Annotated in this window: 35 protein-coding genes; 20 read left to right on the top strand and 15 right to left on the bottom strand. The window is 68.1% G+C overall.

Going from position 1 to position 41,200, the window contains the following annotated elements:
- The 8 genes from ACTIF2_RS07890 to ACTIF2_RS07855 all read left to right on the top strand — a co-directional run.
- A partial coding sequence (locus ACTIF2_RS07890) for an oligopeptide/dipeptide ABC transporter ATP-binding protein (RefSeq protein ID WP_439496491.1) occupies positions 1-457 on the top strand: 457 nt, incomplete at its 5' end.
- 18 nt (positions 458-475) lie between these two features.
- Positions 476-1,678, top strand: coding sequence for an NAD(P)/FAD-dependent oxidoreductase (locus ACTIF2_RS07885; protein ID WP_439496490.1), 1,203 nt, complete (start codon positions 476-478; stop codon positions 1,676-1,678).
- Between the two features lie 79 nt (positions 1,679-1,757).
- Complete coding sequence (locus ACTIF2_RS07880; protein WP_439496489.1) at positions 1,758-2,726, top strand: M14 family metallopeptidase; 969 nt, start codon at positions 1,758-1,760, stop codon at positions 2,724-2,726.
- 201 nt (positions 2,727-2,927) lie between these two features.
- On the top strand, positions 2,928-3,575 hold the full coding sequence (locus ACTIF2_RS07875) for a TetR/AcrR family transcriptional regulator (protein ID WP_439496488.1): 648 nt from the start codon (positions 2,928-2,930) through the stop codon (positions 3,573-3,575).
- Positions 3,576-3,604: 29 nt separating this feature from the next.
- Positions 3,605-4,909, top strand: a complete 1,305-nt coding sequence (locus ACTIF2_RS07870; RefSeq protein ID WP_439496487.1) for an MFS transporter — start codon at positions 3,605-3,607, stop codon at positions 4,907-4,909.
- A 25-nt stretch (positions 4,910-4,934) separates the two neighbouring features.
- Positions 4,935-5,975: a histone deacetylase family protein gene (locus ACTIF2_RS07865; RefSeq protein ID WP_439496486.1), complete on the top strand. Its 1,041-nt coding sequence runs from the start codon at positions 4,935-4,937 to the stop codon at positions 5,973-5,975.
- Between the two features lie 10 nt (positions 5,976-5,985).
- Complete coding sequence (locus tag ACTIF2_RS07860) at positions 5,986-6,921, top strand: succinylglutamate desuccinylase/aspartoacylase family protein (protein ID WP_439496485.1); 936 nt, start codon at positions 5,986-5,988, stop codon at positions 6,919-6,921.
- Between the two features lie 344 nt (positions 6,922-7,265).
- Positions 7,266-8,513, top strand: a complete 1,248-nt coding sequence (locus ACTIF2_RS07855) for an MFS transporter (RefSeq protein ID WP_439496484.1) — start codon at positions 7,266-7,268, stop codon at positions 8,511-8,513.
- An 84-nt stretch (positions 8,514-8,597) separates the two neighbouring features.
- On the opposite strand, the gene ACTIF2_RS07850 is transcribed toward ACTIF2_RS07855, so the two are convergent.
- Positions 8,598-10,937, bottom strand: a complete 2,340-nt coding sequence (locus ACTIF2_RS07850; RefSeq protein WP_439496483.1) for a methyl-accepting chemotaxis protein — start codon at positions 10,935-10,937, stop codon at positions 8,598-8,600.
- Positions 10,938-11,197: 260 nt separating this feature from the next.
- On the opposite strand from ACTIF2_RS07850, the gene ACTIF2_RS07845 reads away from it, so the two are divergent.
- The 3 genes from ACTIF2_RS07845 (at position 11,198) to ACTIF2_RS07835 (ending at position 19,552) form a co-directional block, all read left to right on the top strand.
- Entirely contained in the window at positions 11,198-12,148 is a 951-nt protein-coding gene (locus ACTIF2_RS07845; RefSeq protein WP_439496482.1) for a LytTR family transcriptional regulator DNA-binding domain-containing protein, read from the top strand.
- Positions 12,149-12,434: 286 nt separating this feature from the next.
- The gene (locus tag ACTIF2_RS07840) at positions 12,435-18,707 is read left to right on the top strand and encodes a hypothetical protein (protein ID WP_439496481.1); all 6,273 of its coding nucleotides are present in this window, start codon (positions 12,435-12,437) and stop codon (positions 18,705-18,707) included.
- Positions 18,708-18,808: 101 nt separating this feature from the next.
- A complete protein-coding gene (locus ACTIF2_RS07835) occupies positions 18,809-19,552 on the top strand; it encodes an aspartate/glutamate racemase family protein (RefSeq protein ID WP_439496480.1) in 744 nt (247 codons plus the stop codon).
- On the opposite strand, the gene ACTIF2_RS07830 is transcribed toward ACTIF2_RS07835, so the two are convergent.
- Positions 19,553-20,032: a DUF2938 domain-containing protein gene (locus ACTIF2_RS07830; RefSeq protein ID WP_439496506.1), complete on the bottom strand. Its 480-nt coding sequence runs from the start codon at positions 20,030-20,032 to the stop codon at positions 19,553-19,555.
- A gap of 212 nt (positions 20,033-20,244) precedes the next feature.
- Between ACTIF2_RS07830 and ACTIF2_RS07825 the strand changes: the two genes are divergently transcribed.
- A complete protein-coding gene (locus ACTIF2_RS07825) occupies positions 20,245-21,366 on the top strand; it encodes an ROK family protein (protein ID WP_439496479.1) in 1,122 nt (373 codons plus the stop codon).
- A 24-nt stretch (positions 21,367-21,390) separates the two neighbouring features.
- Here ACTIF2_RS07825 and soxA read toward each other — a convergent pair whose 3' ends face one another.
- The 6 genes from soxA to ACTIF2_RS07795 form a co-directional block, all read right to left on the bottom strand.
- On the bottom strand, positions 21,391-22,143 hold the full coding sequence (soxA, locus tag ACTIF2_RS07820) for a sulfur oxidation c-type cytochrome SoxA (protein ID WP_439496478.1): 753 nt from the start codon (positions 22,141-22,143) through the stop codon (positions 21,391-21,393).
- Positions 22,144-22,153: 10 nt separating this feature from the next.
- Positions 22,154-22,477 carry a thiosulfate oxidation carrier complex protein SoxZ gene (gene soxZ / locus ACTIF2_RS07815; protein WP_439496477.1) on the bottom strand — a complete coding sequence of 108 codons (324 nt, stop codon included), beginning with the start codon at positions 22,475-22,477 and terminating at the stop codon, positions 22,154-22,156.
- Between the two features lie 12 nt (positions 22,478-22,489).
- Positions 22,490-22,921 (bottom strand): thiosulfate oxidation carrier protein SoxY, encoded by a 432-nt coding sequence (locus ACTIF2_RS07810; RefSeq protein ID WP_439496476.1) that lies wholly within the window; start codon positions 22,919-22,921, stop codon positions 22,490-22,492.
- A gap of 139 nt (positions 22,922-23,060) precedes the next feature.
- Positions 23,061-23,516: a sulfur oxidation c-type cytochrome SoxX gene (soxX, locus tag ACTIF2_RS07805; protein WP_439496475.1), complete on the bottom strand. Its 456-nt coding sequence runs from the start codon at positions 23,514-23,516 to the stop codon at positions 23,061-23,063.
- Positions 23,513-25,708: a xanthine dehydrogenase family protein molybdopterin-binding subunit gene (locus ACTIF2_RS07800; protein WP_439496474.1), complete on the bottom strand. Its 2,196-nt coding sequence runs from the start codon at positions 25,706-25,708 to the stop codon at positions 23,513-23,515. The genes soxX and ACTIF2_RS07800 overlap by 4 nt, the downstream gene beginning before the upstream one ends.
- Positions 25,709-25,815: 107 nt before the next feature.
- Positions 25,816-26,283: a (2Fe-2S)-binding protein gene (locus ACTIF2_RS07795; RefSeq protein WP_439496473.1), complete on the bottom strand. Its 468-nt coding sequence runs from the start codon at positions 26,281-26,283 to the stop codon at positions 25,816-25,818.
- A gap of 461 nt (positions 26,284-26,744) precedes the next feature.
- Here ACTIF2_RS07795 and ACTIF2_RS07790 point away from each other — a divergent pair, with 461 nt between their 5' ends.
- Both ACTIF2_RS07790 and ACTIF2_RS07785 read left to right on the top strand, forming a co-directional pair.
- The gene (locus ACTIF2_RS07790; protein WP_439496472.1) at positions 26,745-29,342 is read left to right on the top strand and encodes a DUF3772 domain-containing protein; all 2,598 of its coding nucleotides are present in this window, start codon (positions 26,745-26,747) and stop codon (positions 29,340-29,342) included.
- 4 nt (positions 29,343-29,346) lie between these two features.
- On the top strand, positions 29,347-29,874 hold the full coding sequence (locus ACTIF2_RS07785) for a CAP domain-containing protein (RefSeq protein ID WP_439496471.1): 528 nt from the start codon (positions 29,347-29,349) through the stop codon (positions 29,872-29,874).
- Positions 29,875-29,886: 12 nt separating this feature from the next.
- On the opposite strand, the gene ACTIF2_RS07780 is transcribed toward ACTIF2_RS07785, so the two are convergent.
- The gene (locus tag ACTIF2_RS07780) at positions 29,887-30,711 is read right to left on the bottom strand and encodes an OmpA/MotB family protein (RefSeq protein ID WP_439496470.1); all 825 of its coding nucleotides are present in this window, start codon (positions 30,709-30,711) and stop codon (positions 29,887-29,889) included.
- A 14-nt stretch (positions 30,712-30,725) separates the two neighbouring features.
- Positions 30,726-31,496: a motility protein A gene (locus ACTIF2_RS07775; RefSeq protein ID WP_439496469.1), complete on the bottom strand. Its 771-nt coding sequence runs from the start codon at positions 31,494-31,496 to the stop codon at positions 30,726-30,728.
- A gap of 159 nt (positions 31,497-31,655) precedes the next feature.
- On the opposite strand from ACTIF2_RS07775, the gene ACTIF2_RS07770 reads away from it, so the two are divergent.
- A complete protein-coding gene (locus ACTIF2_RS07770) occupies positions 31,656-33,473 on the top strand; it encodes a glucan ABC transporter ATP-binding protein/ permease (protein ID WP_439496468.1) in 1,818 nt (605 codons plus the stop codon).
- Between the two features lie 123 nt (positions 33,474-33,596).
- On the opposite strand, the gene ACTIF2_RS07765 is transcribed toward ACTIF2_RS07770, so the two are convergent.
- On the bottom strand, positions 33,597-33,995 hold the full coding sequence (locus ACTIF2_RS07765; protein WP_439496467.1) for a hypothetical protein: 399 nt from the start codon (positions 33,993-33,995) through the stop codon (positions 33,597-33,599).
- A gap of 148 nt (positions 33,996-34,143) precedes the next feature.
- Here ACTIF2_RS07765 and ACTIF2_RS07760 point away from each other — a divergent pair, with 148 nt between their 5' ends.
- Positions 34,144-34,473, top strand: a complete 330-nt coding sequence (locus ACTIF2_RS07760) for a DUF1330 domain-containing protein (protein WP_439496466.1) — start codon at positions 34,144-34,146, stop codon at positions 34,471-34,473.
- A gap of 126 nt (positions 34,474-34,599) precedes the next feature.
- Positions 34,600-35,775: a calcium:cation antiporter gene (locus ACTIF2_RS07755; protein WP_439496465.1), complete on the top strand. Its 1,176-nt coding sequence runs from the start codon at positions 34,600-34,602 to the stop codon at positions 35,773-35,775.
- On the opposite strand, the gene ACTIF2_RS07750 is transcribed toward ACTIF2_RS07755, so the two are convergent.
- Genes ACTIF2_RS07750 through ACTIF2_RS07740 form a run of 3 tightly spaced genes read right to left on the bottom strand, consistent with a single transcriptional unit; the run spans position 35,765 to position 38,821 of the window.
- Complete coding sequence (locus ACTIF2_RS07750; RefSeq protein ID WP_439496464.1) at positions 35,765-37,057, bottom strand: HlyC/CorC family transporter; 1,293 nt, start codon at positions 37,055-37,057, stop codon at positions 35,765-35,767. The two genes, ACTIF2_RS07755 and ACTIF2_RS07750, sit on opposite strands and share 11 nt — an antisense overlap.
- Before the next feature lie 11 nt (positions 37,058-37,068).
- Positions 37,069-38,211: a 3-dehydroquinate synthase gene (aroB, locus tag ACTIF2_RS07745; RefSeq protein WP_439496463.1), complete on the bottom strand. Its 1,143-nt coding sequence runs from the start codon at positions 38,209-38,211 to the stop codon at positions 37,069-37,071.
- Positions 38,212-38,230: 19 nt separating this feature from the next.
- Positions 38,231-38,821 (bottom strand): shikimate kinase, encoded by a 591-nt coding sequence (locus ACTIF2_RS07740; RefSeq protein WP_439496462.1) that lies wholly within the window; start codon positions 38,819-38,821, stop codon positions 38,231-38,233.
- Positions 38,822-38,977: 156 nt separating this feature from the next.
- On the opposite strand from ACTIF2_RS07740, the gene ACTIF2_RS07735 reads away from it, so the two are divergent.
- Both ACTIF2_RS07735 and ACTIF2_RS07730 read left to right on the top strand, forming a co-directional pair.
- Positions 38,978-39,124, top strand: coding sequence for a histidine kinase (locus ACTIF2_RS07735; RefSeq protein ID WP_439496461.1), 147 nt, complete (start codon positions 38,978-38,980; stop codon positions 39,122-39,124).
- Entirely contained in the window at positions 39,121-40,047 is a 927-nt protein-coding gene (locus tag ACTIF2_RS07730; protein WP_439496460.1) for a site-specific tyrosine recombinase XerD, read from the top strand. Before ACTIF2_RS07735 ends, ACTIF2_RS07730 begins: the two co-directional genes overlap by 4 nt.
- A 153-nt stretch (positions 40,048-40,200) precedes the next feature.
- Here the strand turns inward: ACTIF2_RS07730 and ACTIF2_RS07725 are convergent, their stop codons facing one another.
- Positions 40,201-40,863 (bottom strand): hypothetical protein, encoded by a 663-nt coding sequence (locus ACTIF2_RS07725; protein WP_439496459.1) that lies wholly within the window; start codon positions 40,861-40,863, stop codon positions 40,201-40,203.
- A gap of 60 nt (positions 40,864-40,923) precedes the next feature.
- Here ACTIF2_RS07725 and ACTIF2_RS07720 point away from each other — a divergent pair, with 60 nt between their 5' ends.
- Entirely contained in the window at positions 40,924-41,115 is a 192-nt protein-coding gene (locus tag ACTIF2_RS07720; protein ID WP_439496458.1) for a hypothetical protein, read from the top strand.
- Positions 41,116-41,200 lie beyond the last annotated feature (85 nt).

Genomic DNA, 41,200 nt, shown 5'->3' with positions numbered 1-41,200 from the left:
CGATCTGCAGGCGAAGCTCGGGCTGACCTTCATCGTCATCACCCATGATCTCGCCCTCGTCGCGCATATGGCCGACGTGGTCGGGGTCATGTATCTCGGCCGCTTCGTCGAGCAGGGCGAGGTCGAGGCGGTCTGCGCCGCGCCGCGCCATCCCTATACGCAGAGCCTGATGGCGATCGCCGCCCCGCTCTCGCCATTGGCGAGGGGCCAGCCGGCCGCGCTCCTCGAAGGCTCGATTCCGAGCCCGCTCGCCATTCCGACTGGCTGCAGCTTCCATACGCGCTGCCCGCTCGCCCGGCGCCTCGGCGCCAGTGATGCCGCCGGTGTCGCGACGGAAGATGGCCGCCTGCCGCGTCGCTGCGTCGAGGACACGCCCATTCTCCATCCTGCGCCGGGAGGCCGCAGCGTCGCGAGCTGTCATTTCGCGGATCAACGCCTCCCCCCTCCAAGCACCTGAAGACGAAGGATTCGATCGATGTCCGATCACAACAGCGCCTCCGAGATCGTCATTGTCGGCGGCGGCATCTACGGGACGAGCCTGGCCTATCAGCTCGCCAAGGCAGGCCGTTCGGTGACGCTGCTCGAAGCCGGCGAGATCGCCGGCGGCGCCTCCGGCGGTCCCGGCGAGCGCGGCGTCCGCGCCAATGGCCGCGATCTGCGCGAGCTGCCGGTCTGCGCCCTCTCGCTAAAGCTCTGGGCCGAGTACCAGGCCAAGATCGAGGGCGGCGTCGGCTATCGCCGCATCGGCGGGCTCAAGATCTTCGACGTCTCCTACGGCCATCGCGACCATGAGGTGCGCGGCCGCATGGAGGCGATCGCCGCCGCCCAGTCGAGCCTGGGCGCGCCCTCCGAAATCCTCTCCCGCGACGAGACGCTGGCCCGCGAGCCCGAGCTCGCGCCGGGCATCCTCGGCGCGATCCATTGCCCGAATGACGGCGTCGGCGACCATGGCCTCGCCACGCGGCAATTCGCCAAGGAGGCGCAGAAGGCCGGCGCGGTGATCCGCACCGGCGCCAGGGTCGCCGAGATCGTCCATGCGCGCGGAACGGTCACGGCGGTGAAGCTCGCCGACGGCGAGACCGTGCCGGTCGGCTCAAAGCTCATCGTCGTCGCCAATGCCGGCGCCGAGGCGCTGCTGAAGCCCGTGCTGAAGCCGCATGAGCTCAGCCCGGTCTGGAACCTGATGCCGCAGATGCATTTCGTCTCGAACCCGCTCGACAAGAAGGTCAACCATCTGCTTTCGCACGCGCATCGCCGCCTCGCCGTCAAGCAGTTGCCGGACGGCACGCTGATGCTGTCGGGCGGCGCCCATGTCGGGCATACGCCCGAGGGGCTGTGGAAGGGCTCGCTCAGCGCGATGACGCAGAACGTCACCGACGCGATCCAGACGCTGCCCTTCATCGACAATTCGCGCTTCCTGAGCGTCGACGCCTCGCGGGTGGAGGCGGTCTCGGTCGACCAGATTCCCCTGATCGGACAGGCGGAGGCCCTGCCGAACCTGATCTACGGCTATGGCTGGTCGGGCCATGGCTTCGCGATCTCGCTCGGCTTCACCAGGCTGTTCAGCGACTGGGTCCAGTCGGGCGAGAAGCCCGACGCGCTGGAGCCGTTCTCGCCGCTGCGCTTCCACAAGCCGGCCGCGCTGCTCGCGGCAGTGCCCGGCCGCGCCGCCGCCTGACCCGGACTATCCTTGCGCTCCGCCATTCCGAGGCGGGTGCGGGCCATGCCCGCGCCCGCCGCATGACAGGATTTGACTCATGCTGCCCGATTTCGACCCCACCCGTCCCGGCAAGTTCATCCATGACCTCGGCCCGATCGCCGGTACGCTCGACGGCGTCTCCGGCGAGATCCTCTGCTGCATCAACAACGGCACCGGCCCGTCGGTATTGCTGCTCGGCGGCATCCATGGCGACGAATACGAGGCGCAGATCGTGCTGCGCCGGCTGGCCGAGCGCCTGACGCCGGCCGACGTGACCGGGCGCATCATCATCGTGCCTTCGATCGACTTCCCCGCCTCCCAGAAGGGCAAGCGGCTCTCGCCCTTCGATGGGCAGAACATGAACCGCTGCTTCCCCGGCAAACCCGACGGCACGCCGACCGAGCGGCTCTGCGCCTTCGTGACGAAACAGCTCTTCCCGGCGGTCGACCTGCTGATCGACGTCCATGCCGGCGGCGGCGACGTCTCGGTCGTGCCCATGGTCTTCGGCTTCACCACGGCCAAGAGCGTCGTCGACGACGCGCAGCTGACGCGCCTGATGGAGGCGTGGGGCTATCGCTTCGTCCAGCATGTCGACGGGATCGACGAGACGGCCTGCGGCGCGGCGAAGCTGGCCGATCTCGCCTCGATCGAGGTCGAGGGTGGTGGCGGCCGGATGAAATCCTCCGAGCTCGCCATCATGGAAGAGGGGCTGCTGCGGGCGCTGGCCGCCTTCGGCGCGATCAAGCCGGTGCTCGAGCCCGCTCCCTTCGCCGGGGTGCATTTCACAGCCGGCGCCGAAGGCCAGTATCTCGCGCCGGACGCCGGACTGGTCGAGCATCTCGTGGTGCTGGGCGACGAGGTCCGGTCAGGGCAGCGCGTCGCGCGTCTGCATCCGACGACCGGGGCGAACAGCGCTCCGAAGGAGATCCTGAGCCCGGCGCCAGGTTTTGTGCTGCGCCAGACCGAGCATGCCTTCGTGGCGAAGGGCCAGCTGATCGGCAATGTCGGCACGCCGATCCGGCGATAGCCGTCATCGCGAGCGAAGCGACGCGATCCAGGGGCCCGCGTACCCCCTGGATTGCTTCGTCGCTGGCGCTCCTCGCAATGACGATCCATTCCGAGCGGAAAGGGTTCCCGGCACACAGGCCGCGACCGGCCGCAAAACGGCATTTGACATCCGCTTTATTTACATACCAATTGATAGGTATCTTTTGTGGGGGGTGAGCCGATGCCGGTGCCGAGGCGGCGCAAGCAGGCCGAACGCAGCGCGGAGACGAGAGACGCGCTGATCCAGGCGGCAACGGCGCTTCTGCAGTCGGCCGGGTATGCGAACACGACGACGGCGCTCATCGCCCAGCATGCCGGCGTGACGACCGGCGCCCTGCATCATCACTTTCCGACCAAGGAGGAGCTGATGTTCGGCGTGCTCGATCGCTCGAGCGAACGCGTGCTGCAGCGGCTCGACGCCCAGGATCACGGCGGGCAGGGCCTCGGCAGCAACGACAACGGCATCGATGTCGCCAGCCTGGTCCATCATCTGTGGGAGCTCTATGGCGACCCGGAATACTGGGCGGTCTGGGAGATCATCATCGGCACGCGCGCCGATGAGGCGCTTCATCCCAGGATCGTCGCGCATCGCCTCGATACGATGAAGCGGGTGGTGCACCCCTGGGTCGCGCGGCATCTGACGGGCGCCGCGCCGCTGCCCGAGATGCTGGCCCTGTTCGAGTTCATCCTCGTCGCCATACGCGGGCTCAGCCTCGAGCGCTTCCTCGACAAGCCGTCCGCCTATTTCGAGGACAGCCTGAAGCTTCTGGCCGAGATGGCCGCGTGGAAGCTCGCGGCGATCGAGGCCGGCGCGCAACCAGACGCGTGACGGGTCAGCAAAGCAGGGGAGTGAGGCTGATGACAACGGATACACGGGTCGGCGAAGCGAGCGGCGGGGGGCAGGGCAATGCCAGGACCCTGATCGGAGGCGCATTCGGTCATTTCATCGAGTGGTACGACTGGTCGATCTACGGGTTCCTGGCCGGCGTCTTCGCCGCCCAGATGTTCCCCTCCGACGACCCGACGGTCTCGCTGATCGCCAGCTTCTCCGCCTTCGCGGTCGGCTTTCTGGGCCGGCCGATCGGCGCCTTCATCCTGTCCCCGCTCGCCGACAAATATGGCCGCCGGACCATGCTGGCGGCGACCATCATCATGGCTGGCATCGGCAGCCTGCTGATCGCCATTTGCCCGACCTATGCCCAGATCGGCATCGCCGCGCCGATCCTGATCGTGTCCGCACGGCTGCTGCAGGGCTTTTCGGCGGGGGGCGAGTACCAGATCGCCATCACCTTCCTGAACGAGCACGCATCGAGCCGCAACCGGGCCTTCGCCGCCTCGCCGCAGCAATTGTCGATCGGGATCGCGGTCCTGGTCGCGACCGGCGTCGCCAGCCTGACGACCAGGTATTTTCCGCCGGACACGCTGACGAGCTGGGGCTGGCGGGTGCCGTTCCTGCTCGGCGCCGCGCTGTCGATCTTCGGGCTCTACCTGCGTTCGGGTCTTGCCGAGACGCCCTCCTTCGAGAAGGTCAAGAGCAGCCAGAAGATGAGCGCAGCAGCCATCCTGGCCTCGATCACCGAATTCCCGAAAGAGGTCTTCATCGTCTTCGTCGTCCAGATGAACGGGCTGCAATATTACCTCTGGATGATCTTCCTGCCGACCTATGCCAACCTCGTCGGCGGGCTGGACCGGGCCTCGGGCTTTGCCGGCAGCGTGCTCGCGAGCATCGCCTATTGCATCGGCGTGCCGGTCTTCGCCTTCATCTCCGACCGCATCGGCCGCAAGCCGTTCCTGATCGGCGCGGCGGTCTGCTTCCTGCTCTTCACCTATCCGCTGCTGTCGATGCTCGCCGTGCCCCAGCTTTCCTTCGGCACCTTCGCCTTCGTGGCGGTCGTCGGCGCCATCTTCATTGCGCTGAACAACTCCGTGCTCGGAACCGTTTTCGCGGAGCTGTTCCCGACCCGCGTGCGCACATCCGGCATCGGCATCCCCTATGCCGTCTGCGCCGCGATCTTCGGCGGCACCGCGCCCTTGGCTGCGACCTGGCTGCAGCAGCTCGGCGGGCCGCTCTACATCTCGCTCTACGTGATGCTGGTCTGCGCCATCACGCTCGCCACGCATCTCTTCCTCACGCCGGAGACGCGTGGGCGTTCCCTCGACTGACAATCCTTCTGGAGAAAGCGGCACGATGCTTGTTGTCCATCACCCGGATCAGGCTCTCCATGATCCCGATCAGGTCTTCCGCACCGGGAAATTCGTCGCTCAGCCCGACCGGGCCGAGCGCTACCGGATCTTCCTCGATGTGGTGACGCGCGCGCGGCATGAGATCGTCGTCGCGCCGCTCGACCAGGCCGAGGCGATCACGGCAGTCCATGACCCGGACTACGTCGCTTTCCTGGAGAAGGTTCATGACCGCTGGATCGCAAATCCGGACTACGGGCCGGTGGTCATTCCCAACGTGCATCCGACGCATCGCATGCACCGCAAGCCGACCGAGCTTCTCGGCGAGCTCGGCTGGTACTCAAACTCGACCTCCTGCCCGATCACCGCCGACACTTGGAAAGCCGTCTTCGCCAGCGCGCAGGTGGCGGTCCATGGCGCGGATCGGCTGACGGCGGGCGGCGGGCCGATCTACGCCATGTGCCGCCCGCCGGGACATCACGCCTATCCAGACCTGATGACCGGGGTCTGCTATCTCAACAATGCCGCGATCGCCGCGCGCCGCCTGGCGCAGCGTTTCGGCAAGGTCGCGATCATCGATCTCGACGTGCATCACTGCAACGGCACGCAGTTCATCTTCTGGGAAGATCCGGATGTGCTCGTCACCTCGATCCATGTCGATCCGCGCCTGTCCGCTCCCTATTATGCCGGCTATGCCGACGAGACCGGGGCGGGGGCGGGCACGGGGCTGAACTTCAACCAGCCGCTGCCCTGGGCGACCGAGAACGAGGCCTGGCTCGGCGCGGTCGACCGGGCCGTGGCGCGGATCCGCGACTTCGGCCCGGGGGCCGTGCTGGTCTCGCTCGGCTTCGACGCCGGCGCGGAGGACCCAGTGGCGACGTTCAAGATCGACGATCAGGGTTTCGCCGAGGCCGCAGGCAAGCTCGCTGCGCTGCGCCTGCCCACCCTGCTCGTCCAGGAAGGCGGATATCTGAGCCCGTCGCTCGGCGGCTATCTGCAGAGTTTCCTCGCGGCCTTCGAGGCCGGCGCAGCCCAGCAACCGTCATAGGGAGGACCACATGAACCAGCTGCCCGAGCTGCGCAGCGGCAAGGCCCGCACCGAGAAAGGCTTCATCAAGCCGATCGAGGGCGTCGAGATTCCCTTCGGCATCGTCGAAGGCGCGCGCCCCGGCCCTTGCCTGCTGGTCACGGCGGGCGTGCATGGCTCGGAATATTGCTCGATCGAAGCGGCTTTGCGCCTGATGCGCCGGCGAACCGACGACCTTGCCGGCACGATCCTCGTCCTGCCGATCCTCAACATGACGGCGTTCCGTCAGCGGGCCATCTACGTCATGCCGGAAGACGGCCGGAACCTGAACCGGATGTTCCCCGGCCGCGCCGATGGCAGCTTCAGCGAGCGGGTCGCGCATTGGCTCGTCGACACGGTCTATCCGATGGCCGATGCCTATCTCGACCTGCATGGCGGCGATCTCAGCGAAGCTCTTTTGCCCTTCTCGCTGTTTCCGAGCGGCAGCGAGGCGTCGCGCGACCTCGCCAAGGCCTTCGGCCTCCCGATCGCGGTCTCCGCCGGCGGCGAAGGCTATACGATCAACGCGGCCGGGCGGCTCGGCATTCCGAGCATCATCGCCGAGGTCAGCGGCAACGGGCTGTGGGACGAGCAAAGCGTCGAGGAGATGAGCGCGGGGATCGAGCGCGCCCTGCATCATCTCGGCATGAGCGGCGGCCCCCGCCCGCCGGCCCCGCGCGAAGAGACCCGCATCGTCACGATGGCGGTGCCGTCGGCCGGCATCGACGGCTTGTGGTATCCGGCCCGCGATCTCGGCGAGACGGTGCGCAAGGACGAGCCTCTCGGTGAGATCAGGGACGTCTTCGGCGAGGTGCTCGAGCGCGTCCCGTCGCCCCGGGAGGGTTACGTCCTCTATCGCCTCAGCAGCCTGGCGGTCAGCAAGGGCGAGGCCTTGATCGGCATCGGAACGCCGATCGAGCCGACATAGATCTGGCGAGACCATAAGGTCAGTCGAGGCCGCGGGCTGTTCGGGCTGGAACCTCGCGAGCTGGTACCGCATCTAGCGGCCAGCGCCTTTCAGGCCGAAGCGGACCATCGCTTGATGCCCAGCAGGTCCGGGCGCCTCAGCTTTCAAGGCCATCATCGCCAACACATCCGGCGGTGATGGCTGCCGCCTTTCTCCACAAGCTCCGATTCGTCTGAAGTCACAGCGCGGCAACGATGCCGAATGCGGCTGCCGCCGCACGGGCGACGATATTTCGCCTGGCTTTTCTGTTCAGAACGCGGACAGATGGGGGCAGGGAGGCAACGATTCCTGAACGTGACGAAGCCGTGAAGGCATATGCGCAGGGCGGCTCGGTCGCCGCGCTCGGTGCGATCGTCGCCGGAGCACTGATCCTGCAACTGGCCGGCACGATCGTGAACATGGTCGTGCCGCTGCGGATGGCGCTCGCGGGCCAGCCGCCGCTGCTGATCGGCGCGGTCGCCTCGGCCTATTCGATCGGCTTCCTCGTCGGCTGTTTCGCGATCCCCTCGCTGGTGCGCCGGGTCGGCCATATTCGCGGCTTCGCGGTTTTTGCCGCGCTTCAGGCCGCGTCCACCCTGAGCTTTCCGCTGATCCCCGAAACCTGGTGGGGCGTGTCGCGGCTGGTCATGGGCCTGTCGGCGGCCGGGCACGGCATCTGCATCGAGAGCTGGATCAGCGGCCAGGCGAAGGGGAGCAACCGGGGCCGGATCTTCGGCGTCTACCAGATCCTCAACCGTTTCGCGCTGATCGGCTCGCAGATCGGCGTCGGCTATATCGCGATCCAGACGCATGACGTCTTCCTCTATGCCAGCGTGGCCTTCTCGCTCGCGCTGATCCCGGTCGCGCTCACCCGGGCGCGCGGGCCGGAATCGAGCGATGTCGTCTCGGTCAGGCTGCGGACCTTGTGGCAGCATGCGCCGGCGGCCGTCGTCGGCTGCCTCTATGTCGGGCTGGCGAGCGGGCCGCTGACCAATGTCACGCCCGCCTATGGCATCCTGATCGGCCTCGACCAGCGCTCGACGATCCTGCTCACCGCTGCGATCCAGATCGGCGCGCTGCTGCTGCAATGGCCGCTGAGCCTGCTCGCGGACCGAACCGCCAGCCGCCTGATCATGCTGGCCGCAACGCTGATCGTCGCGGTGGCGGCGGCCTTGCTCGGCGTCGTGCTGCATCTCGGCCTGGGCCATGAGCGGCTCTGGCTCTACGGCCTGTTCGCGCTGATCGGCGGCTTCAGCGTCCCGCTCTACACGGTCGCCGTCACCCATGCCTATTTCCGCCTGGGCCAGGATCAGGCGGTCGGGCTTTCGGCGCAGCTGCTGTTCCTGTGGGGCCTGGGCTCGGCGATTGGGCCGCTCGCAGCCACGCTGTTCATGGAGATCCTCGGCCCGCAGGGCCTGCTCGCCTATCTCGTGGTGCTCTCGGTCGCGGTCGCCGCCTATGTCGCGCTGCGCATCTCGCGCAAGCCGTCGCCCGTCATCCTGGAAAGCGAGCGGGGCGTCACACCGCCGACCATGCCCGATGTCGAGATGGGCAAGCGCCAGGGATCAGCCTGACGGCATTGGAAGCTGCCATCCCGGCGCTCCGGCCGGGATGACGCGCGCTTTATCTGAACGGCAGCGCGTTATTTGATGAGCCCCTCAGGCGGCGCTGCGCAACGCGGCCGGGGCGCGCGCGGCTGCCGCCTTGTCGTCCCTGATCCGGAACGCTGCGACGAGACCGTTGAGGCGCTCGATCTGGCTGCTCAGGGCATTGGCCGAGGCCGCGCTCTCTTCAGCCAGCGCAGCATTCTGCTGGGTCATCTCGTCCATATGCGCGACGGTCTGGCTCATCTCGTCGATGCCGTTGGCCTGCTCGGCGCTGGCGGTGGAGATTTCGGCGACCGTCGTGGCGACGCGCTGCGAGGCATCGACGATCTTGCCGAGCGCATCGCCGGCCGAGCGGACCAGCGTCACGCCGCGCATCACCTCCTCGTTGGACGAGTTGATCAGGCCGGTGATGTCCTTCGCGGCCGCGCTCGAGCGTTGGGCGAGGGCTCGCACCTCCGAGGCCACGACCGCGAATCCGCGGCCGCTGTCGCCGGCGCGGGCCGCCTCGACGGCGGCGTTGAGGGCGAGCAGGTTGGTCTGGAAGGCGATGTCGTCGATCACCGCGTTGATGTCGGAGATCTTTGCCGAGGCGCGCTCGATGCTCTCCATCGCGACGATCGCCTGGCTGACGATCGCGCCGCCATCCTCGGCGACCGACCTGGCCTGCTCGGCCAGTCCGACGGCATTGCGCGAGGCGTGAGCCGAGGCCTTGACGGAAGCCGCGAGCTCCTCGGTCGTCGCAGCGGTCTCCTCCAGCGACGAGGCCTGCTCCTCGGTGCGCTTGGAGAGGTCGTCGGCACCCAGGTTGATCTCGCGGGCGGCGAGCCCGACATCGGAGGCGGTGACCTGGATGGTCGAGACCGTCGCCGACAGGCGCGCGACGGTACCGTTGAGCGCTTCGCTCAGAGCCCCGAACCGCCCCTGATAGGCGGTTTCGACCTGGTGGGTCAGGTCGCCCTGCGCGAGCGCCTCGAGCACGCCGACGAATTCGCTGGTGGCGCCGTCAACCAGGCTGTTGATCTCGTTGACGCCTTCGACCAGATCCCGCAGCGGCCCGGTCACGCTGCCGGTCGCGGCCTGTCCGGAGAAGTCGCCGGCGCGGGCCGCCGCGACGATGACCGCGACGTCGCGGACCAGGCTCTGCACATGGGCCGCCTGCTCGGCATCCGCCTGCAGGCTCGTCTCGCGATCCCGTCTGCTGGCTTCGAGGGCGAGCGCGTTCTCGCGATAGATTTCGAGCGCCCCGCTCAGCGCCCCGACCTCGTCGGCGCAGGGCGGTTGCGGAATGCTCCGGGAGAAGTCACCGGCCTGCATGCCGTCGAGCGCGGTCTTCAGCGAGACGAGCGGCCCGGCGATGCGGCGCTGGATGCCGCGCCAGCTAAAGATGCACAGGACGACCAGCGCGGCGAGCAGGCCAGCCATCGCTGCGAGCTTCATCCAGGCCCGGTTGAGCTGGTCGCGCGTGCTCGTCTGCATGTCGTCGAGCGACTGGGTCACGGCCGCGACGATGGCGGTGAACGGCGCGGTGCATTGCTTCGTCCATTCCTCCGCCCCGATCACCGGGCCGGTGCCCGCACCGAGACGGCCGATCAGGTCGTTGGCCTTGAGGTTGGCGGCATCGATCTCGGCCGTCATCACCCCGACCTTGCGCGCGAGCTCCGGCGCGACACCGGCGCGGGCGCTCAGTTGTTGCAACTGGCTCAGGCCCGCTCCCGCGGCGCCCCGGGTCTCGCCGAGGGCGCGCTGCTGCGCCGGCTCCATCGTCTTGCCGGACCCGAGGATCGGCCGCAGCACCGAGCATTGCGTCCCGTAGGACGAGCGGACGCGCCAGCCTGCGGATTTGAAGGCCTGGAGATCGGCGAGAAGCGGATCGGCCAGGCGGACGGCGTTCGAGGTCGCGTCGGACGCCTTGACCAGGGCACCCTCGATATCGCTGACGGAATTGTACCAGGGCATGGTGGCTGCGAGGCTGCGCTGCGCCTTCGGCTTGCCTGCCTCGGCATAGATCTCGGCCAGCCTGGCGTCGGTCTGCTTCTCCACCTGCACGACGGCTTCGGCGAGCGTGGCCCGGTTCGGCAGGTCGGTGGCCCTGATCCTGACCACCGCTTCCGCGAGCTCGGTGCGGTTGGCGTGCTCGATCTGCTTGATCGTCGGGGTCGGGTCGTCCTCGGCCTGGATGGCGGTCTGGACCCGGCCGCGATTGGTACGGATCGTGTTGCCGGCGAGCAGCAGGGCGCGGTCGGCGCTGACCAGCTCGCTCAGGCGGGTATTGGTCTGCACGTCCGAGATCGCCTGTTGCGCCATGTAGCTCAGCGCGCCGATGCCGGGAATGCAGAGGCAAGCCATCGTGGCGAGCAGGTAATTCTTGATCGATCTCGAAAAGATATTCACCGATGCGTTCCCGGTTCCAGCGGCGGAATGCCGAAACACGTCGCAATGCAATCGTGGGAACGATGAATCGGCGCTGGTCGGCGACAGCGAACCTCTCATCTTAACCTTAAGATTCATTCAATGGGACGGGCCAATGCCGCAGTCTCGCCGCAATTGGCCAGGCTCGGGCCGGCCCGAGCCTCGCATTGCCCGGGAATGCCCGGCCCGCTAGGGTCGGGCGACAATAGCCGGCCGCGAGGCTGCCCCATCACCGAACGATCATGACGAAGCATCCGCCGATCGGTTCGCCCATGGCCGCCCTGCCCGCCTATGAGACCTTTTCCATCGACGACCTCGCTGGCGCTCCGTCCCTCGACTGGCCCTATCTGGCGGCGCGGGCTTTGCTCGGCCAGCCGGTCGACGCGGCGATTTCCGCTATCCTGGGTGCGGTCGGATCGCAGGCGAAGGCCGATCGTGCGTGGATGTTCGAGTATGACGCGGAGCTGCTGCGCTTCCATAATTCGCATGAATGGAGCCAGCGCGGGGTAGCCTCCTTCGTCGAGGACCTTCAGGGCGCCCCGGTCACGATGATCGGCTGGCTCCACCAGTTCCTGCTGGCGGGCAAGGCGGTGATGATCAACCGGGTCGAGGCCCTGCCGAAGATGGCGCGGGCGCTGCAGGTCGAGATGCTCCGGCAGAGCGACAAGAGCGTGCTCAGCGTCCCGGTGATGCATGACGGCCGGCTGCGGGCCTGTATCGGCTTCGATGCGGTCAGGACGGTCCGCCGCTGGTCGGACGCCGAGATCAACGCGCTCTTCCAATGCGCGGAGCTGATCGCGGCGGCGCGCTACCGCGGCGAGACGCGGGGGCCGGCGAGCGGCCCCTCGGCGCGGCAGCTTGCGCCGCTCGTCTATTTGCGCCACCAGAGCGGGGTCCGCGGTGTCGAGGCCGGTTTCGTCGTCAGCCTGCGCTCGGCGAAGAACTATACCGAGGTCTGGCTCGCCGACGGCTCGATGGTGCTCGACCTGCGCCCTCTCGGATTATGGTCGGCGCTGCTGCCGCAGGCTTCCTTCGTCAAGGTCCACCGCACCGCGATCGTCAATCTCGCGCATATCCAGGCGATCGACCGTCAGCATGCGGATAAATGGGAGCTGAGGCTGAGGCATGTTCCGAGGGCATTGCCGGTCTCGCGCTCCTGCCGCCAGGAACTGCGGACGCGCGTCGGCATTTGACGAAGCATTCGGTGCTGCCTGTTTTGCAGGCCGCCGATGGGGAATTGCCCGTATAGCCGCTCATGAAACCTTTTATGGATAACAACTCATTGCCGGCGCAGCCGGGCTTCAGAATTTGTACAGTATCCAGCCGGGTTTAATTCTGCGTTCATGCCGTTCGTCCGACTTGCATGTCGATTGGTCCATCTTCGCTTGCAGGCCGTCAGGTAGTCGCTCAGCATCCTGCTCGATTCGACCAGCTCACGCATGGTGAGCCGCGGGATCGTCGGGCAGGGGGGGTCGGCGCATGACCGATCATGGCCAACGCGCGTCGCGCGCGGTGCGGGCCGGCACATCCTCACGCGATTTCCAGGCTTCGGCCTCGCGCCTCGTGCTCGTTGCCCTGCTCGGCGCCGGCGGGGCGATGCTCGCCAAGCCGGCTTTCGCGCAGTCCGGGCCGATCTTCTGGGACAGGCGCGGTGCGCATGGCGGTTGCTGCCACAGCAATAACGGCCATGACGGAGCCCCGGCCACCGACAATTTCGTCCTGACCCAGTCCGGCCTGAACATCACGACGCATGCCTCGCCGGGCTGGGTCACCGGCATTGCCGTCGATGTCAGTGGCGGCGATGGCGGTGATGGCGCCGATATCGGCAGCCAGAACCATTGGGGCGGCAATGGCGGTTTCGGCCGCATCATCATCTACAATGTCCTGAACAGCAGGATCGACGCCCAGGGCTGGGGCATCTCGGCGCTCTCGAAGGGCGGCGATGGCGGTCGCTGGGGCAATGGCACGAGCTGGGGCAATGGCGGTGACGGGCACGATTCGAACCTGACCGTCAGCGCTACGACGATCACGGCCTATGGCCTCGGCATCACGGCCGATTCCAGAGGCGGGGCCGGCCGGGACAGCGCGATCCCGACCGAGCCGGGCATCACCAACGAGCGCGACGCCGGGGTCGGCGGCAATGCCGGCGCGGCCCGGGTGACGTTCAGCGGCAATTCCAGCATCACCGTCCGATCGGGCGCCGTCGGCGGCTTTCCAGATGATTTCGCCGCCGGCATTCGCGCCCAGTCGATCGGCGGCGATGGCGGCATCGGGATCAACGACAGCGAGTGGGGCGGCCACACCAATGCCGGCCGGGGCGGCACGGCCAGCGACGCGACCGTGACCGCGGAGAACGGGACCATCACCACGACCGGCGACAACGCCTTCGGCATCCTGGCGCGTTCGGTCGGCGGCGATGCCCGGTCCAATGGCAATGCCGTCAACGTCGCCGCCGCCAATGGCGGCGATGCCGGCCATGTCACCGTCAGCAACGGCGCGCGGATCACGACCAGCGGAGCGCTGTCGGCAGGCATTTCGGCGCGTAGCGCCGGCGGCAACGGCTCCGATGGCGGAGAGGGGTCATGGGGCGGCGGTCATAATGGCGGGGCAGGCGGCACGCCTCACGGCGTCACCGTCACGAATTCCGGCTCGATCCTGACGAGCGGCCTGGGCGCGCATGGCATCACCGCAGCCGTCATTGGCGGGCGCGGCGGGAATGGCGGGCCGAGCGGCGCCTCCGGTCGCGGCGGCAATGGCGGCGCCGGCGCGGGAACTGGCCAGCTCGCCATCGACATCACCAATAGCGGCGCGATCACCACGCATGGCAAGGATGCGCAAGGCATCCTCGCCCATGCCGTGGGCGGCGGTGGCGGTGCAGCGGCGGCCAGCAATGGCGAGATGTTCATCGGCGGCGGCTCTGGCGGCGCCGGCGGCCATGGCGGCAATTTCCACCTGGGCAATACCGGGACGATCGCGACGAGCGGTGACCAGAGCACCGGCGTGCTGCTGCAGAGCATCGGCGGCGGTGGCGGCCATGGCGGCGACGCGAATGCGACCGGCGTGATCTTTTCGGTGGCGACCGGCGGTCGCGGCGGCGCTGCGGGCAGCGGCGGCGACATCGTCGCGACCTCGTCGGGGGGCGTGAGCACGCAAGGCGCCGGAGCCTCGGCCATCGTGCTGCAGAGCATTGGCGGCGGTGGTGGCAATGGCGGCTCGGCCACGGCTTCCGGCGTCGGCATCGGGCTCGGCATCGCCGTCAGCCATGGCGGCAATGGCGGTGGTGGCGGTGATGGCGGCATCGTCGATCTCACGCTCGATCGGGGCAGCAAGGTCACGACCGTGGGCGCGCTCAGCAGCGGCGTCGTGGCCCAGGGCATCGGTGGCGGCGGCGGTAATGGCGGCTTCGCCAGCTCGGCGTTGATCACCATCGCGCCGAATCTCGGTCCCGAGATCCCGAGCGGGACGCTCAGCCCCACGGTCACGATTGGTGGCAAGGGCGGTGGGGGCGGGCAAGGCGGCATTCTCGATCTCGGCAATGGCGGGCTGGTCTCGACGCAGGGCGACAAGAGCTACGGCATCCTGGCGCAAAGCATCGGCGGTGGCGGCGGCAATGGTGGCAGCGCGGCGGCGCCACTGCGCGCGGCGACCGTCGATTCGCTGAACTCGAAATTCAACATCACCATCGGCACGACGGTAGGCGGCAGCGGCGGCGCGGCCGGGGGCGGCCGCCATGTCGGCGTCACCAACCAGGCCTCGGGCACGATCGCGACGAGCGGCGATCATGCGATTGGCATCTTCGCGCAGAGCGTCGGCGGCGGTGGCGGCAGCGGCGGCAGCGTCCAGCAGGAGACGGCGCAATCCTTCGGGAGCACGCTCGGCGCGCCCGGCGCCACTGCCGGGCTCCTGAAGCAGCTCGGCGACTGGCTGGAGAAAGCGCCGAGCAAGATGGAGTTCGGCTCGGTCTCCGTCGGCGTCGACGTGCGCGTCGGCGGCAATGGCGCTGGCGGCGGCAATGGCGGCGATGTCGCCGTCACGAATAGCGGCAGCATCGCCACGCAGGGCGCCGGCGCCGCCGGCATCGTCGCGCAGAGCATCGGCGGCGGTGGCGGCCATGGCGGGTCGGCCAGCTCGACCAGCGTGTCCAGCCTGATGTCGAGCCTCGACAGCATGATCGCCACGATGGAGGGCAAGGCCAGCAGCTATTTCTCGATCTCGCCGAGCCTGGGCACCAATGTCGCGGTCGGTGGCAGCGGCGGGGCGGGCGGCGACGGCGGGCCGGTGACGGTCGCCAATTCGGGCATGATCACCACGCAAGGCTTCGCCGCGCCCGGCATCTTCGCCCAGAGCGTCGGCGGCGGCGGGGGAGCCGGGACCGTCACCGCGCAAGATCTCGAGCTCTTCATCAAGACGCATGCGCATGAGACCGCGCCCGAGATCATCAGCCAGATCACCCGCATCATCGACCTGCTCGGCTCCAATCTCGCGTCGGCGCAGCACAATGTGAATGTCAGCGTCGGCAAGAAGGGCGGAGCCGGCGGCACCGCAGGCCTCGTCACGGTCGACGCCAGCGCGCCGGGAAGCCGGATCGCAACCTGGGGCGACAGCTCGTCCGGCATCATCGCCCAGAGCATCGCCGGCGGCGGCGGCCATGCCAGTGCCTCGTCCTACACGCTGGGGCCGAGCGGCTTCGTCTCGCGCGACAACGGGGCGACACCGGCGCTGTCCATGCAGCTCGGCTCGACCCTGAGCTACGATGATTTCACCGCCCGTCCGGCCGCCACGCCGGGCGGGATCGTGGTGAAGAATGGCGGCGCGATCGAGACCCATGGCACCGATTCGATCGGCATCCTGGCGCAAAGCGTCACCGGCGGCGGTGGCGTCGCGGCGGTCAACCTGGCGAGCAGTGCCGCCACGATCGCCGTTGCCGGCCATCAGCCCGCCGCGTCCAGCATCAGCCTCGGCAGCACGCTGACGGCCAGCTCGATCACCGGCTTCCAGCCGGTGACGATGATGGGCGCCGCCGTCACGGTCTCGCATGACGGCCGCATCCAGACCTCGGGAGCGCTCTCCCACGGCATCATGGCGCAAAGCGTCGCCGGCGGCGGCGGCGTGGCCGCACTCGTGGTCAGCCCGCAAGTGGCGGGACTGCTGGCCGGGCCGCGCATCTCGCTCGGCGCCACGCAGGCGCCGGGGGGACAGCGCGTCAAGGCCGATGGCGGCGCTGTCGCGGTGAATCTGGGCTGGTCGGGCCAGCCGGCCAGCGTGACGACGAGCGGGGCGTTGGCCTATGGCGTGCTGGCGCAGAGCGTCGGCGGCGGTGGCGGCTATGTCGCCCTGACCAGCGGAAACGGCGCGCTGTCGCTGCCGGGCATGACGCTCGCGCTCGGCGCGACGGGGCTTGCGGGCGGGCGCGGCGGCACGGTCGGCGTCATGATGGGCGCCAACGCGGCGATCACGACCTCGGGCCAGAACGCGCATGGCGTCGTCGCGCAGAGCGTCGGCGGCGGCGGTGGCATCGCGGGGCTGACCACGGCGCCCGGCCTGTCGAGCCTCGTCGCGACGCAGGCTGTCAACCTCTTCGACGGGGCGAATGACGGCGGCGCGGTCAATGTCACCGCCCATGGCCGGATCAGCACCAGCGGCAAGGGCGCCGCCGGCGTGCTGGCGCAAAGCGTCGGTGGCGGTGGAGGCATCGCGGGCGATACCTCGGCGGCGGTCTACGGCATCGACATGGTCAAGCGCGCCGGGGTCGGCGGTAGCGTCGGGACCGGCGGCGCCGTCACGGTCGATGTCGGCGGCACGATCCGCACGACCGGCGCCAATGCGCCCGGCATCCTGGCGATGAGCCTCGGCGGGGGTGCGGTGTTCAAGGATGGCGGCGTGCTGGTCAAGGACCCGCCGTCCTGGCAGGGCAATTCCGGCGGCGCCGTCAACGTCACCATCCGCAGCGGCGGCTCGGTCAGCGCGCTGGGAGCGGGTTCACCCGCGATCGTCGCGATCAGCATGGGCAATGCCGGCCCGACGGGGAGCTATATTTTTGGCGGCTCGCCGATCACCGTGACGATCGAGAAGGGCGCCAGCGCCACCGCGAATCTCGAATCAGGGATCGGCGTGCTGGCGATCAGCACCGCCGCGACGACGCTCGCCAATGCCGGCACCATCTCGGCGAAGACGGCGATCCAGAGCCAGAACACGGCCTCCGTCGCCAATAGCGGCATCGTCCACGGCAATCTGCTGCTGGGCGGAGCCAGCACCTTCAGCAACAATGCCGGTGGTGAATTGTGGAGCGGCGCGAATCTCACGCTGCAGACGCTCGACAATACCGGCACGATCAGTCCCGGCGGGCCGGGCGTGTTCCAGGGAACGCGACTGACCGGGGCCTTGCACCAGTCCGGCACCGGGGCGCTCGCCGTCGATCTCGACTTCGCCGGGCACAACAGCGACTTCCTGTCGGTCTCCGGCGGGGCGAGCTTCGGCGGCACGATCGTCCCGATCCTGCACAACCCGGTCAAGGACATCTGGCTCGGGATCGGCCATTTCGACCAGATCCCGGCGGCGAATGTCGCGCCGGTGATCCGCAGCTCCGCCCTGCTCTTCAGCTTCGACCTGAAGGACCATTATGGCGGCTCGCGGGATCCGCTCATCTTGGTCAATGCCAATTTCAGGCCGCAGGGCGGCTCGCTGAACAGCGACCAGTCAGGGATCGCCGACCATCTGCAGACCGTCTGGAACATGGGCGACACCCGCTCCGGCGCGCTGTTCAACCCCTTCGTCAACATCGCGGATGCCGGTTCCTACCGGCACGCCCTCAACAGCGTCGCCTCCGACGTCGCGCTGAGCCGGGCGAGCAGCCGCGGCCATGAGAACTACGCCTTCCTCAACCGGCTGATGAGCTGCCCCTATTTCATCGATGGCGGCACGCGCCTGGCCGAGGGCGAATGCGTCTGGGGCCGTATCGTCGGCACGCGCGCCGACCGCTCGACGACGCGCGAGGATGTCGGCTATCGCAGCGAGCAGATGACCTATCAGCTCGGCGCGCAAAAGGAGATCGCGCCGGACTGGTTCCTCGGCGGCTCGGTGGGCTATAGCCGCACCGACACCACGTCCACCGGTCGCTATGTCGAGACGACGAGCGACAGCGTCCAGGCCGGCGTCACGCTGAAGCGCCAGGCTGGCCCCTGGCAGTTCGCTGCGGCGCTGCTCGGCGGCTATGAAAGCTCGACGCATCGGCGCCACACCCCCGGCCTCACCGGCCGGGCGACCAGCGCGCCGGACGCCTATTTCATCGGCGCCCGCGCCCGCATCTCCTACGAGCAGCCGCTCGGCATGTGGTACGTCAAGCCCTATGCGGACCTGGACGTGACCTATGATCGCGCGTCCGGCTATCGCGAGACGGGCGGCGGCCTGTTCAATCTAGCCGTGGCGGCGACCGAGCGCGTCTCCTTCATGGCGACGCCGAGCGTCGAGATCGGCGGCCGCATCGACGTCGCCGACATGACGCTACGCCCCTATCTCGCGCTGGGCGTTAGCTTCCTGTCGAATGCCGATGCGAGGGCGCGCATCAGCCTGACCGAGTTCCAGGTCGCGCCCTTCTCGGTCTCGACCAACCTGCCCCGGACCTATGGCAACGTCACGGCCGGCCTCGAGCTCCTGACGAAGTCGGGCTGGGAATTGCGGGCCGAATACGGGTTGCGCGGCGCCGCCGACCATCTCACGCAGAGCGCGACCCTGCGGGCGGCGATGCGCTTCTGAGGCGGCGCGCGCCGGGATGGAGCCCTGTTCGCGGGATGGGCGCTTGCCCAGGGGAGCGCCTGCGCTCTAAGCGTGGCTGACGAATCCGGCCGAGGCTTCACGTGCGCATCCTGCTGATCAACCCGAACACGACCCGGGCGATGACCGATCTGGTGATGCGGGTGGTCGCTCCGCTGGTCCCGCCGGAGATCACGCTCGTTCCGGCGACCGGTCGCTTCGGCGCGCCCTATATCGCCAGCCGCAGCGCCAGCGCGATCGCCGCCCATGCGGCGCTCGATGCCTATGCCGAGCATGGCGCGGGCTGCGACGCCGTCTATCTCGCCTGTTTCGGCGATCCGGGTCTGCTGGCGCTGAAGGAGGTGGCGCGGGTTCCGGTGGTCGGCATGGCGGAGGCGGCCTGCATCGCGGCCGCCGGCACGGCGCCGCGTTTCGCCATCGTCACGGGCGGCGAGCGCTGGGGCGCGATGCTGCAGGAATTCGTCGGGTCGATCGGGCTCGGCGGCCGCCTCGCGGCGGTCGAGACCGTCACGCCGACGGGCGCCGAGATCGCCAATGACCCCGACGGCTCGATCGCCTTGCTGGCGGAGGCCTGCCGCAGGACGGTTGAACGCGACGGGGCCGGCGCCGTCATCCTGGGCGGCGCGGGCCTTGCCGGCCTCGCCGCCCGGGTGCAGCCTTATCTCGATGTGCCGGTGATCTGCTCGGTCGAGGCCGGGATCAGAACGGTGCTGGCGGTCCTGCCGGCGGGCTCGTCCAAGCCGGCCAGCGGCGATCTGGCCTTGCCCGCGCCGATCGGCAGCATCGGCCTGTCGGCTTCGCTTGCCGGCTTGCTGGCGAAGCCCTGATCAGCGGATCAGCAGCGCCGCGGCATAGAGACCGATGCTGAAGACGATATGCCCGGCGATGCCCATCGCCCGGATCTGGTTGGCGTTCGGCTTCCTGGATGACGCCATCCCGGCGCCCATGCCGGGCTGGAGGATGAACCAGCCGCAGCCGACCGTGACCAGCCCGACGATCAGGGCCGGGAGGAAAGTCGGGTTGCGGGCCCAGTCGAGCCCCCAGATCGCGAGGAGTATGGCAGCGAAGAGGATGCCGATCAGGTAATGCGCCAGCCAGCCGAGCGCGAGCTCGTTCGGCACCGGCTCGGAGCGCGCGATGTCCTCATGGGCGAACCGGCCTTTCGCGAGATGTCCGAACCAGCGGCCGGTCATGGCCCAGTTCGGCGCCGGCAGGCCGAAGGCGCGCTTCAGGAACTGGGCCCAAAGATCGAGCAGGGCGGTCGCGCCCGCGCCGATCAGCACGGCGCTAAAGAGAAATTCGAGCATCATGTCCCCCGGGCAGCCCTCATGGCGCGCCAAAAGCGCGCACCGGCATTGGAGCGGCAAGGCGGCGGGCACGTCAACCGGATCGGGGGCCGGGGAACGCCCGCCGGTGCAGATGCGCCATGCGCGCCGACGATATCGGCCGGCGCCGGGAACCCCACGCCGCGCGGAGGGTTCCTTATCGAGTTCGCACCAACCGGGGGGAAGCGAGAGAAATGGCAGTCGACACTGCGGCGAAAACCAGCGCGGGCGGTCCCCATGGCGCGGCCGAGCTGCCCTCGGTGGTGGTCACCAGCTACAATCTCGAAATTCGCGACGAGGACGGCTTCGTCGGCGACAAGGCCAAGCGCGGCGCCTTCATGGACCATCTCGATGCCTTGCGCGGGCATCTGCGCCGCAATGGCGACGACCCGCTCGATGTCGAGACGGAAACGCTCGGCAAGAAGGAGTTGGACGCCCTGCTGAGCGAGGGCTCGCCGCGGGAGGCCGCGCTCATCCTCAGCGCCATCGAGCGCTATGCCCAGTCGCTCGCCTTCGTCATTCGCCGCTTCGTCAGGCTCAAGGCCTGGAACGCGGTCGAGCGCATCGTGATGGGCGGCGGCTTCAGCCAGAGCCGCGTCGGCGAACTCGCGATCGCACGCGCCGGCATCATCCTGCACACCGACGGGCACGACATCGACCTGGTCTCGATCCGGCATCATCCCGACGAGGCGGGCCTGGTCGGCAGCGCCCATCTCGCGCCGAAATGGATCTTCGCAGCCTATGACAGCCTGGTCGCGGTCGATATCGGCGGCTCCAACATCCGTGCCGGCATCGTCGAGCTCCGGCAGGACAAGGCCCCCGACCTGGCCAAGGCCAGGGTGAAGGAATCGGAGCTCTGGCGCCATGCCGACGAGGAGCCGAGCCGTGACGAGGCGATCAAGCGGCTCGGCAAGATGCTCAATGCGCAGATCAAGCAGGCCGAGAAGGAGGGCTTGCGCGTCGCGCCCTTCATCGGCGTCGGCTGCCCGGGCCTGATCGAGCCGGATGGCTCGATCGATCGCGGCGCCCAGAACCTGCCCGGCAACTGGGAAAGCAGCCGCTTCAACCTGGTCGACAGCATCCGCGAGATGGTGCCCGAGATCGGCGGCCACGAGACCAGCGTCATCATGCATAACGATGCCGTCATCCAGGGCCTGAGCGAGATGCCCTATATGCAGGATGTCGAGCACTGGGCCGTGCTGACCATCGGCACCGGGCTCGGCAATGCGAGCTACCAGAACCGGGCGAAGCCGAAGCGCAAGCCCGCCGACCAGAAGGGCAAGGAAAAGGAAAAAGAGAAGGAGAAGGCCGGCTGAGCCGGTCGGCCTGCCGCGCGGGCGTCAGCGCCGCATCGCCGGGGTCTCGACCGGCAGGCCCTTGGCCCGGCCGGCGAGATAGAGCTCCAGCGCCAGATATTCGGGCGAACCGTAATCAAACTGCGTCGCGCGCACGCCGAGCGAGCAGGCGCGCAGCCGCCGATGCAGCGAGCCGACGCCGTTCCATTCGAGCCGATAGGCAGGATAGCCCATGCCGGCGCCGTGGCTGATCGTGTCGCCGCGCAGCCTCTGGCCGACGAGCCCGTCATGGCATTGCATGCAGGAGAGGTTGAGCTGGCCCTGCCGGCGCTCGAAGAAGGCCTTGCCTTCCTCGAAGAACGGCCGCGCCGCACCCTCCGTCGCGACATTCATGGGCAAGCCGCGCGAGAGCGAGGCGACATAGGCCGTCAGCGCCAGCAGCTCGGCGCTCTCATAGCCGAAAGCGGGCTGCTTCTGGCGCTCGACCCGGCATTGCTCGATGCGGGTCTCGAGATTGAGCAGCTTGCCCGAGGCCGCGTCGAGCTGGGGGTAGCGCGTCGCGGCGCCGCGCAGGCTCTGCTCCGGCCCGGCATGGCAGGACAGGCAGGTCGCCCCGTTCTCCGGCTTGCGGCTGAACAGCTCCTGGCCCTGGTCGACCCAGAACCATGCGGGGTTGCGCGTCTCGTCGTCCTGTTGCCTGCGCATGTCCGGGGACAGGAAGCTGCTGCCGGACTTGATCTCGCCCGCATGCGCGGCGCTCAGCGCCATCGCGATGCAGAACGCGATGCTCAGGCGCATGACGCGGCGCTCACGTCACGACCAGCCTCGCCACGCGCGTATAGGTCTCGCCGCCATCCTCGCGCCATTCGAAGGTGATGTCGCCGGTCTCGACTGCGCGCGTGGTGAAGGAGACGAAGGGATTGGCGGAGACGCCGGTATGCATGTCGAAGCGGAAGACCTGCTCGCCGGCATAGGTCGCGGTCAGCCGGTTGAGGATCTTGCGCGGCACGGTGCCGCCCTTGCCGTCGGACTGGCCGCCGCGATCCATCGGGTGGCGGGTCAGCACACGGATCTCGACGATCTCGCCGGCCTTGGCTTCGGCCGGCACGGTGATGCGGGCGTTGAACGGCATCGTAATTCTCCCTCAGCCCCCGTCGATGCAGGCGCTCAGCGTCACGACGACATCGGCGTCGCCCATGACGTAGCCGCCGCTGCTCAGCGCCGCGACGACCGTGACCTTCTGCGAGGTCGCGAGCCTGAGGGTCGTCGCGACCTCGGCCCGGCCATTGCGCGGCCCGAGATGGAAGCGCGCCATGTCGGGGAAGGGGTTCTTCTCGGCGATGACATGGATCCAGCGGACATGGTCGGCCTCGGTCATCGGGCTGTCGACCGCGATCCTCGTATCGACCGAATTGCCGTTCTCGACCAGGCCGGGAATGTCGAGCGTGACCCTGGCGCGCTCCGGGACAGTGCCCTCGGTCAGGCGCGCGACCAGTTCCGGCAGCGCCGGCTGGGTCGCGGCCTTTGCGGAGCCCGGAAGGGCCGCGAGGGCGAGGCCGGCAGCGGCGCCGGCCACGACGTCGCGACGGCTTAGAGCATTGCGTGAAAAAGTGGGAACCGGCTTTTCGCGCAAGCAATGCTCCAAACTTTTAGAATCGATCACGTTCTTCGCATTCGGACGGTTCCGTCCGAATGCGACGTGATCTAGAGCCGCGTCAAGGCGTCTTGAGAGAGGCGAGATAGGCGACGACATCCTCGATCTCCTGGGCGGACAAAGCCGGCTTGCCGCGATATTGCGAGGCTACATCATGCAGCCCCTCGGTTCGAAAATAGGGCGGCATCACCGTGTCCGGATTGAGCCGCGAGGCATCGACCAGCCTGAGCCTGATCTGTCCGGCATCGAGCCGCGTGCCCGTGCCGGTCAGAGGCGGGCCGATCGAACCCTGGAACGGCTCGGCCGGATCGGCCCCCTGATGGCAAATCAGGCAATTGCCGCGCTCCCGGTCGCGCACGATGGCGTCCCCACGCGCAACCTCACCGCGGAAGCCGCCAAGCGGACGCGGGATCGCGTCGCCGACGACCTCATAGGGCTCCAGCGCCCCGGCGGAGACGGTGGCGATCGCGGAGAATGCGAAGGCTACCGTTACCGCCCGCCAGCGCCGCGACCTCACGCCTTGCGCAGGTCGTTGTTCTTGAGCGGGACCGTGCGGACCCGCTTGCCGGTGGCGGCGAAGATCGCGTTGAACACCGCCGGCGCCGCGACCGCGATGGTCGGCTCGCCGACGCCGCCCCAGAAGCCGCCGGAGGGCACGATCACCGTTTCGACCGCCGGCATCTCGTCCATGCGCAGCACGGTATAGGTGTCGAAATTCTCCTCGACCATGCGTCCGTCCTTGACCGTGCATTCGCCATGCAGCGAAGCCGAGAGGCCATAGACGAAGGAACCCTCGACCTGGCGCTCGATCTGCGCCGGATTGACGGCATGGCCGGGATCGGTGGCGGCGACGATGCGGTGGATCTTGAGCTTGCCGTCATCGCTGACCGAGACCTCGGCCACCGCCGCGACATAGGAGCCGAAGCCCATGGTCTGGCAGATGCCGCGATAGACGCCTGCCGGCAGCGGCTTGCCCCATTCCGCCTTCTCGGCTGCCGCGTTTAGCACGGCCAGATGCTTGGGATGGTCCTTCATCAGGGCGCGGCGGAATTCGAGCGGATCCTTGCCGGCCGCATGGGCGAGCTCATCCATGAAACATTCGAGATAGATCGTGTTCTGGTTCAGGTTGACGCCGCGCCAGAAGCCCGGCGGCACATGCGGATTGCGCATCGCGTGGTCGACCAGCAGATTCGGGATGCCATAGCCGATCGAGGCCTCGGGGCCGGGTGGGTTGAGGCCCTGGAAGACGACCGGGTCCTTCCCGTTCTGGATGTTCTGCGGGAAGATCCCGGCGACGATCGACTGGCCCGAGATGCGCATGTGCAGGCCGGTCAGGTTGCCGTCCTTGTCGAGCGCGCCGGTGAGCTTGCACTGCGTCACCGGGTGGTAGCGCCCATGGATCATGTCCTCCTCGCGCGACCAGATCAGCTTGATCGGCGTGCCCGGGACCTGCTTGGCGATGGCGACGACCTGCCTGACCCAGTCATGCACCGCGCCGCGCCGGCCGAAGCCGCCGCCGAGATCGATCTTGTAGGCCTCGCATTTGGCGAGCGGCAGGCCGGACGCCTCGGAACAGGCGGCGAGCGCCGCCTCGCCGTTCTGCGTCGGCGTCCAGACCTCGCAGCGCTCGGGCGTGTAGCGCGCCGTCGCGTTCATCACTTCCATGCAGGCGTGGTTCTGGAAGGGGTAGGAATAGACCGCCTCGACCACGCGGGCCGCGTTGGCGATCGCCGCCTTGACGTCGCCGGCCTTGTTGCCGACGACCGCTTCGGGTGCGTCGAGACCTTCCTTCAGCCATGCGGCGATGCTCTCGCTCGAGACCTTCGCGTGCTCGCCCTCGTCCCAGACGATGGGGAGCGCATCGAGCGCCGTCTTGGCCTGCCACCAGGTCTCGGCGACGACCGCGACCGCGCTGTCGCCGACCGGCACGACATGTTTCACGCCGGGCATGGACTGGATCTTGGCGGCGTCGAAGCTCTTCACCTTGCCGCCGAAGACCGGGCAGTCCTTGATCGCGGCATTGAGCATGCCGGGCATCTTCAGGTCGGTGCCGTAGATCTTGGAGCCATTGGTCTTGTCGGCGGTGTCGAGCCGCGGCAGCGGCTTGCCGGCGATGGTCCATTCCTTGGGATCCTTGAGCGCGACCTCCTTGGGGGCCTCCAGTTTCGAGGCCGCCTCCGTCACCTCGCCATAGCGCAGCGAGCGGCCGGACGCCTTGTGGGTGATGACGCCCTTCTCCGCCGAACACTCGGCGGCGGGCACCTTCCATTGTCCAGCCGCGGCCTGGATCAGCATCATCCGCGCCGCCGCGCCGCCCTTGCGGACATAGTCGTGCGACTCGCGAATGCCGCGGCTGCCGCCGGTCGAGAAATTGCCCCAGACGCGGTTGCGCGCGATGTTCTCGCCGGGCGTCGGGTATTCGGTCGTGACCTTGGCCCAGTCGCAGTTCAGCTCCTCGGCGACGAGCTGGGCGAGGCCGGTCAGCGTGCCCTGGCCCATCTCCGAGCGGGCGATGCGGATCACCACCTTGTCGTCGGGGTGGACCACCACCCAGGCATTGAGCTCCTTGACCGCGCCCTGCGCCATCGCCTCTCCGGCGAAGGGAATGGCGAAGCCGAAGGTGAAGGCGCTGGCGGTCGCGGCGGAGCCGGCGAGCACGGTGCGGCGAGAGACGGTGGTCGTCGATGCGGCATGCGAGGCGGGTGTCATGTCGTCCTCCAGATTTCGGTTCGGAGGCAGGGGATGCGAGGCCTCTGGCCTGGCGCGCTTCGACCCTGCGCTGCGGAAAACTCAAACATACGAGGCTCGCGCCATGCTCAGCCGCGGCCGAGCGTGCCGCTGGCCGCGGCATCGAGGATTGCCGCCTTGACGCGGTTATAGGTGCCGCAGCGACAGATATTGGTCATTTCGTTGACGATATCGGCCTCGGTCGGCTTGGGGTTGGCCTGGAGCAGGGCTGCCGCGGCCATGATCATGCCGCTCTGGCAATAGCCGCATTGCGGCACGTCATGCGCGATCCAGGCCTTCTGCACCGGATGCGAGCCGTCCGGGGACAGGCCCTCGATCGTGACGATCTTCTGCTCTTCGGTGACGGCGCTGATCGGCAGGGCGCAGGAGCGCGTCGCCACCCCGTCGATATGGACCGTGCAGGCGCCGCATTGCGCGACGCCGCAGCCATATTTCGTCCCAGTCAGCCCAACCTGCTCGCGGATCACCCAGAGCAGGGGCGTGTCGCCATCGACCGCCACATCCATCGCCTTGCCGTTCACATTAAGCTTCGCCACCGCAACCTCCCGGTTTCGATCAAGAAGGACGGCAAGAGCGCCATCGCGCCTCGCCGGAAAGCCAGAACCGTCGAGCGAGCATAGGGCCAGATTTTATTTGGACGAGATCGAGGCCGGAAACATGTTCGTGAGCGGGAGGAGTTCAAACACGTCGCCGTTACCCGCCGAGGAGCCTTCGCCACCCTGGGTTGTTTGGCCCGAAACCGGTCGAAAATGCCGAACCGGCCGCCAAGTCGCCATGATCGCGTCCCGATTGTCGTCGATCAGGGCTTTCCGCGCGCCAAGTCGCGGGGCCGTTCATCACACCAATGTGATGAATCCGCTGCCGGCGCGGCGTTTTCCGCAACAAGGTTCCACCATTGCCCGATCCGACGCATCTTCCCGCCCCGTCTTGCTTTCCGCCGCAGGAGAGGGCGAGGTTCAACGTCGCATCGAATCAGCCTGAACGAGCCGGATCCGCCATGATCGCACGTCTCCGCCGAGTGCTGGTCCCCATGGCCGCATCGAGCCGACGGGTCGTGCTGGCGCTCGGGCTTCTCGCCGTCGCCCTGCTGGCCTCCGGGCAGGGTTGGGCCCAGGCGGCGGACGCGACGCCGCTCAAGGCGCGGCTGGACGGCGCGCGCGCGGAGCTCACTCAGGTCGAAGGCCTGCTCGCCAACACGGGCGCGAGCGAAACCGAGCTGCAGCGGCAGCGCGCCCGGCTGCAACCGCTGCTGGAGCGGTTCCGCCTGATCGTCGAGGAGCAGGCGCCGCGCGTCGACCAGGCGAAGCTGCGCCTCGACCAGCTCGGCCCCAAACCGGATGCGAAGGCGCCGCCCGAGAGCGCCGAGGTCGCGCGCGAACGCGAGACCCGCGAGAAGGCCTTCACCGATGCCGACGAGGCGCTGAAGATCGCGCGCGCCGCGCTTCTCCAGGTCGAGCAGCTGCAGACCGATATCAGCGACCGCCGCCGAGATCTCTTCGCCAGGGCGCTGTTCGCGCCGGGCCCCTCCATCCTCAGCCCGGAACTCTGGCGCAACGCCGCGACCACGCTGCCCGAGGATATGCGGGCGTCCGGCCTGATCTTCGGCGACTGGCTCTCGGTGGTCGCGGAGACGTCGAGCAGCGCGCGCGGCCTCCTGGTCGCGCTCGCCTTCATCGGCGCCGTCCTGCTCTATGTCGCCCGGGCCCGCTATCTGCCGCGCTTCACGCAGCGGCTCGACGCCACCAGCGATGCGGGAAGCCTGCGCTGCCTGCATGTCGCGCTCGCCCATATCGTCGCGGGCGCCGCGCCGCCGGCGCTGGCGAGCTGGCTGATCTATTCGGCGCTCAACACGGCCGGGCTGCTGCCGCCGCGAATCCAGCCGGTGGTCTGGGCCGTGGTGATCGGGCTCGCGATCTTCGCCTTCGTCCAGGCCCTGGCCAACGCGATGTTCGCGCCGGGCAATCCGCAGCGGCGCCTGGTCAGCGTCATGGACTCGACCGCGCGCACCGTGGTCTGGATGGCGGCCTCGCTCGCGCTGGTCATGGCGATCGGCAAGGTGCTGGAAGCCTGGCTGCAGGCGATCGCCGCCGGACTCGCGGTCTCGATCCTCGTGCGCGGGGTCGTCGTGCTCGTCTTCGCGACGGTGCTCATCGCCGGGCTCTACCGGCTGCGCGACGACGAGGAGGTCGAGGAGGAAGCCTGCCTCGGCCCCTATGTCCCGGTCGACGGCGCCTCGCTCGGGCCGATCCGCATCTTCGGCTGGGTGGTCGGTCTCGTCATCGCGCTCGCCGCGCTTGCCGGCTATGTCGTCTTCGCCTCCTTCCTGACCGAGCAGGTGCTCTGGATCGGCATCCTGGCCTCGCTGTTCGTGCTCGCCTATCAGCTGCTCGATCTCGGCATCAGCGAGCTGCTGACCGGAAAGGGCCGGTTCGCGCTGACCCTGAAGGCCGGCATCGGCATTCGTGCCTCGGCGCTGCAGAAGATCGCCGTCATCGTCACCGGGTTGCTCAAGCTCGTGCTGATCGTGGTGACGATCATGCTGGCTCTGGCGCCCTGGGGACTGGAATCGGCCGATTTCCTGACCTCGCTGCGTGCCGCCTTCTTCGGCTTCCAGGTCGGCGGCGTGACGATCTCGCTGTCCTCGATCATCGTCGCCGGCTTCCTGTTCGCGCTCGGCCTGACCGCGACGCGCGGCGCGCAGGGCTGGCTCGACGGCAAGTTCCTGCCGACGACGCAGCTCGACACCGGCCTGCGCAATTCGATCACCACGGCCGCCGGCTATCTCGGCTATGCGGCGGCGGTGACGCTGGCGGTGTCCTCGCTCGGCTTCAGCCTGGAGAAGCTCACCATCGTCGCCGGTGCGCTCTCGGTCGGTATCGGTTTCGGCCTGCAATCGGTGGTGTCGAATTTCGTCTCGGGCCTGATCCTGCTCTGGGAGCGTCCGATCCGGGTCGGCGACCAGGTCGTGGTCGGCGACGCGGAAGGCATCGTCAAGCGCATCAATGTGCGCTCGACCGAGATCGCGACCTTCGACCGCTCGACCGTGATCGTGCCGAACTCGAACCTGGTCTCGGGCGTGGTCCGCAACCGGGTGCGGGCCGATCGCACGGGCCGCTCGCTGATCTCGGTCTCGGTGCCGCGCCGGCTCGACGCCTCCGACGTGCGCGCCATGCTCGCGGACGCGGCGCAGGCGCATGGCGACGTCATGCAGAAGCCGCCCCCGGCCGTGCTGTTCAAGAAGATCGGCACCACGACGATGGATTTCGACCTGATCTGCGTGGTCGGCGACGTCGACATCGTCGGGCGCGTCACCAGCGACCTCAATTTCGCCATCCACAAGCGGCTGACCGAGATGGAAGCGGGAGCGCCGGGCAGCGAGCTGACGGTCAAGGGGCTCGAGGGCGTCGAGCAGTCGCTCGGCGATATCGCCGCGGCGGTCGGCGGCAAGGCGAGGCGCCGCAAGAAGGCCGCCGCGAGCGCGCGTCGCGGGTCGGCGCCTGCCGGGGAGGCGGAGGAGGAGACGGAGGAGGCGCAGGAACCCGCGCCCGCTCCGGAACCGGTCAAGGATGCGTCCAAGGACGACAGCAAGGAATGATGCGATGCCGATGCCTTTCCGCGCCCGCGCCATGGCGCGCCGGACGATGACCTGTCCCGCCCTGCTCGCCGGCGCGCTCGCGGCTTTCGGCATGGCCGGCTGCACCGAACCGGCGCGGACCAGCCAGCCCGCCTTCTACCGCGATCTCGGCTCGGTCTCGGCACGGGTCGATGCCAACGAGGCGCGCGCCATGATCTCGGCCTACCGGATGAATCACGGCCTCGGCACGCTCACGCTCGACCCGAGCCTGGTCGAGGCGGCCCAGCAGGAAGCGACGGCGATGGCGTCGGCCGACAAGCCGGCCCAGGCCGAAGCCGTCAAGGCGCGGCTGGCGCGTTCCGGCCAGTCCGGCGCGGAAGCCAATCTCTCGGCCGGCTACCGGCGCCTGGCCGAGGCGTTTTCGGGCTGGCGCGATTCGCCCCAGCACGACCGGGTGATGAAGACGCCGGGCGCCACCCGCATGGGCATCGCCACCGCCTATGCGCCGGGCTCGAAATACCAGGTCTACTGGGCGCTGGTGGTCGCGCCCTAGGCCCTGCGAAGACTAGGGCTTGGCGCCGAAGGGCAGCGGCGGGGCGTCCGCCTTCAGCACGATGCCGACGCGGCGGTTATAGGGCAGGTAGGGATTGTCCTTGATCAGCGGCTCGGTGTCGGCCTTGCCGGAGACCGAGGAGAAGCGGTCGTCGGGCACGCCGGCATTGCCGAGGATGGCGCGCACGGCAGCGGCGCGAGCGACCGAGAGCTCCCAGGGATTGCCTTCCGGCGCCGCGCCCGGGCGCGGCGCAGCCGTGTGGCCGGTGATCGCGATCTTGTTCGGCATGCGCCGCAGCGTCGGAGCGACGGCTGCCAGCAGCTTGCGCATGCGCTCGTTGGGCTGGGCCGAGCCCTCGGCGAACATGGCGCGCCCGTCCTGGTCGACGAGCTGGATGTCGATACCGGCCTCGGAGACCTCGACGAGGATGTTGCGCGAGATCTCGGCGATCTCCGGCATTTCCCGTAGCGCCTGCCGCAGCGAGGCGGCGGCGAGCGCGAAGCCGCGATCATGCGTCGCCGAGATCAGCCCGTCCTCCTTCTGCTGGTTATGGTTCGGGGCCGTGGTGTCGGAAGCGTCGCTGAGCGGCCGGATATAGGCGTTCTTGATATGGGTCTTGGTCGGAATGCCGTCGACCTCGACGATGCCGGCCAGCCGCATGTCGGTTTGCGTGCCAAAAGCCTCGCGCATCGAGCCGGCGACGATCTGGAGCTTGTTCTTGTCCTGGCTCGAATAGGCCGCGACCATGACGAAGAAGGCCATCAGCAGCGCCATCAGGTCGGCGAAGGTCACGAACCAGCCGTGACCGCCATGGGCTCCGCCCTTCTTGCGCGCCATCGTTCAGATACCCTTCAGGCGGCTTCCGCCATTTCTGCCCGATGATGGTCGGGCAGATAGGCGAGCAGCATCTCGCGGACCAGCGTCGCGCTCTTGGCGTCGCGCATCTGCAGCACGCCGTCGATGATCAGCGTGCGCGAGATCTCCTCTTCCTCGAGCTTGATATGGAGCTTGTCGGCGATCGGCAGGGTCAGCATGTTGGCGACCATGGCGCCATAGAGCGTCGCCAGCAGCGCCGTCGCCATGGCCGGGCCGAGCTTGGACGGGTCGCTCATGTTGGCGAACATCGTGACCATGCCGATGATCGTGCCGATCATGCCCCAGGCCGGGGCGCAATCGCCGATGGCGCGATAGACCTTCGAGCCTTCGTCGAGCCGCTGCAGGAAATTGTCGCGGTCGCGCTCCATCGTGTCGCGGATGAAGTCCTTGTCGTAGCCGTCGGCGATATAGCGCAGGCCCTGCGCCAGGAACGGGTCGGCGACCTGGACGTTCTCCAGCGCCACGGGCCCGCTCTTGCGGGCGATCTCGGCGACGCGCGTGATCTCGTCGATGAGCTCGCGCGGATGGATCGAGCGCATGGTGAAGGCGAAGCGGAAGCCCATGGGAATGCCATGGGCGATGACCGAGAACGGAAAGCGCAGCATGGTCGCGGCCGAGGCGCCGCCGAAGATGATGATGGCGGCGTGCTTGTCCCAATAGGCGGCGAAATTGCCGCCATCGATCAGGATGAGCGAGACGATCGTCGCGATGCCGCCGATGATGCCGACGCCGGTTGCGATATCCATACAGAGCCACCCCGATCCGGCCGGTCTTCAACCGCTCCGGCGCCACGTTTTCGCAGTGCGGTAACCATAGCCAATGCGGTTTGAACGAAGCGTTAAGGTTGAGCACTTGCTGACATGCAAGCACTTGCTCGCGCCCAAGCGTCAGCTAAAGCTGTGAGGATGTCGTTGTTCGCGCTCTATGCCCGTGTCCTTGGCGAGCTTGGCCCCGAGAAGCGGCTGGGGCTGATCCTCGCGCTCGCCAACGTGCTGCTGGCGGCGGCGGCCTTCGCCGAGCCGATGCTGTTCGGCGCGCTGATCGACAAATTGACCAATGTCCAGACCGCCGGCCAGCGCCCGAGCTGGAGCGACATCAACGTCCTGATCGCGGCCTGGGTCGGGTTCGGCCTGTTCAACATCGCCGCCGGTGTCTTCGTCGCGCTGCATGCCGACCGGCTGGCGCATCGCCGCCGCCTCGCCGTGATGGCCAATTATTTCGAGCACGCCCTGACCTTGCCGCTCGCCTATCACACCCAGACCCATTCCGGCCGGGTGCTGAAAGTAATGCTGGAAGGCACCGCCGGGATGTGGGCGCTGTGGCTCTCCTTCTTCCGCGAGCATTGCGCCAGCTTCGTCGCGCTGTTCATCCTCCTGCCCTTCACGCTCTGGAAGAACTGGCAGCTCGGCCTGCTGCTGATCTCCCTGGTGGTGCTCTTCGGCTCGCTGACGGCCTTCGTGCTGCGCAAGACTGAGCGGCTGCAGAGCAATGTCGAGGGCTATCATTCCAACCTGGCCGAGCGGGCTTCCGACGCGCTCGGCAACGTCCCGGTGATCCAGAGCTTCACCCGGATCGAGGCCGAGGTGCGCGGCCTGCGCTCGACCATCGCCAACCTGCTCGAGGCGCAGCTGCCGGTGCTGTCCTGGTGGGCGATCGCGACGGTCGCGACGCGCGCCTCGGCGACGCTGACGGTGCTCGCGATCTTCGTCGTCGGCACCTGGCTGCTGATGCAGGGCCAGACCACCGTCGGCGAGATCGTCACCTTCATGGGCTTCGCCACCATGCTGGTCGGCAAGCTCGAGCAGATCGTCACCTTCGTGAACTTCATCTTCATGCAGGCGCCGAAGATGCGCGAGTTCTTCGAGGTGGTCGACACGATGCCGGCGGTGCGCGACCTGCCCGGCGCGCGCGATGTCGGCCGCCTCCAAGGCCGCATCGCCTTCGACGACGTCTCCTTCTCCTATGACGGCAAGCGCGCCGCGGTGGCCGATGTCAGCTTCACGGTCGAACCGGGCGAGACCATCGCCATCGTCGGCTCGACCGGGTCCGGAAAATCGACCACGCTCGGCCTGCTGCACCGCGCCTTCGACCCGCAATCGGGCCGCATCCTCGCCGACGGCACCGATATTCGCGAGATCTCGCTGCTCAGCCTGCGGCGCAATATCGGCGTCGTCTTCCAGGAGCCGATGCTGTTCGCCCGCTCGATCCGCGAGAACCTCACGGTCGGCAAGCCGGACGCCACCGACGCGGAGATGATGGAGGCGCTCGACCGGGCCCAGGCCAGCGAGGTGATGGCGCGCCAGCCGGATGGGCTCGACACGCTGGTCGGTGAGCGCGGCCGGACGCTGTCGGGCGGCGAGCGCCAGCGCCTCTCGATCGCCCGCGCCCTGCTCAAGAACCCGCCGATCCTGATCCTCGACGAGGCGACCTCGGCCCTTGATGCAGCGACCGAAGTCAAGCTGCAGAAGGCGCTCGACGAGGTGATGAAGGACCGCACCACCTTCGTCATCGCCCACCGCCTCGCCACCATCCGCAACGCCAGCCGCATCCTGGTCTTCGAGCAGGGCAAGGTGATCGAGATGGGCAGTTTCGATGAGCTCGTCGCCAAGGGCGGACGTTTCGCGGCGCTGGCGCGGGCGCAATATCTCGTCACCGACAAGCCGGCGGTGACCTTGGCGGAGGATGCGGCGAGCCCGCTGGCGCAGAAGCTGACGGCCGACTAGAGCACGCGCCGATCAGATTGCGCAGCAATCCGATCGGATCACGCGTTCTCTATCTAAAAGTTAGAGACGGATTCACCGATCAGGTTGATCCAACCTGATCGGATCCGGCTCTAGGCCGGCCCGTCAGCCCGGAGGCTCGGCGCCGGGCGCGTGATGCAGGCAGGGGTCGAGCTTGACGTGGTTCGGGCCGACACGCTCGTAGCTGCCGCTGGCGACGACGCGGTCGCCGATCTTCGCGCCGTTCTCGGCATAGGTCACGCACAGCACCTGGGGATCGGGCGCGCGGCAGAGCGCGAGATAGACCAGCGCGCCGTCGGAGCGGACCATGGTCAGCGCGCCCTCGACCTGGATCGTGATCAGCTCGCCCTCCTTGCCCTCGAGCCGGCGCAGCGCCTGGCGCAGCTCGCCGCAACCGGCGCGCAGGCTGGGCTCCGGTTGCGCCAGGGCCGGCGTGGCTGGCAGGAGCGCCAGGGCGAAGAGGCAGGCCGGTGCTAGGGCCGAGCAGGGAAGAGACCGCGTCATCCGACCGGCATCGGCGCTGTTTGCGGCGAGATTGCGGAGCCAGCCCGCCGGCGCGGTGCGATAACCCGCCAGGTAATCGACTTCATGCCGGAGACGCGAGATTCTCGCGCATCGGCCGCACCCCAGCGGCCTCGCAGGAGATATCGAGATGAAGACCTATGGAGTAGCCCGCCTGACCGATGTCGCGATGGGGCCGGAGATCGTCGCCTATCTCGAAGGGATCGATGCGACGCTCGCCCCGTTCCAGGGCCGCTTCATCATCCATGGCGGTCCGATCGAGCGGCTTGAAGGCGATTGGGCCGGCGACCTGATCGTCATCGAATTCCCCGACCGCGCGGCGGCGCGGGCCTGGTACGCCTCGGTGGCCTACAAGGCTATCCTGCCGCTGCGCACGCAGCATTCGCGCGGCGAGGTCTTCTTCATCGACGGCGTCGATGCGGACCATCGGGCGACCGACGTGCTCGGGACGGTGCGATAAGCCGCGCCCGCGCCGCGAATAATCGCGTGCCATCCGCGCCTTCCTGTGGGATCAAATCACCGGCGCTCCGGCGGGCGCCGCCTTTCGTCGCGCCGAACACAGAACGGGTTCCGAAATTTGACCAGCATGATACTCCGCCTCGTCTGCGCCTGGGGTTCCGTGGCCGCGTTCCAGTTCTTCGGCGATGGGCTGCTCGGCCAGCTCGGGGCGCCGCTGCCCTCGGTGCTGGTCTTCGCCTGGCTGCTCGGCGTCATCGTCTGGGCCGCGTTCGGCGTGGTGCATGAGGCCGAGGAGCTGGCGCACCGGCTGGGCGAGCCTTACGGCACGCTGATCCTGACGCTCGCCATCGTCATCATCGAAGTCGCGCTGATCTCGGCCGTCATGCTCGGCGCCAAGGGTGCGCCGACGCTCGGGCGCGACACGATGTTCGCGGTGCTGATGATCGTCCTGAACGGCGTCGTCGGCATCGGCCTGCTGCTGGGCGGGCTGAGGCATTTCTCGCAGAGCTACAATCTCAAGGGCGCCTCGGCCTATCTGGCGGTGATCATCCCGCTGACGCTGATCCCGCTGGTGCTGCCCAACTTCACCACCTCGACATCGGATGGCACGCTGACCAGCTTCCAGGCCATCGCTTTCTCGCTCTTCACCATCCTGCTCTACGGCGCGTTCCTCATCCTGCAGACCGGGCGGCACAGCGTCTTCTTCAAGGAGCCATCGGTCGAGTCGACCATGCCCTACGGCGCCAAATATCTGAGCACCCGGTCGCCGGCGCGGCAGGCGCAGCCGAAGCCGGACGCGGAGTCGGGGGAGATCGAGGCGGCGGACGAGCCGCCCCATCAGTCCGTGCAGGGCTCGAACCTCGTCCATGTCGTCCTCCTGCTCGCCAATATCCTGCCGATCGTGATCCTGGCGAAAAGCCTCGCGACCGTGCTCGATTTCGGCATCGTGCGCCTTGGCGCTCCCGTCGCGCTCGGCGGCATCCTGATCGCCATGGTGGTGTTCACGCCCGAATGCATCGCGGCGCTGCGCGCCATCAACGCCAACCAGCTCCAGCGCGCGATCAACCTGTGCCTGGGCGCGGCCGCCTCGACGCTCGGGCTGACGGTTCCGGCCGTGCTCGCGATCGGGCTCATCACCGGCCAGCCGGTAGTGCTCGGCCTCTCCAGCATCAATATGGTGATCCTGGCGATGACGCTGCTGCTCTCGACGCTGACCTTCACCGGCACACGCACCACCATGCTGGAGGGAGCGGTGCATCTCAGCGTCTTCTTCGTCTTCCTCGTGCTGGTATTCAGCCCGTAACGGCCAGGGCCAGCGCGAGAGGCGTGATCCTGAGCGAGCTGACGCGATTGCGGCTCTTGCGGATCACCTCAAACTTGTAGCCGTGGAAGGTGAAGGCCTGGCCGGCATCGGGGATGGTGCGGGCCTCGTGGATGACGAGGCCGGCGATCGTCGTCGCCTCCTCGTCGGGCAGGTCCCAGTCCATCGCCCGGTTGAGGTCGCGGATCGGCACGCCGCCATCGACCAGGACCGAGCCGTCCGCCTGCTGGCGCAGGCCCGGCACGGCGATGTCGTGCTCGTCGCGGATATCTCCCACGATCTCCTCGAGGATGTCCTCGAGCGTGACCAGGCCCATCACCTCGCCATACTCGTCGACGACCAGCGCGAAATGCGTCTTGCGCGCCAGGAAGGCCTTGAGCTGGTCGGGCAGCGAGGTCGTCACCGGCACGAACCAGGGCGCGAGCGCGGTCTGCGCCACGTCGAGCTTGCTGGCGTCGCCGCCGGCGGCGTCGAGCGCCCGCAGCAGGTCCTTGGCGTGCAGGATGCCGACGATGTTCTCCGGCTTGCCGCGCCAGAGCGGCATGCGGGTATAGGGCGAGGCCAGCACCTCGCGCACGATCGCCTCGGGGCCGATGTCGAGATTGATCGTGCGCATCTTGGTGCGATGGATCATCACGTCCTCGACGCCGAGCTCCTCGAGGTCGAGCAGGCCGCCGAGCATGTCGCGGTCCGATTTCTTGACGCTGCCTTCCTGGTGCATCAGGTCGACCTGACCGCGCAATTCGTCGCTGGCCGAGAGGATCGACAGATTCTCGTCGATGCGCACGCCGAAGAGCCGCAGGAAGCGGCGGACGAACCACTCGATCGCCAGGGTCAGCGGGCCGAGCACGGCGACGACCCAGGAGACCGGGCGCGCCAGCAGCAGCGCGGCCTGATCGGGCTTCGCGATCGCCGCCGTCTTCGGCATGATCTCGGAGAAGATGATGACGAGCGTCGACATCGCGGCCGTCGCGTAGATCACGCCGGCATCGCCGAAGGTCGCGACCAGCACGCTGGTGGCGAAGGCCGAGGCGCCGATATTGACGATGTTGTTGCCGATCAGCATGGCGCCGATCAGCCGCTCGCGCATGGCGAGCAGCCGCATCACGATGCCGGCGCGCCGGCTGCCCGATTTCTCCAGCGCCGCGATCCTCGCGCGCGAGGCCGCCGTCAGGGCCGTCTCGCTGCCCGAGAAGAAGGCGGAGAGCAGCAGGCAGATCAACACGATCAGCGCCGCCAGCCAGGGATTGATGTTCTCCAGCATGGCGGATGCGCTCAGGCCGCCGCGAGCTCGGCTTCGATGAAGCCCTTCACCTCGTCCGCCGCGACGCCGGGCGCGATGAAGCTCTTGCCGATGCCGCGGGCCAGGATGAAGGTCAGCACGCCGCGCTTCACCTTCTTGTCCTGCGCCATGGCGGCGACGATCTCGTCGGCGCTGCCGGTTCCGCCCGGAACCTGCCGAAGCCGGCTCGGCAGGCCGATCGCGTCGAGATGCGCCGAGACGCGCACGGCGTCCTGGCCGGAGCAGAGGCCGAGCCGCTGCGAGAAGCGGAAGGCGAGCGCGAGCCCGATCGACACGGCCTCGCCATGGACGAGACGGCTGGCGTCATAGCCCGTCAGGCGCTCCAGGGCGTGGGCGAAGGTATGGCCGAGATTGAGCAGGGCGCGGTCGCCCTCCTCGCGCTCGTCGCGCGCCACGATCGCGGCCTTGGCCCGGCACGAGACGGCGACCGCATGGTCGCGCTCGGGGCCGCCGGCGATGATCCGGCTCCAGTTCACCTCGCACCAGTCGAAGAAGGCCGGATCGTTGATCAGCCCGTATTTGACCACCTCGGCATAGCCGGCCTTGAATTCGCGCTCGCTGAGGGTGTCGAGCAACGCCGTGTCGGCAATGACGAGCGCCGGCTGATGGAAGGCGCCGATCAGGTTCTTGCCATGCGACGAGTTGATGCCGGTCTTGCCGCCAACGGAAGAATCGACCTGCGAGAGCAGTGTCGTCGGCATCTGCACGAAGCGCACGCCGCGCCGGAGCACCGAGGCGGCGAAGCCGGTCAGGTCCCCGACGACGCCGCCGCCGAAGGCGATGACGAGATCGTTGCGCTCGATCTTCGCGGCCAGCAGCGCATCGCAGAGCGCGACGAAGCGCGCATAGGATTTCGAGGCTTCGCCCGGCGGGATCTCGATCCGCGTCACCGCGATGCCGGCCTGGTGAAGGCAGGTCTCGAGCGCCGGGGCATGGAGGCCGGCGACGCTCTCGTCGGTGACGAGCGCGGCCTTGGCGCCGGGCGCGAGCCGCGCCACCAGCTCGGCCGCCTCGCAGAGCTGGTGGCGGCCGATATGGATGTCGTAGCTGCGTCCTTCGAGCGCGACCGGAACCACGATCCGCGCCCCGGGCTTCTCATTCGCTGGCAGGCTCATCGCATGATACTCGAAAGGCTCAAAAGCTCCCGGTCGAACGCAGATGCCGGTCGAGCGCCGCCAGGGCATCCTCGACGACGACGTCATGCGGATCGTCCCGCGAGATCAGGGTGAGGTCGGCGAGCGCGTAGACCGGCTCGCGCTCGGCCAGCATCCGGCGCATGGTCGCCTCCGGATCGGCGGTCTGCAGCAGGGGCCGGTTGGAGCGCTTGCGAACCCGGTGCATCAGCACGTCGGCCTCGGCCTTGAGCCAGACCGAGATGCCGAGCTCGGCAATGCGCGCGCGGGTCTCGGCGTTCATATAGGCGCCGCCGCCCGTCGCCAGGACCAGCGGCGCGCGCGTCGCCAGGATGCGGCTGATGACGCGCCGCTCGCCATCACGGAACTCGCTCTCGCCGCGCTGCGCGAAGATCTCGGGGATCGACATGCCCGCCGCGGTCTCGATCTCGGTGTCGGCATCGACGAAGGGCAGGCCGAGCCGGCCCGCCAGCCGGCGGCCGACCGAGCTCTTGCCCGAGCCCATCATGCCGACGAGCACCACGGCGCGCTGGCCGAGCGCAGCGCGCAGCGCATCGCGGTCCATGCTCTCCACAACCTCGGCAATCGTCATCGCAACAAATCCTTTAGCTCGGTCTAGCATGAGCGATCCGGCGACGTCATGCCCTCACGTCGCCTGCGGCGCATCCGCCCTTGCGCCACCGCCCTCGCATCGGGAATAACCGGATGGTTCCGACTCGGAACGGACGTCCGAAAGGATCGCCGGCCGGTGCCGACCCTCTTCAGATTCATCGCCTTTCTCGCGATCGTCGGCGGGTTGATCTTCGGCGGCATGATCGCGCTGGTGACCTTCGTCCAGCCCGAGCCGCGCGAGATGGTCGAGATCGTCCCGCCCGCGAAGCTGCAGCCGCGATGAGCCGGCAGACGCGCGCCCGGGTCTCCGCTTTCCTCGACATGCTCGCGGCCGAGCGAGGTGCGGCGCGCAACACGCTCGAGGCCTATGAACGCGACCTCGACGATTATACCGGCTTCGTCGCCGGCGATCTCGGCGCCATCGGTCCCGACGATATCCGCGCCTGGCTCGGCGATCTCGCGGCGCGCGGGCTGAAAGCCTCCTCGGCAGCGCGAAAGCTCTCGGCCGTGCGCCAGTTCCACCGCTTCCTCTATACCGAGGGCCTGACCGGCAGCGACCCTTCCGCCGCGATCGAGGGGCCGCGGCAGGGGCGGCCGCTGCCCAAGGTCGTCTCGGTCGCGGATGTCGACCGCCTGATCGAGACCGCGCGGCTCGCCAGCGAGCGCGAGGGCCTGTCGCCGGCGGCGCGGCTCAAGGCGCTGAGGATGCGCTGCCTGATCGAGATGCTCTATGCCACGGGCCTGCGCGTCTCGGAGCTGATCGCGCTGCCGCTATCGGCGGCCACGACCCGCGAGCGCTTCCTGGTGGTCCGCGGCAAGGGCGACAAGGACCGGCTCGTCCCGCTCAACGAGGCGGCGCGCGAGGCGGCGCGGGCCTATCTGGCGGTGCTGCGGGGGACGGGCGGGGCCGAGAGCCGCTGGCTCTTCCCCTCGGACGGGGAAAGCGGGCATCTGACACGCCAGGCCTTCGGCCGCGACCTCAAGGTGCTCGCCGGCGCGGCTGGCCTGCCGGCCTCGGCGCTCAGTCCGCATGTGCTGCGACACGCCTTCGCCAGCCATCTGCTGCAGAACGGCGCCGATCTTCGCGTCGTGCAGGAGCTGCTCGGCCATGCCGATATCGCGACGACGCAGATCTACACCCATGTCCTCGACGAGCGGCTGAAGAGCATGGTGCGCGACCTGCATCCGCTCGCCGACGAGAGCTGAGCGCCGGTGTCGAACCTTTGGATCGCGCAGGCGGCGAAGTCGTCATTGCGAGGGGCGCAGTGACGACGCAATCCAGGAAGACGTGGAGCTCTCTGCCGCTCTGGATTGCTTCGCTACGCTCGCAATGACGGTCCAATCAGATCGGAACCGACTCTAGCGAGGCGAGGCGATCGTCGAGGTCAGGCAGGCGCTGGGGCAGACCGGCGCCCGGCCGAGCAATTGGGCAAGCGCATCGCCATTGCTCCGCTCACAGACGAGCTTGAGATAGCCTCGGTCCTTCGAGCCGAATTCGGGGACACCGCAGGATGACGCCATGGTCGTTTCGGCTTGAGCCCATAACGTCTGGATGACTTTCCTGGGCTCCGGTCGCTGCAGCCCCTGCCATGTCGCCGGCTGCTTCTTCCGTGCCGTGTCGACATAGGTCATGACGAAAGCCATGAGCGCGGCAAGTCCGTCGCGGTGGTCGATCTGGCGATCATTCCTGCGCAGGGAATCGAGCGCCACAGCCGAGTTCAGATCGTGGCTGAACGCGTTGAGCTCATCCAGGAGATAGAGGAAATCGCTCGAGGACGAGACGCCGCCCGGGCGCAGATAACCGGCGACGAAGATGTCGCGTGCCGCGAACGATTTGGCGATCTCGCTGGGAGCGAAGAATTTGGAGAGCTCGTGCGGGCGGCGGATCTCTCCACCCTTGACCAGCGGAAACGCATCGCGCTCCTCCGTCAGATTATGCACCGACTCGTGAACCGCGGTCGACAGCCCCAGCTGGACATCATCACAACTCAGCCAGCCCAGAAACTGCTTCTTGTCCTTCATCGCCTCGTAGATCACGTAGCCGCGCGGCGACAGGCGCTGGAGATCCCGGATCGCCTGTCCATGGCAATCGCGACGCTCGCTTGCGGAGGCGGCCTGGACAAAGCCGAGAACCGTCAAAAAGACCAGGCCAGCCTGCAAAATCCTGCGCATGCCTCTAACCTTCCGAACTCATCCACGTGGCTTCGGGCCGGATGGATCAGGTTGATACTGATCCATGAATCCGGCCTGAACCAACGCATTTTAATCAAATGAGCGGAAAACGCGTTCCCCAGGCCCCAATTCCGCGTTTGAGCGGAATACGAAGCGGCAAGCGGCTTTTCGCCTTGGTCCGCCCTAT

Source organism: Allobosea sp., from assembly GCF_051860145.1.
Taxonomy (GTDB): Bacteria; Pseudomonadota; Alphaproteobacteria; order Rhizobiales; family Beijerinckiaceae; genus Allobosea.
Note: the sequence above shows the minus strand (reverse complement) of the source record. Positions and strands in the feature narration are given on the sequence as shown.

Coding starts and splice junctions, on each gene's coding strand:
- ACTIF2_RS07720 (WP_439496458.1), top strand. CDS start 40,924: ATGGCAATCGCGACGCTCGCTTGCGGAGGCGGCCTGGACAAAGCCGAG.
- ACTIF2_RS07880 (WP_439496489.1), top strand. CDS start 1,758: ATGCTGCCCGATTTCGACCCCACCCGTCCCGGCAAGTTCATCCATGAC.
- ACTIF2_RS07740 (WP_439496462.1), bottom strand. CDS start 38,821: ATGACGATTGCCGAGGTTGTGGAGAGCATGGACCGCGATGCGCTGCGC.
- ACTIF2_RS07840 (WP_439496481.1), top strand. CDS start 12,435: ATGACCGATCATGGCCAACGCGCGTCGCGCGCGGTGCGGGCCGGCACA.
- ACTIF2_RS07730 (WP_439496460.1), top strand. CDS start 39,121: ATGAGCCGGCAGACGCGCGCCCGGGTCTCCGCTTTCCTCGACATGCTC.
- ACTIF2_RS07790 (WP_439496472.1), top strand. CDS start 26,745: ATGATCGCACGTCTCCGCCGAGTGCTGGTCCCCATGGCCGCATCGAGC.
- ACTIF2_RS07765 (WP_439496467.1), bottom strand. CDS start 33,995: ATGACGCGGTCTCTTCCCTGCTCGGCCCTAGCACCGGCCTGCCTCTTC.
- ACTIF2_RS07830 (WP_439496506.1), bottom strand. CDS start 20,032: ATGCTCGAATTTCTCTTTAGCGCCGTGCTGATCGGCGCGGGCGCGACC.
- ACTIF2_RS07770 (WP_439496468.1), top strand. CDS start 31,656: ATGTCGTTGTTCGCGCTCTATGCCCGTGTCCTTGGCGAGCTTGGCCCC.
- ACTIF2_RS07870 (WP_439496487.1), top strand. CDS start 3,605: ATGACAACGGATACACGGGTCGGCGAAGCGAGCGGCGGGGGGCAGGGC.
- ACTIF2_RS07760 (WP_439496466.1), top strand. CDS start 34,144: ATGAAGACCTATGGAGTAGCCCGCCTGACCGATGTCGCGATGGGGCCG.
- ACTIF2_RS07845 (WP_439496482.1), top strand. CDS start 11,198: ATGACGAAGCATCCGCCGATCGGTTCGCCCATGGCCGCCCTGCCCGCC.
- ACTIF2_RS07800 (WP_439496474.1), bottom strand. CDS start 25,708: ATGACACCCGCCTCGCATGCCGCATCGACGACCACCGTCTCTCGCCGC.
- ACTIF2_RS07860 (WP_439496485.1), top strand. CDS start 5,986: ATGAACCAGCTGCCCGAGCTGCGCAGCGGCAAGGCCCGCACCGAGAAA.
- ACTIF2_RS07725 (WP_439496459.1), bottom strand. CDS start 40,863: ATGAAGGACAAGAAGCAGTTTCTGGGCTGGCTGAGTTGTGATGATGTC.
- ACTIF2_RS07750 (WP_439496464.1), bottom strand. CDS start 37,057: ATGCTGGAGAACATCAATCCCTGGCTGGCGGCGCTGATCGTGTTGATC.
- ACTIF2_RS07785 (WP_439496471.1), top strand. CDS start 29,347: ATGCCGATGCCTTTCCGCGCCCGCGCCATGGCGCGCCGGACGATGACC.
- soxZ (WP_439496477.1), bottom strand. CDS start 22,477: ATGCCGTTCAACGCCCGCATCACCGTGCCGGCCGAAGCCAAGGCCGGC.
- ACTIF2_RS07875 (WP_439496488.1), top strand. CDS start 2,928: ATGCCGGTGCCGAGGCGGCGCAAGCAGGCCGAACGCAGCGCGGAGACG.
- ACTIF2_RS07775 (WP_439496469.1), bottom strand. CDS start 31,496: ATGGATATCGCAACCGGCGTCGGCATCATCGGCGGCATCGCGACGATC.
- ACTIF2_RS07885 (WP_439496490.1), top strand. CDS start 476: ATGTCCGATCACAACAGCGCCTCCGAGATCGTCATTGTCGGCGGCGGC.
- ACTIF2_RS07755 (WP_439496465.1), top strand. CDS start 34,600: ATGATACTCCGCCTCGTCTGCGCCTGGGGTTCCGTGGCCGCGTTCCAG.
- aroB (WP_439496463.1), bottom strand. CDS start 38,211: ATGAGCCTGCCAGCGAATGAGAAGCCCGGGGCGCGGATCGTGGTTCCG.
- ACTIF2_RS07780 (WP_439496470.1), bottom strand. CDS start 30,711: ATGGCGCGCAAGAAGGGCGGAGCCCATGGCGGTCACGGCTGGTTCGTG.
- soxA (WP_439496478.1), bottom strand. CDS start 22,143: ATGCGCCTGAGCATCGCGTTCTGCATCGCGATGGCGCTGAGCGCCGCG.
- ACTIF2_RS07865 (WP_439496486.1), top strand. CDS start 4,935: ATGCTTGTTGTCCATCACCCGGATCAGGCTCTCCATGATCCCGATCAG.
- ACTIF2_RS07825 (WP_439496479.1), top strand. CDS start 20,245: ATGGCAGTCGACACTGCGGCGAAAACCAGCGCGGGCGGTCCCCATGGC.